Source organism: Treponema bryantii (assembly GCF_900111035.1).
Classification (GTDB): Bacteria; Spirochaetota; Spirochaetia; order Treponematales; family Treponemataceae; genus Treponema_D; species Treponema_D bryantii_C.
On record NZ_FOFU01000002.1, the window covers coordinates 510,404 to 567,464 of the forward strand.

The following is a 57,061-nucleotide window of genomic DNA, read 5'->3' on the forward strand; positions in this document are numbered from 1 at the left end:
GGGTCCCAGCTCAAAAAGATAATCACAGCAGGATAAAACATCGATATCATGCTCCGTAATAATAACTGTATTACCGGCATTACAAATTTCTCTCAACAAATAAATAAGATGTTCAGAGTCTTTCAGTGATAAACCGACAGTAGGTTCATCCAATATATAGATATTATCTTTATTTCTGCTTTTTCCCAATTCTTTTGCTAATTTAATTCTCTGGGCTTCTCCTCCAGATATAGTGGTTGTCTTTTGTCCCAGTTTGATATATCCCATGCCAACTTTATCAAGTAAATATAAAATCTGATATATTTTTGGAACATCCTTAAAAAATCCACATGCTTCCTTTACAGTCATCTCAAGCACTTCGGCAATATTTTTATTATGGTAATTAACCTCAAGCACTTCTTCTATGTACCCGGTTCCATTGCATTGATCACAGATCATATTAATATTACCAAACCCGACATTATAAACCAGAAATCCCTGACCATCGCAAGTTGGACAACCGCCTTCAGCATTTAAACTGAAATAGCTCATATCAAACCCAAAATTTTTTGCGTCCTCTGTCTCGGCAAATAATTTTCGAATGACATCAAAGACACCGGTATATGTAGCAATATTGGATGTTTTGGTTCGTCCGATTGGTTGTTGATTGATTACATAACACTTATTGATATATTCAGTTCCATGAATCTCTACATCATCAAGTTCTCTTGGATAGTCATAAATATCTTCATCCTCATTCTGTACGACACGATTTCGAATAAGCATTTTTAATTTAGGAACAAGTGTATGTGCTATCAAGCTTGATTTTCCGCTGCCTGAAACACCCGCAATGCCAACCAGTTTATATAACGGAATCGACAATGATACGTTTTTTAAGTTGTGAATTTTTGCACCAGATATACTAAGTTTCTCTTCGTGATGTAATGTAGGGGCATTTTTCGTTTGATGCTTATAATTTTCAATAAAATAATTTCTATCCTTCAAATATTTAGCTACAACTGAATTTTTGCAATTTAAAAAATCTTTATATTCGCCCTGGAAAATCAATTCGCCGCCTTCGGTTCCGGCTCCAGGTCCAATTTCAACGATATAATCCGCAATCGAAATGATACTTTGATCATGCTCTACCACAATAACTGTATTTCCCGCAGACACAATATTTTTCAAAACCTCAATAAGTTTTTCCTTCTCTCGCTCATGCAAGCCTATTGATGGTTCATCAAATATAAATGTCAAGGAATCAAAATCAGACATAATGAATGCACTGATACAAAGTCTCTGCAGTTCTCCTCCAGATAAAGTCGGAATCGGTCTGGACATTGACAAATGGCCAAGTCCCAGCATAACCAGATATTGAATTCTTAATCTGATTGCATTCACAATCTTTTTGTTCTTATCATCTTCAACGCTTAATAAAAATTTTTCCAACTCAGTCAAAGACATATTGCTCACTTCTGCAAATGTTCTATCCTGCAATCTGGTATGCGACGCAATCTGATTTAATCCAACGCCATTACATCGTGGACATATTATCTTTTTCCCATATTCGTCCGTTATAATTTCTATTTGACGCTGACTTATTAAATTATATTTTGAAGCATTCATAATTAAAGGCATAATGCCCGGAAAATTTTCCTTTCGGTCACCGTACTTTAATTTTTGCAATTGCTCATCTGTTAGCTCACCGAGTGTCTGCGAAGGAGACAGTCCATTTTGTTCCAGAAAAGCCCTGTACTTTTTCTGTGATTTGCCTCTATCCAAAAAGCCGAATAATAACGCGTTTAATTTAGCATTACTGTCTTCAAATATTTTTTCTTCATCAAATACCTTTTTTTCGCCTGTACCCAGACAATGCAGGCACATACCATTGGGTGAATTCTTCTGAAACATATCTACAGACAATGGTTTTCCGTCAGCATATTCAGGATCTGTAACTCCGCTTACTGAAAACAAAGAAGCCAGAGCATTTGTTAATCTTGTTTTAGTTCCAACCGTACTTAAGGGATTGCTTTGCCTGATGATACGTTGTTCAACTCCGATTGTCGGCGACAAACCTTCGATGCGTTCAAAATCATTGCTTGTCTCCAAAGAAAACTGAGATTCGGTTATGGATAAATATTTTCTCTTTCCTTCTTCATATAAAACATCAAATGCAAAACTGGATTTTCCACTTCCAGAAACGCCGGTAATTACCGTTAATTTTCCTTTAGGTATACAAATATCGATGTTTTTGAGATTATGTTTCTTAACTCCAAATGCCTTTATATAGTTTCCCATGCCACCGTTCTCTCTGCTGCCTATTTCACAGCATTACCCGCATAATATATTCCCGTATATTCTTTGATTACATTTAGCTGCTTTTGTATTATATCATTTTTCATTGAGTCCCCAAAGAAGGCCCCCATAGTTTTTGCAGCTTCTTCGGGATTCACCAGTTCATCGTATAAGTCTGAATAATTTTGATAGACCTGGAACATGTTTGACATATTTTATTCCTGTGAGGCAATAATTTCCTCAACTATCTCAACAGCGACAGCAACCATTTTCGGGCAGAACTCGGTGAACAGATTATTGTCTAAACAATATTTATGGCCTTCTGCTGAAGTTATATCACACCCCAATAAATCATTACAGATATAAGAGCCGCATTTTTCTTTGAAGCGATCCATCATCAAATCATTTACTTTAATTGAAACAAGGCGGCCTTCTGCGTCATCAACTTTGGACTCGCCATACAGCAGACCTAGAACAATCAATGCTCCGGTAACAGCACCGCAAACTTCACCCTTGCGCATACCGCCACCAAAACAGCTGCCAAGCTTCAGAGCCTGTGCTTCTGTTATTCCACATTCTTCTGCAAAAGCCGCAATTACCGACTGAGAGCAATGCATCTTCTGTGAAAAATAATTCAATGCCTTTTCTTTGTGATTCATCTTCTTTCTCCTTTATATTAACAATTTCTTTAATTCAAAAACAACGTCTGAAAAACGTTGAAGAAATATCCGACAAGAATAATTCCTGTCACACAGATTGAAACAAAAACTACCAGCAGCTTTGTTTTAATCACTTTCTTCAACATAATCAGTGAAGGCAAACTCAATGTTGTTACGGCCATCATAAAGCTAAGCACAACTCCTAAGAGCGCACCCTTTGCCAGCAGACTTTCAGAAATTGAAATACATCCAAAAATATCTGAATACATTGGAATGCCGGCAAACACCGCAAGAATTACTCCAAGCGGATTTTTTACGCCAAGTGTATTGATAATCCAATTCTCAGGAATCCAATTGTGAATTACAGCGCCCACAGCAACACTCAAAAGAATATAAGGGAAAACTTTTTTAAGAGTATCAGTAACAGAATGCATTGATGACACGAGCCTCTGTTTCTGAGTTGTTTTTGCTTTTGAACATGAACAGCAGCATTTTACAGGAGTAAGAAACATTTCAATCTGATCTTCCATATGAAGATGCTCAATTATAGTTCCACCAGCGATTGCAACAACAAGACCGAGTACAACATAAGCAATCGCAATCTTCCAGCCAAAGATACTGGTCAAAAGAATCAGCGAAGCAAAATCAACCATTGGAGAAGAAATCAAAAAACTGAAAGTTACTCCAAGAGGAAGTCCCGCCGTAGTGAATCCCATAAAAAGCGGAATTGAAGAGCAGGAACAAAATGATGTTACAGTTCCCAAAAGAGCCGCAATCACGCGTGCAGGAAAGCCTTTACAGCGCGAAAGGATTTTCTTACTTCGCTCCGGTGGAAAAAACGACTGAATATATGAGATTATAAAAATCAGCACAAAAAGCAGAAGGGTGATTTTAATCACATCATAAAGAAAAAAGTGAACGCTTCCACCAATGCGACTTTCTATATCAAGACCAAAAGCTGTAAGCATTTTCCCGGTAAGAGTTTTAAGCCACAACATTCCAAGTATCTGATTCTGAATAAAAGTTCCCATAATAACTAGTCCTTGCAGCAGCACTGGCCGGCAGCTTTTTTCTTTGTTGAAGTTTTACAGGTAAACTCAGAAACAGCATTTTTGAAATTTGAGAAGGTTTCGTTGTTTATCGAATAATATGTCCACTTCCCTTCTTTTCTCGAATTCACAAGATTGCAGTCAGTTAGAATCTTCATGTGATGAGAAAGTGTTGGCTGCGTAATATTAAACGCATCAAGAATTTTACATGCACACAATTCTCCACCTGTCAGCATTTTTATAATCTGAACACGATTTTCATCACCCAGAGCTTTACAGATAACTGCGATTTCTGATTCTTTCATAGCTTTCCTCACATAGATAATTATCTATATATAAAACATTATATTATACATAGATGATTGTCAATATGAAATTTAATTAAACTTTCACATCGCATCGTTTACAAGATTGTTCTCTATTATAATTCTTTTGATTTTCTCAACTGTATTTTGAACAAACGCTTCTGCCTGTTCTGGAGTCAGATATTTATATTCGCGCTCAAGTTCTCCTCTTTCATCATTACGGTAGAACCAGCAGATGTATTGTCTTCTTTTTTCAAAGGCATCTTTTGCAAAAATCGGCATAAACTCATTATCAAAATTTACTGCATTCTCATAAATTGAAAAGCCTCGAAAATCCGGATGTTGTTTTAAGTACAGAAAATCAAGATCATACCAGTCTTTCTTTGCGGTCCACACAAGCTTATGTTCATCTTCGGCTGCTTCTTCTGGGTGTGCCTGAATTAAAGGAGTATAAACAAACTTAGACCATTCAACATCAGATAATAAATGAACATAATATCCCAGGAAAAAAGAAAACTGCTTTTTATTATAAGTCTTAATGATTTCTTTATTAAAATACTGGGAACAAAACTCGTCGATGTTGATGGACGCATTGTATTTGCCGTCATTGAAATGTGAAACTGTTTTTGGAGGAGTAAACTTTGTCCAGTCCTCATTTGGAACTCCGCTATCTGGTGCAATATTTCCCATTACAAATGCGGTTTCATCAATATCCTTTAACTGATCAAGGAGTTTATCTGCGATTCTTAAATGTACCATCCATGAAGCCATTTTTTAAATTCCTTATCTTTTTAGTTTGTTATTTTTGACACAAGAATCCTGCATAATCAAAATTATACAAAGTCACTTCATTGCCAAAGATGTTTACAGGCTTAGCATATTCCTGAGCCATTCCGTCCACAATGGACTGAGCTCCCTGAATCAGTTTTGGAATCAAATCCTTATGTACCGGGAAAGTTCCGTGCATTGGATAAATCTCATCGAACAGGTCTTCGTATTTAGAAAGATGTTTAAGGCTTTCAATATATTGATTGAGATTTCGCGCTGATCCAAACATAAAGATTTTACCGTCCTGAATGCTGTCACCGCTTATGAGAACATGGTTCTTTTTATCGATAATTCCAACGCTGCCAGGAGTATGTCCAGGGAGATCGATAATCAAAAGCTCTCTGTCACAAAGATCTATAACATCACCTTCGTGAATGGGTAGAATCTTACCCTGCCTATTATGAGCATGAAGATTTTCTTTTTCGTTGGGGCTCATATAAAACTCACCAAAAGCGCTGTTGCCCGAAATATGATCAGGGTCTGCATGAGTGTTTATCAAAATGAGAGGAAGCTTTGTAAGCCCTTCTGCAATCTGTTTTGCATCAGGACAGTTCATTCCTGTATCAATTAAAGCTGCTTTCTGATTTCCACAAAGCAGATAAAATCTGACTCCATCGTCTTCAATACGCCAGGTGTTTTCATTGATTTTAATAACTTCTTTCATAATAAAATCTTCCTTTGCAATTTTCTCTTCCGAATTTTTCAAAGAAGCTTAAACGCCATCTCAAACATTTCTTTTGAATCGGTTGCGTTTCTTATATAAGTTGGATTATCCGGTTCGTATCTGACATATTTTTCTACTTCTTCAATGAGTGCAAGATAACAAACTGCAAGTTCATATCTGATTTCTGTTTCTTCAGTCAAAAAGATTTTTTCCTGAGCTGTTTCATTATATGCATCAAGCACATACTTTTTTGTTGAAAGAGGTGCTTTTTGTCCCGGTACGAAGGTTATAAAATCAGCAACCGGGTCACCCCAGAATCCGCGTTCAGGATCTATCCAGCAGATTTTTTTTGTCGCAGTATTATAAAGAATATTACTGTCCCAGAAATCAAAGTTTACCATTCTGCAAGGGACTGCGCGGAGAATCTTTTCATGTTTATCTATCAAGCTTACAAACTTCTCTCCATCAGGAGTGTCATAACCAAGGGCTTTACAATCATTTACAAGGTTTAGTGCCATTTTTTTCAAGGCTTCATACCATGAAGGTTCAAGCCCAGTCTGAATGTAGCCGAATCCATCGTTTGATATTCTATGGATTTTTGTAAGCATGGAGATTTTCTGTTTTTGAATATCTTCGTAATCCTTTTCTGTAATCCCCGCTTCCCATATAAGCTTTCCTTCCATCAGCTCCATAATGAAACAGTTGCTTTTAATTATTTGTTTAGAAAAATCTGATACATAAACTTTAGGACAGAGAATGTCTGTTTTTTCATGCATCTGTAAATACCAGAAAACTTCTGATTTCATCATGTTGTTTTCATAAGTAAGAACTTTTGCAGACTCAGGTGGAGCTATCTTTAAGGCGTAGCTATTACCGTTATCACAGATGACTTTGTAAGCCGAATTAAATTCTCCAGCCCCTAAAGCAGTTATATCAATCACATTTCCTATTTTGTGAAATGAAAACAATTCCTTTATCTCTGCTTCTGTAGCATTGTATTTTGTTTTACTGATAATCATAAGATTCTCCTTTTTATAGTTTTATTTTCCATTTTTTAACTTCTCCTAAAACTCAAAATCTATTCATTCTTATAAAATGCCCTTCCTGAATGGCCGCAAAGGTTGCAACCGCGCAAACAGGAATAGCGGTATATTTTAAATCTACAAAACGCACTGTTAGCGATAATACAAAAAGCAGCAGACCTGTTACCTTATTCATGATTGTATGAAGCATTATAAATCGTTTCTGCATAATATAGCCAGAAACAATATTGATGATTCGGATCAGTGCAATAATTCCAATCCAGACATAAAGCCAGACCGGAATGCTTACAACCGGAATCAGTTTGATCAGGCATACAACAACAAATACGATATCGGCGATAGAATCCAGTCGTGCACCAAACTCACTTGCTTTTCCTGTCCTACGCGCAACGGTTCCATCAATCATGTCTGTAATCCCGGCTGCCAGATAAAGTGCATAAAACGCAGGCGAGAAAGTCGGAAAGAAAAGAGTCGCGATGCTGAATAAGATTCTGCTGCCGGTTATGATATTTGCCATATTTATTTTATTTCATCTCTGAGAATCGAAAAATACATGCGGGATTCAAACGAACCGTCTGGCATTTTGAAATAGTCCCGCAGGGTTCCTTCGTATGTCAGACCGCATTTTTCAATAACACTTTTTGATTTTATATTCTTTGGTCTGCAGCAAATCTGAACTTTATGAAGACCTATTGTTTCAAAGCCAAATCGGATAACTGCCTTGCAGGCTTCAGTTGCATAACCTTTTCCCTGATATGCCCTTCCAATGCAGTATTCGATTTCTGCAAATTCGTTTTTGGTATCAACAAGGAAGAAAGCAATCTGACCTATGCACTCCCCGCTTTGTTTTTCAATAACAGCCCATCTGTAATAATTCGCGCGCTCATACCCGGAAATATATTTTTCAAGCAGGGCTTTCACTTCCCCGGAAGTTGAATATACAGGTTCGCCATAATTAAGCTGAACCTCAGGATCCGATGCCCAGTTCTTAAAAACAGATTCCACATCTGAGCTTTCAAATTTTCGTAAAACCAGTCTTCCTGTATTTATTGTTTCAGTAAAAGTTTCTTTCAGCATTTTAATTTCTACTCCCTTTTTAGATTCCTGTAAAAGCTGGATTGCATCTTCTATTTTAAAATTCCGATTTAAAGTGACCTCCATTCATTCCAAAGCCGGTCATAAATATCATTCAATCTGTCTATGATTTGTAAATTCACCTCAACCACTTTATCTTTATATTTTGTTCCTCTTTCTCCCATAAAATCAACGCAATACATTAGTGAATAAAAAAGGAACGCCTTGCGCTGAATGTCATCGGCATCCATTTCATCCAAAATAAAGCTCACGTAATCAGTGTCATATCCCATGTTCAGGAGTGCGACATACGTCAACGCTGCAAAAGTCAACACATCGCCCACTCCAATCCAGTCTACGTCAATAATTCCTGATATATGCCCATCCTTGACCAAAAGATTCTTTGTAGTTACATCATCTAAATACGGCGTTGGTTCAACCTTCTCAAAGTACATCTGCAATATCGGAATTTGACTCTCTACACGAATCACTTTCTCCGTTTCGAAAAAACCATTTTCTTCAATCAATACCTTTGCCCTGTCAAGTATTTCATGAACAAAATCCAGCCATGTCCAATCTTCTACATGTTCTGAAAGCCTAAGAGATACTTCTCTCTGTATGTGAACTATTTCCTTCGCAAGAATCTTTTTATCTTCTTTTGTAAGTTGCTTATATACCGCCCAAAGTTCTTCTCCCTCAATATAAGATAAAACGACGTAATCATATTGTTCAAAACTACCGCAATACAATACCCGAGGCACCGGGATGCCTATTTCCGTGAGTTTCCCCAAAAGACGAACCGTATCGTTGTATGCGTTCTTCTCCGTGCTTAACCTAACGGTGTATTTACTTTCCTTTATTTCAACAATAAATACATAGTTTGCCAAACCAACGGAACAGCGTTTGATCTTCGCCGGCTCATCATGAAAAGTTGCCCGGCAAATATTTATAATTAACTCATCCATAATTCCTTGTCCATCCGAAACTGCATATAAACCGATTGTTAATTTACTTGCATTAGTAAGTAAAATTAAAAGATTATGCTCTTTTCATTACCATTCTGACTATTGAGACAGGAGTGCCAAGAGTCCATTCCTTTTTGCATCCGTCAAATTCAAAACCGTATTTGTGATAAAAATTTATGGCCCGCTCATTCTTTTCGAGCACCCACACAAAAAAGGTATTGTATTCACTAAGCCGGGAAAGAGCTTCATTCATTAATCTATAGCCTACTTTCCGGCCATAGTATTCTGAAAGCACATAGATTGCGTCAACCTCTCCTGCATCCGGTAAATCTTCATCTCTCGATGGACTATAAACCGCAAATCCTACGACTTTATCTCCATCCTTAGCCACAAGGGTATTGTCTGGGAAATTCCTGGCACGTGCTGTTGTAGCCTCTACAGTCATCGTGTCTAGATATCTGTCGCATACTATGCCTCTATAGGATTCCTGCCATGCAGTACAGTGGACGTATCCTCTTCCGCACAACTCCTCATCAGTTTCAGCTGATTTGATAACTATTGAATCGTTTATTTCTTCCATACAATCCTCATTTAAACTTAAATATTCATCTGTCCTCTTTGTCCGTTACTCGTGACATAAATGCTACCGTCTCAACATGAAGTGAGACGATGCAATCGTTTAGTCTATCTTTGCATAATCTTCTCTAAGCATTCCGTAAATATTATAGTCACAATAAACAGAAACCATTTTGCCTTGGCGGATTGTCCCCTCTTTTATGAAACCACACCGCTCAAGAACTTTATTTGAAGCAATATTCCTAACATCAGCATTCCCATTTAAACGCTCAATTTCTGTATTTTCAAATATAAACCGTATTACTTCCTTTAAAGCTTCTGTAGTAATTCCCTTATTCCAATATTCAGGATGAATACGATACCCTATATCTCCTATCCTCAAATTCTGGATATTAAATACTTCAATCATGCCTATCACTTTATTGGTTTCTTTCAATACAATTCCCCAATTAAAATCAAGACAAGGTTTTCTTTTTACCCATGGACGGGCATCAATAAACATAAGTTCAGGATTTCTCTCATTCTTACTTGCTTTTCGACCCCAGTATGTATAAATCTCATCTCTTCCAAGCCACTCTTTTAAATCAGGTACATCCGCTTCGTTAAGCACACGAATAATCAATCTGTCCGTTTCAAGAATTGGTTTATCTATTTCGTAATCTTTTAACATAGTATCTCTATTTTCTATTATACCACGATCCTTTGTTTTTATCCTGTAGAAGTGCACCTATAATTATATTTGTTTGCACAACGTGATAAAATAATGATATAATTATGATAATCTAGTTAACTCATTAAAGAGGTGATATCATGACACAGATTCGACCGGTATCTGACTTAAGAAATAAATTCTCTGAAATTGAAACATTGGTAGCAGAGCGACAGGCTCCTGTATTCCTTACAAAAAATGGTTATGGTTCAATGGTTGTTATGAGCCTTGAAATGTATGACAGACTTACTGATAACATTGAATCAAAACTTGATGAAGCTGATTTACAAGCTAAAACTGATTCAACTCGTTATTCGGCAGAAGAAGTATTCTCCTCTCTTAGAAAGCAGATAAAGGCGAGATAATGGAATATACAATTAAATTCATTCCTTTAGCACGACAAGATTTAACCGATATCGTGAACTATATTCTAAATGAATTTCAGAATCCAATTGCTGCAGAAAACACTCTCAATAAAATTGAGAAAGCAATTTATGAACGACTTGAAGATGGCCCTGAATCATTTGCAATCTGGCCTTCAACTAAAAATCGTGAGCATCCATATCGCCGAATAAATGTTGGAAACTATACTGTCTGGTATGTTGTGATTGATAACGTAATGGAAATCCGAAGAATCCAGCCAGCAAGAAGGAATGAAGAACGATTCTTATAGTATTCTTAATTCTGACTCCCTTTTCCAGATTCCTGCAAAAGCTGGATTGCATCTTCCATTGTGATTATCTTTGCGTAGCGCCTTCCCCACATAAATTCGTTGAAATACTTGTAGGCTGTTTCCTTATCAAAATAGGGATTGTCATAGGTTGAGTTTGTGTAGGCGGGAACATAGATATTGAACCCCCTCTCAAATCCGCTTTTAATTGTGGCATCCATGCAATAGTCTGTTGAAACTCCGATTGTAATAATATCTTTCTCGCCTTTGGAATTCAGATAATATGTCAGCCCCGTCATGGGATGAAAAGCACTGTTTACATTTTTTTCAAATCGCTTCTCGCCAGCTCTTGGAGCAAATTCTTCATACACTTCATAATTATCTGTAAGCTTATCAAGATCGGTTCCAGGTCCGTCATCATGCTGAACATATGCGACTTCAACATTATTTTCTCTCGCAACAGCAATCAACTTTTTGATATTGTTTTTTACCGTTTCGAATGCATACAAACTTTCGTTAAAACATCCCTTCTGTGTATCTACAACTAATAGTAACATTTGGTTCTCCTAAAGTACTTTTTCTCATTTTGCTTTCTTAGTTTTCTTTTCCGGGAGTTCTGCATACATGCCTTCCAGAAGTTCCTGAATCAGACACTTATCATCAAAACTATCAAATACGTGCATCAGAGTTTTTGATTCTTCATACGGGTAACGCAGATCGGAGTCTGCAAGCAGTCTGTCTGAAGTCGGAGTTCTCTTTAAGAAAAGTTCATCACCGCAAATGTCACCTACAAGCTTTCCGTTAAAATATACAAGGTATCCGCCCATCATAGATTTTATGACAATATCACCTGCTTCAGAAAAATAGTCACGAACATATTCATTAAATTCATTCATCCTGGTTGTCCTCCATCAGTATTTTTTTATGCAAATAAATCTTTTCCAATCTCATAAGCCTTTTTCAGATTCGCATCCCAGTTCTTTTCGCGAAGTGGATTTTCTCTGGATGTGCTGTCAAAGACAATAAAGTCTGCCTGCGCAGTCCTGTAATTTGCATCGCGAAGATATTTCTGCTCTGTCATATCTGATTTAAAATCCATTTTGTATAAATCAGAAATAACATACTCATTTCCAGAATCAATAATTCCCTTGATAAATGAGTCGCGCACGTGACTTGTAAAAGATTCCTCAGACGGATGACAGTAAACGATAAATGCTTTCATGATTATTCTTATCGCTCCATATAAAACTCAACCTGCTCTCCAAGCGGGCCGTAGCAGAATGCCATGCGGATTGGGTACACAGGATCAGAAAGAATATCTTTGTTGTTCGGTTCAATAAAAAGGTCGTAGCCGGCAGCCTTCACCTTCGCCGCAATTTCATCAACGTCATCAGTAAGAAGTGCCATATGTCGGATTGCACCAAGACAGTGAGTTCCATCAGCATTTGTAAAGATTTCGAGCAGGCCATTGCCTGTATCAATCATCATACCCTCTGCCCACTCACGTATGATTTTCAAACCAAGAAGCTCAATATAAAATTCGCGGACTTTGGCTAGCTCTTCTGCTGTTCCGCATTTCATTGAAATATGGTGTATGCCTTTTATCATAAAATATCCCTCCCGATTTTTATTTCTTCGCCAGATACAAAACATAAGTATATTTGAAAATAATGCAGTTCCCATGGGCAAGAACATTTGGAGCATTATCGTAATGAAAGCTTCTATGCTGGTATTCGTATTCCGGCTTAAAATACTGATCATATACTTTTTGAATATCATCACACAAAGCTTCATTCGTTGAACGGTACTCTGCTGAAACAAGCATCATTGCAAGAGTGCCGCCTTCTTTGAGCAGGCTGTAGGTTTTTGAAAAAGCAATATCTTCCGGGATCCACTGAATGGTTGCTGCAGAATAAATCATATCATATTTTTCTGAACCAAAATCATGAGTAATAAAATCATCATTTACGATATTAAAGTTCGGACGCTTGCCATATTTTTCATGCATCTTTGCATAAAGGTTTTCACCAAGTTCAATCGCATTATAATCGCAGCCTGTATCCAGAATCGGATCAGTTGCCTGCCCGGTTCCTGGCCCAATCTCAAGAACAGATTTCCCAGGTCCTATTTTTGCATAATCAATTAAAGAATCAAAAAGTTCTTTGCTATAACGGGGACGATACTTATCAAACTCTTCCGGAATTGTATCAAATATTTTTCGGAATTCCATTTAACCCTACTCCCACTTAAAATTCATTTCCTTACAACGACTGCAGGCATCTTCAAAGCCAAGCTTTTTATACAGCGGATATCCCATAGGAGCAGCCTTGAGTTCGAGAAAATCAAGATTCTGAGTTTTGCCAAAATCCATAATCTGCTTGATGACATTGCCAGCAATTCCCTGGCGTCGTTTTTCAGGAACCGTATAGACGTTCATAATATTTCCGGTTCGGCCATGAGGAAATCTCGGATTCGCAGGCCTTTCCTGAATCAGCAAAAAAGCAATTGAAATGATACGATTATCTTCCTCCGCTGCAAAAATATAACAATCGCGGTTCAGATGATTTTTGAGATATTCCTGAAGCTGGGATTGGATTGTCGCTTCTGTTTCTGGTGTCTGAGGTCCAATGTCTTCACGGATAAATTCCATTCGACATCTTATAATTTCATCAAGTTCATTCAAATCAGCCTTTTTGTAATCAATCATTTTTGCCTCTTGTTATATTATAACAGAGATTTCTCACAATACATAATTTTACCGGACAAAAACTCATGCACTCAAAACTTCCCTGCCTTCCTCTTCCTCTATATCAACCTCTACCATAGTAGTAACGACAATCTCATCCATCGGTACTCCAAGAATCTGGGCAAGTACAACTAGGTTATCTATAGTCGTCATGTTTTTACCGGCAAACCAGTTGTATACAGTTTGAACGTATGGAAAGTTTAGGATTAACTGCAGCTGGCGAGGTGAAATCCCCCGCTGTTTCATAAGTGTTTTGATTTTTGCGCCTGTGGCATCCAGGTCTAATACAGGTCTTAAAAATGTAGTTTTCACGTTGATTACTCCTTTTATTTCGGAGCTCCAACGCTTTTAGGAAGGCTTACGCTAAAACTCCGTTTACAAAAATTGACTTACAATTCGACGAATTGTTTTTATGCCAGCATTTATTCTCATGGTATGAATGTTCAGTACAATGACACTCTGTCCACGAATGTTTGCTATGTTTGAGAAGAGTGGAATTGTAATATTTCATAGCGTTCATCTCTGAACCTCCATTAAGAATCAGCCGGCACAAGCCAACTTTTTGCGTCGTTTCAACGCTTTGTGATTTTTTCAATATATCATCATAAACAAATCTTGTCATTAGCGACGCTCTTTAATTTTGCCATATAAAATATTGACAAATCCATGTCTACACATTATCTTATATATACCTACTAGTTTAGTAGGTATATATAAGATTCAGCTTATAGGAGTACTCATGTCTAACTTAAAAATAGAAAATCTTTTTGAAGATGATATTGATATCGATCCAACAGCTTTGCCAGATTACACTACTCTTGATTTTGTAAGCAACGACTCTCATATATATGGTGAAATCATGTGGCCTTCAAGTAATTCAAAAAAGCCACATCCATGTGTAATTATGTTACATGGTTTTCCGGGAACTGCCCGTAATGATGATATTTCTCATGCGCTTTGCCGTATCGGTTGTGTTGTAATTGTTCCACATAACCGGGGTGCCTGGGGAAGTCAGGGAAAATATTTAATTACTAATTGTATTGAAGATGCTAAAAACCTTGCAGAGTATGCACATACTCCAGAATTCGCAGAAAAATATGATGTTGATCCAAATCAGATTTTTCTTCTGGGACACAGCATGGGTGCAAATTCTGCCTTAAATGCAGGAAAGGTTCTGGACTGGATAAAGGGAATCATTATGCTTACTCCATATGATCCAACCCGGTATTTAAATCGTGCAAAAGAAAGTTATTTCCGTTCTCTTCTGGAAGAAGGTAAAATTCTTCAGTCTGATGGAATTGATGCAATTTACGAGGATGTAGTTATCAACAAAAACAGAATCTATCATCCGAATGCTTTTGAACAGGTGAAGGATAAAAATCTTCTTGTGTTTGCAGGAACTTATGATTCAGTTTCTCCTGTCAATGAAATGGTTCTGCCATTATGGAAACTTCTTGAAGTCCATCAGACAAAAGCTATTCAAAAGAAAATTGAATATCCGACAGAACACGGACTTCTCGGCCGGAGAATTTCTGTAATTAAAGAAATTGCAGCTTTTATAGACGCTGTAATTTCATAACTGCGGTAAATTTATTTCACGCCAGAACTTTCTCAAAGAACCACTTATATTCTTTTTCTTTCATTTCAACATAAGCTGAACGGTTATTTTCACCCACTTTCGAAAGAATCTCTTCTTTGATTTTGTTATATTCTTCAACGAGTTCTGGTTCGGCCCGGAGCCTGTTACGAAATTTTAAATGCCGCTGGAGTTCAGCATTGTCTTTTACACACACATAGAGATGTTGTTCTATATCAATAGGAACATTCGTATCATCAAAAGCTTCACGTCCAGGAATTCCGCGGTCCCCTTCATGCTTATAACCAATTGCTTCAAGTTGATTTTTCAAGCGCAAAAATTGAGCTTCATCTTCAACAACAACATCAATGTCGATTATTGGCTTTGCACTCATTCCGGGAATTGATGTACTTCCAACGTGTTCAATTGAAATATATTCTGTTGTGTTATTCTCGAGCAATTCCTTTATCGCACAAAACTGCTCGGGCCATTTTGAATTGTATTTTTCTATTACCATTTTTACCTCCATCCATCCTTTGTTGGCAGATTATAATGAATTAAGCACTTTACAAATTTTTTCCCGAAAATCAGATATACAATCTATATTCTTTTCAAAAGGTATATGAATAAACAAAAGCTTACAAGATAATTTCTGCTCCTTAATAAAATTCAAACCGTTCCAGTAAACAAGATTACAAAAAGAAGTACCTGGATTAGAACTTTCAGAAAAATGAATATTATTTAATTCAAGCAGTTTCTCAAAAGATTCAATTTCAAAATTTGTCTTTATACTTTCTTTTTGATTTTTAGCAAGTAATTCCAGGCACAGCTTATTTTTAATCAGAGGCTTCTGCCCAAAACAAATAATCATTTCTGTGTCTGTGATTTCGTTTTTTAGGATTTCAGAATCTTTAATCTTATTACTTGGTAAATAAATAACCGGAAACGGCATTTCTTTTACGAGAAGATCTGCAGAGGTATTTTTAAATGCCAGCAGTTTTAGTTTTTTCCTGTAATTGTTTTGCATTTTTAGCACCATTTCCTCTCGGGTGATTATTAAAAAATACCTGAACTTTTTTCCCTTCTTTTGTAGCTGTATGAATTATTGGAACAAACTTACTGATTTCATCGTCTGAATATTCATAATCATAGCGGGCACTAGAGTTGTTTCCTGGATCATCTGAATACCAGGCTTCTGCATTTCTTCCATGAAGCCGGATGTAAGCGATCTGCCCTATAAATTGTGATTTCTCCATGAGCTGTCCATCCGATACTTCTGCTGCCGGCAAGTATTTCAGATTTGGCATATCACAAAATGCAACGGATGCCTTTCTCTGAACAAGTCCTTCAAAAACTGAATTACGAATCCATTCTTTATGCCGAAACTCTATTACAACAGGATACCCCTCAAACTCAGCAATCAGTTTTGCAAGATAAATCCTGTTCTCATTCGTATAATGAAAACTCTGTGGAAACTGAAAAAGCACTGCAGAAAGAACCTCTTTTTCACAAAGCGGTTTGATTGCTGCCTTAAAATCCTGTGCTGCATTCTGCCACAACGGAGTCACTTCATGTGTAAGCAGCTGATTAGCCTTAATACTAAACTGAAGTCTCCCATCACTCCTTTCATAAAACGAAAAAAGCCTTTCCGCAGTCGGCATATTATAAAAAGTATTATTCAACTCCAGCGCATTAAACTGAGTTGCATAATAAGCGAGAAAATCAGCCCTTTTTATTTCACCCGGATAAAACACACCCTTCCACTCCGGGTAGTCATATCCGCTGGTTCCGATTAGTGTGGTGGACATGGAAAATTAAAATCCCTTCTTAATCGCCTCTTCCATAACTGATTTCAAGGTAGCTGTAAAGAAGGTCTGGAAATATTTTTTGAAGATTTCTTTATCCATTTCGCCATTATGCTTTATATACCAGATGATTTGACTGCTGAGCAGTTCTGTATAGCTGAAGCCGATATAAGTCTTAAAATCTTCCGTAAATTTTACTGAATTTTCATCACCAAAATACTCGATTGTCGCCCGAACCATTTCATAAAGGTCTTTTTCAAAAATTGTTTTCAACTGAGTTTCGCCCAGAGAATCATAAGCACACTGACATAAAGGTATATTCTGATCGATATAGTCTAAGACAAAATCCATTGCCTGCGGAATTGAAGCATTTGCCTTTTGGAAGGAATCTGCTACCTTTTTTACTTCCTGAGCATACGCAAAATACAACAAATCGTAGTTGCTTTCAAAATGATAATAAAAAGTATTTCGATTGATATTGCATTCGTTCACTATGTCCTGAACCGTAACCTTAGAAAAAGGTCTATCCTTAATCAATTTTTTAAGAGCTTGGGCCATCATCAATTTTGTTTCAGAAGTATTATCGTTCATACCGTCATTATTAGACATTCATGAAAATTTGTCTATTGTCGATTAACTCAGATTTTATTAAATTCCAAACAAACAACTCGTTATTATACATAGGAATAATATAGATGAAGAAGATTTCGTTAAATGCATTACGAGAGAGCAAGCTTTTACGATACGCTATTTTTGCTGCAGTTGCCGTCATTTTTGTTTTATTAACGATTTTAGTAACTCGAAAAAAGCCGGTTGCAGAAAAACCGGATACAGTTCCTGCAGTAGTAATTCAAAAGCCAGAGAACGGAACTCTGCTTGAATCAGTTACAATTTCAGGCTATGTAGAAGCCAATGCCATGATTCCTGTTGTACCTTTTGTTTCTGGTACAATTAAAGAATATCCTGTCCGCGCCGGTGACTTTGTAGAAAAAGATACCCTTCTTGCAAAGATTGACGATGCACCGTTCCGCCAGCAGATGCTTCAGGCACAGGCTGCTTATTTTGCCGCACAGAGCACCTTTGACCGAATCAATAATCTTTATAAATCTGGAGCTACAACCCAGCAGAATTATGATTCAGCTAAAGCTCAGGCAGATGCTTCTAAAGCACAGTATGACCTTGCAAAACTTCAGGTTGATTATACCGAAGTCCGCGCCCCTGTAGACGGCACAATTCTCATTGCAGATCAAGCCGTTGGTGGAATAGGAAATCAGACCCAGCCTGTCGCAGTTCTTGCAGATTTAACAAATCAGGTTGTTCGACTTAAGGTTCCGGAAAAATATTTTGATCTTTTCACCCTCGAACGAGACAACCTTAAAGTAATAGTTACCCGCCCTGCAGAAAAAAATATGTATGAAGATGCAGTAACTACTGCCACAATCGAAAATATCGCTCCTTATGTTTCACCACAGAGCAAAAACTTTATTGTTGTCTGCCACCTTGATGAGCCTGGAGACCGTTTCCGCCCAGGTATGTTTGTAAAAGTTCAGGTAGCTTATAAAACTTACGAAAATGTTCCGCTTATCAGCTTAAAAGCGCGAAAAATGGACGGATCTTTCTATATATTTGATGAAAATACTTCAACAGTAAAATATGTTGAAGGACAGGATTTTCCTGTTGATGAAAACAATTTCATAGTTCCAGAAGAATACCGCAATTCATATATAGTAATGGATGGTCAGAATTTTGTTTTTGATGGCCAGAAGGTCCGTGTTTTTGAAGAAGCTCTGAATGAAGCAAAAAGCACAGACAGGACAGGAGAATAATAACAATGAAAGTTTCAGAATTCTCAGTAAAACATCCTGTCATTATCACAATGCTTTTGATTGTGCTTATTGCATTCGGCTTTTTTTCGCTGGGTGGAATGCGTACAGAATTCATGGAAGACATTTCCATGCCACAGGCAATCGTGTACACCGTGTATCCTGGTGCCAGTGCCGAGGATGTTGAAAACGACATCACAAAAGTGCTCGAAGATTCCTTTGTAACTCTTCCTCACTTTAAGGCAATCGACAGTACCTCTTCAAATTCCCTCAGCTGGATTTTGATTACTTATGCTGATGGCTACGACCCATACGACCAGCTCCCAGAGCTCCGAAACCGCATTTCCGAACTTGTGGAAAAGCTCCCTGACGGAATCTCCGGAGAGCCCCGCGCCCTCGTTGGCGGTATGTCCATGGTTCCAATCATCAGTTTTTCTGCAAGTTCAGGTCAGGACACTGCACGCCTCACCCAGTATCTTCAGGATGAGCTTACACCTCTGCTTACACAGATTGACGGTGTTTCTCAGGTTACAATTGACGGCGGTAAAGAGCTCGCAGTTAATATCAAGCTTGATGTCGACTCTCTTACATCTAAAGGAATCGCCGTTTCCACAGTATATCAGGTATTAAATTACGGAAACGTAAATCTTCCGCTTGGAAACGCCAGCTATCAGGATCGCGCAATTCAGGTACGTTACGCCGGTGGGTTTAATTCCCTCGAGGATATAAAAAATCTTCCGGTCGGCGTTGGCGACGGTTCAACAATAATCCGACTGAGCGATGTAGCCGAAGTCACTCTTTCTTATCCTGAACAGAATGTTTCTGTTTCTGATGGACGTGTTCCTCTCACAATCGTAAACGTAACAAAGCGTCTCGACGGTGATACTACAAAAATCATCAAAAAGGTTAAGAAAGCAATTGCTGAATGTGAAAAAAATACAAACGGTGCCGTTCAATTCCATATCATCAGCGACGACAGCCGCCAGGTTCGTGCTTCTCTTAAAGCCGTTATTCAGAGTGGTATTCTCGGTGTAGTTTTTGCCGTACTCGTAATCCTGCTGTTCATGGCAGACTGGCGAGCTACCCTTACAATCAGCCTTTCAATTCCACTTTGTATTTTATTCAGTCTGATTGGCTTACGCATTCTGGATATTTCTCTGAACCTCATGACACTTTCCGGCCTTGTTATTTCGCTTGGTATGGTTGTCGATGGTTCCACGGTTATGCTCGATCAGATTTACCGCTATTATAAACGCCGCGACCAGGAAACCGGCGAAATGGAATATACAGTTACCCAGAGCATCTACAAGGGCTGGGACGAAGTTTCTGCTTCCATCCTCGCCAGTGCAGCAACAACTATCGTAGTATTCGTTCCAATTGCGCTGCTCGGTGGTCTTATAGGAAGCGTTCTTCACGCAGTTGCCGTAACAATCATTCTGGCAATCTTCTCTTCTTTCCTTGTTGCCGTTGTAATTGTTCCATATCTGCTTAAACTTTTCCTTTCTGAAAACGGTCCAAAAGTTCGCGGAAAGCCAAGAAAGTTCGATCAGGTGATGTCAAAAATCGAAAGAGGCTACAGAAAGGTACTTGCACTTTCTTTAAAAAATCGCGGTTTTGTCGTGCTTGTAGCCCTGTTTTTGCTCGTTTTTTCGGGTTTTATAGCCCTCAGATTGGGAATTTCCTTCATTCCCTCAACAGACTCAGGCGATTTTTACATTTCTACAGAATTCCCTATGGGAACCGAAAAAGAGCAGACACACGAGAAAATGCAGGTTGCCCAGGACCTTCTCTACCAGTATGTGCCTGAAATTGACAACGTGGTTATTTACGAAGGTCAAGGAGATTCTTCAAACTTCTCTTCTGTTTCTACACCTCATTATGCATATACTCATGTTGTGCTTGTACCGGTTTCTGAGCGTAAAAGAAACGTCCATGAAATCATGCTCCAGATTCAGGAAATCTGGGCTGCAGTTCTGCCAGATTCAAAAGTCTCTGTACAGAATGGTGGTTTCGATAAACTCGTAGGTTATGTTGCTGATGGTGGTGGTTATGGTATTACTCTGATTTCAGAAGACATAAATACTCTTTATGAAACAGCCAGCAAAATCAAAGACTACCTGGAAACTGATCCAGAGGTAGTAACAGCTAAACTCGACACAGACTTTGATACAAGTACGATGGTCATTGATATGAGCCAGGAATATCTGAGCTCTCTTGGAATCACAAGTTATGAAGCGGGTATCACTTCTGCAATTCTTTTCCAGGGTGTTGACTGCGGACGTTTTAAGGAACTCGAAAGTGGCCGCCGTTATGACATGAAGATTACTTCAAACATCACAGATAAGAATATTACTGCAGACGCTATCTCAAATCTTCATATTGTAACTCAGAATGGTCAGGATGTTTCCTTTGCAAATCTTTCTGATATTAAAGTTGAAAAATCTATTTCACAGATTAACCATTCTAACCGTGCTAAGAAAATAACTGTTACAGCCTCACTGGTAGGTGAAGATACAAGTGGAGTTTCACAGCGCGTTAATCAGTTTATCGCAAATAATCCGCTGCCAAACGGAGTTCACTCAAAGGCCGGCGGTATTATGGCTCTCATCGGCGACATGATTACTCCAATGATTTCTGCCCTTCTGATTGCCGTATTCCTCGTATACACCGTAATGGTAATTCAGTTCGAAAAGTTCCGTCAGCCGCTTTTAATTATGGCAACAATTCCATTCTGTTTTATCGGTGTTGTCGGCGGTCTTCTGATGTTCGGTTCAACCCTGAATCTTCTTTCATTACTGGGACTTATTTCACTGGCCGGTGTTGTTGTAAACAATGGTATCATTCTGATTGATTATATAAATCAGCTTCGTGCTCAGCGCCGTCAGGTTCTTGCACGCACAAAAGGAACTCAGGATAAAGATGGCGAATGGCATATCGCACTCAATACAGAAGAAGAGGATGAACTCTTAAAAGGTTCTGTACTCGATGGAGCTGCCAGCCGAATCAAACCAATTTTAATTACTACTCTTACAACCTTACTTGGTGATATTCCAATGGCTGTTGCAAAGGGCGAAGGTTCAGAACTTTATGCTTCTATGGGACAGGCAATTACAGGAGGTCTTTTGACCTCTACTCTCATCACCTTAATTTTAATTCCGGTAATCTATTATCTTAGCGAAAAAAATTCAATCAAACATAAAAGAGGTAAATATGAAAAAGCAGTTCAATAAAACAATTCTTAGTGCAGCACTTTTTGCAGCAACCCTTATCTTCTCAAGCTGTTATTCAGTTTTCAATGGTGGAACTGGTGGTCAGATTGTTGATGCAGAAAGTACATCAACTCCTAAAAGAGGAATTGCAAATGTAGACATTTACGCCTACACAGAATGTGGTGTAAGAGATTCAGATTATAACAGATGGAAGGAAGGCACTGTTTTTGCTCCATCAAATTCTTATTATGGTCACACAACTACAGATGCAGATGGAAGCTTTGTAATTTCAAATATCGTATGGAAAGAAACAAAACCAGATTTTGGAAAAGACGCAGACTATACAACAATCTATCTGTTGTATTATCACGAAAATTACGGACTCACAAAAGATCAGACTGTAATTACTTCTGACAGCACAAGTGATACTGTTTATGCAGAACTTACTTCCATCAGAAAAACAACTGTCCTCAATATCAGCATTTATGATGTAGCCTCTTCAAATCCGACTTCAAATAACGTTCTTGTAAAGGTTTCAGTTCCACAGAGCACAGATACAATAACTGCTCCTGCAAAAGTTTATGAACAGACAATTGCAGGAAACGGTACAATGAGTATCAGTTACCCTCGCTGGAAAAACGCAGATGATAAAGCTGATGGAATTGAAAACACTCCGGAAGTAAATATTACATACTTTCAGAGTTCTGATTTAATTACCTGGAAAGCCTGTGCCAATGCAGATAACGAAGCACAAGATTATTCTTTCTTAAGTGATGATTTTAAAATCAAAAAGACAATTCAGAACAGCTCGTATAATATTTCACTTTATGGAAAGGCAACAAGAATAAACATTCCGACAGTTAACGGAACTCTTGGTGATACAACTTCTGCAGACAGTGATGGCATTGTTATCAGCATGAAAGCAAAAGATTCAAACGGAAACTTCACAATCGACTGTGGAGAAACTACAACAATTGCACAGCAAATTGGAACAAACGGAAATCAGACTCATGGAAATTTCAGCGGTCTTGGATCCGGTACTTTTATAAATGACACAACTTATACCGGAAAATATAAAGATATCGAAGTTCAGTTTTATGCAGATGGAACTTCCACAGGTACTGTAAAAACTCTTCGCAGTGATGCAGGCCCTTATAACTTTAAACTCTAATTCAGGACACACGAATGAAAATAAACAGATTATTTTTTACATTTGTGATTTTCTCAATTCTTAATGCAGGCATACAGGCACAGGAACTTTCCGAAACTCCTGAAACTACGACACCAGCTTATACACTGGAAGTTCTCCTCACAGAAACTGAGATGAACCATCCGGAATTACGTAAACTTCAGGAAGAATATCGCCGCAGCATTCTTGATTTGAAAGATGCCTGGTGGAGTCTTGGCCCTACAGTTGATCTTCAGGCAAGCGGAACCTATATGGTAAATCCTCCTGTTGGTGCAATGTATATAAATGCAGATGATATAATCAATTCAATTTCCTGGAACGGGCAAAGACCTAGAAACAGCGGCCAGCGAATCAAGGTTTTTGACGGTATGGAAAATACTCTCTACAATTTTGAACTTACATTAACTCAGCCGATTTTCACCTGGGGAAAAATCACAAACGCAATTAAACTTTATGATCAGGTTTCAAAAATCAAGCAGACACAAATTTCTCAGCAGACAGAACAGCTGAAAACAGAATTAGAAACCCGTCTTATAAGTCTTTATTATCTCTCAAAGATTCTTGAAATCATTGATGAAGAAGACTTATACACAGCCCGCATGGTCGAAGTAAGTGAGAATGCAGAAAAAGCAGGTATGCTTATTCATCAGGATGTTGTAGATGCAAAGATTCAGGCAAAGGAACTGGAAATTGCAAAGCAGGACTTACTTGAACAGATGAATGATCAGCTTCTCGAATTAAGCCGTATAACTGGAATTCAAGCTTTAACGCTTAATGATATAAATTATGATTTTGTACCGGAACTCGTTTCCTCCTTTGACAGTCTGATACAAACTAATCCAACTGAGCTTGAAGCAGAGGTTCTCTCTGGAAATCAATCTTCAATCAAAATGCTTACACAACTTGAAAATGTCAGCAAGACTGCAGAGAAGATTTCCCGAGGATACGAAAACTGGAAGCCAGATATTGCACTGCAAATGAGCAGTGGATATTCTGGTTCCCGTTTCCCTCTTTTAGAACCAAACTGGCTTAGAAAAGATGATTATTCCGTAAATATTTCTATCGGTATTAAGGCTACAATCTGGGATGGCGGAAAAAAAGTTCGCGATGTATCCCGCAAAGTCAGTGATGTAGAAACTGCAAAAATCAACAAGCTTGATGCCCGTTCAACAATCAGCAAAACCTTCAATTCGCAGTGGAATGCTGCACAGGTTTGCAAAATGAAGATTGAGTATCAGGAGCTTAAGATAGAATCTGCTTCAGCAAAAATCGATCAGAAGCAGAAAATGTATGAATCAGGTTATGGTTCAGAAACTGATGTTCTTTCTGCAAAAATTGAACGCTGTAATGCACAGATAGAAAAAGAAAAGCAGGCATTAGCCAAAGCCGTTGCCTGCCTTACAATAGAATATCTTAGAAAATAAGCTACTGTTCAAATACTATATTCAGCTGTCCCTTTACCTCGGGCAGCTGAATACGGTATTTTTCTGCCAGTGCCGGGCCACACGAGTTGGAGCCCACACCTGCCATTTTATAATCCACACACAAAACTGTATTGCCACACTTTTCCAGTTCAAAGTTATGGCGCTTAGTCCAAAGTTCTTCTTCTGTATAGTTAGATACATTAAAACTGATATTCTTTTGATTACCTGATTTCGGCTGAACTCCTGAACAAACTAACGTTAGTTTGTTATTTGAAAGCTTTACATAACGACATCCATAATGCGAAGAATTTTCCTGTGGCCGGATATATGGTTCATACATATCATCAACCTTAGCCTTAAATTTTCCTACCCATGTTGCCTGATGCTTATCAACATAACTTTCTGTCGGACCATAACCAAAGTATTCTACCTTATTAAAAGATTTATCAAGGAAGAATCGAAGGCCGATTCGTGGAAGTATAAAGATTCTTCTGGTAGCAGTAACATCAAAATTAACTGTAAGACCTGTAGCAGCACTTATCGTGTAAATAACAGTGCCATACAGGAATGGCTGATGAATACTCCAGACAAAACCCTGATTCACTATTATGCGAATTGATTGACCATCTTCAGAAGGCTCAATTCGTGAACTATAAACCTTCACTTCATAATCATGAAGATGTGCTCCAAACCATTCACCTTTCATAGGATCATTGTCCAAAGGAGCACGCATGAAATTAAAACTCAATGGCTTTTTAAGAATCTCTGTTTTTCCAAATTTTATTGAATCAAAAACTCCTGTACGGCGATTAAAGGAATAGGTCATGTTATCTGCGGTAACTTTATAACGAAGTCCTTCAGGTTCTACAAAAAGCTTTCCATATTTAATACTTGTACTGTCTGCTTTAACATGGAATGTTTCCTGCCAGTTCTGATTTTCATTCTGCTTTTCAGAGGCAGTTACAAATTTTATGAGTGCTTCAATTTCTTTACGCGCATTCTCCTGAACACCTTTTGCATCCCGCTTTCCCGGCTGGAAAGGCTTAAGGCCTGGAAGTTCAGGCATAAAAGAAGCTTTTCGGAGAATTTCTGCTTCATTATCTGAATCAGGCTCAGCCGAAAGCTGCACCTGATCAAAACAAACTTCGTAGCCTTTTTCACACCAGAGTTGATTCTGTTTTTCTGTAAAGATAAATCTGATATAAGAATCTTTTCCTTCAAAAGCAGGAAGGTCATTCAAAACGAGTTTTGCTTTGCCAAGCGGAGGTAATGAAGGAAATTCTATTTTTTCTGATTTTACAATATCACCGTTTATCGAAAGTTCGTAATGACAATCCAATACAGTTGCAGCATCTGTAAATGCAAGAAGATTTGTAAACTCAAAACCTGCTGAACCAAGAGCAGTCTTTTTGCTTTCCGGAAGTTTACGTACTCGCACCGGACGATAAACCTGTTTTGCTTCAAGAAGACCTGTATGAGGACGACGGTCAGGATACACAAGACCATCACAGCAGAAGTTGCCGTCATTATGTTTTTCGCCCCAGTCTCCCCCATAACCATATTTCAATTCACCATTACGAGTCTTTCCAAGAATTAAACTGTGATCACACCATTCCCAGATAAAACCGCCGCAGAAACGTTCTGAACTATGAAATACCTTATGATAATCTTCGAGATCTCCAGGACCATTTCCCATTGCATGACAATACTCGCAGAGAATAAATGGGCGTTTTTCTTTTTTATCCTCCGCCATCTGTTTCCAGTCCTGAACACTCGGATACATTCTGGAAACTAAATCGTAAACAGAGTCGCTTGTGTCCCCCTGATTATGATAACTTTCATAATGCAAAAGTCGTGTATTATCGAAAGCCTTAATCCACTTTGCTGCCTCTGTAAAGTTATGACCGTTTCCAGATTCATTACCCATAGACCAGATAACAACACTCGGACGGTTTATATCTCTTGTAACGCAGAGCTTTTCACGGTCTAAGATTCCCTTATAGAAAAATTTATTACTTGCCACAAGTGCAATTCCAGAATAATCAGACCAGTCCCAGTGAGCTGTATTATTTACAACTACACTGCCATGCATTTCAAGATCAGCCTCACAAATCACATAAAAACCATAACGGTCACAAAGTTTGTAGAACTCTGGCGCATTCGGATAATGCGAAGTTCGGATAGCATTGATATTATGCTGTTTCATCAGTTTGAGGTCTTTTTCGATTTTTGAAACCGGAGAAACAGAACCTGTATCAGGATAACTGTCGTGACGATTTACTCCACAGAATTTAATCGGCTGACCGTTAATCTTAAGTACACCTTTTTCACTTGTAATCTTTCTAAAACCTACTTCTTCACCAATTACTTCATCAGTAGTTTCAAGCAGAAGTTTATAAAGAACTGGAGTCTCAGCAGACCAGAGCGCAGGTTCCTTTACAGGAATCTCAAGCAGATTTCCCTTTTTAGCTTCGCCTTCAAAAATCTGATTTCCATCAGGGGCACATAAACTTACCTTTGCATCAGCACCATAAACAGTCAGTGATAAAACTGCCGAACGGTAGTTGTTTTTCAAAACCGTTGCAACACGGTAATCAGTTATTCTCTTTTTAGGGCGAGACAGTACATAAACGTCGCGGAAGATACCAGAAAGACGAAGCTTATCCTGATCTTCAAGATAGGTTCCAAAACACCATTTAAGAACCGCAACTGTAATCAGGTTTTCTCCCTCTTCCAGAAAAGCTGTAATATCATACTCACTTGTATGATGCGAAACTTCCGAAAATCCACAGAACTTTCCATTGATATAAACGTATGCACAGCTGTCTACACCTTCAAAACATAAGATGCGCTGAAGCCCGTCTGGTATATAATTATAAGTACGGTAATAAACTCCAACAGGATTTTCATCCGGAACAAACGGTGGATTATATGGAATCGGATATTCAAAATTTGTATACTGCGGTTTATCATAACCGTGGAGCTGCCAGTTTGCAGGCACCGGCATTTTCTTTTTATCATTCAGTGCAGAACGTGCAATCTTACCATCTGCAAAATCATCTTCAAGATCAATCAAGCTGTCATAATAACGGAAGCCCCATTTACCGTTTAGAAGTTCAAACCGCGAAGATTTCTCCCGCGCCCCAAACGGATTCTGTCCCTTCTCTTTTCCAAATGGAATAAAATAACAGTGACTATCCAGAGTATTTACATGAAAAACATCTGGATTTTCGTGATAAATCATACAGCTCTTAGCTGTGCCCTTTTTTGAAATTTGAGTAACGTTCATATTATCAGTATAACGTTTTGCATTCCTCTATTTAATGGCCCGTTCATTATATCCATAACTTTTATTTCAAATCGTAAAAATTTAAACCTTTTAAAATAAATTTTTTAAACATTTGACTTCCTAGTAAAACGTTTTATAATTACTAATTAGGTAAAACGTTTTATTAAAAATTCACAAGGAGTTCAAAATGAAAAAACTAAGAATCGTTTCGGCTCTTGCTGGTATCGCTATGCTGGCAAGTGTATTCTCTTCATGTGCTGATTCTTCACCAGAAGATACAACAAAACACTATCCTACAGATATCTTTACTGTAGATGAAGCTGATTCCTGCGGTATTACCTTGCGTGATACTAAAGAAGCTTTTACCATTTTCACAAAGGGATCTGCAGCTTCTGATATAAAAACAGAAACAGATGGATCTGTAACCTGGATTGCAACTGCTGCAGGCGGTGGCGGCGGTGGAGTTTCCTTCTATGTAAAATCAAATAAAGAAGAAATCAACATTGCAAATTATGAATCTATTGAAATTGAGCTTATTTACAGTCCAATAACAGGAAAGTGGAATCCAAAGGCTCAGAAACCTGGTTTCTGTATGAGAATTCTTCCTTGGGACTCAACAGGTATTTTTGGTGGTTATGAAGATCTTGAATACTTTGATGCAGACGAAGAATATGGTACATTAACAAAAACTATTGCAATTTCAGATGAGTTTGTTCAGAAAATCAAGGCAAGTTCAGACTATGACTCAATTCTTGGTTTCGCACTTAAATTCAACGATTACCAGAGAGGAAATGATGATGGAGACCAGCTTAAGGTTCAGTTAAAGAACGTTAAGTTTAATGCAAAAGCAAATGCACCAGCAGATACAGCTTTTTCTGATGGTTTGACAGATGCACAGCGTGGTACAGTTGAAGAAATCTGGTATCCAACAAGAGACTGGAGTATTGCAGATGAAGCAGATGTAACAGATGCAGACAGATATAACAAGCATGGTTGGGTTTACCTTCCAGCAGGTTATGATGCTGAAGATACAACAACAAAATATCCAGTATTTATTCTTCTCCACGGTTTTGGCCAGAATGAAAATACCTGGGGACTTACAAATGAAGGCCGTGGTGGAAAGATTAAAGGTTATATGGACCGCGGAATGGCCAGCGGTGATGTTGAAAAGTTCATTCTTGTTTGTGTAACTGGTGTAGCAGATAAATCTTGGGGACCAAATGGTTCTGGATCCAGCTTTACAGGTTATAACTACTTTGGTGGAGAACTTAGAAATGATCTTCTTCCATGGCTCAGAGAAAACTATAACATTAAAGATGGTCGAGACAATGTTGCTCTTGCCGGCCTTTCAATGGGTGGTGGACAGACATTCAATATTGGAATTGGTCAGAGCCTTGATCTCATCAGTAACTTTGCCGGATTCTCTGGAGCTTTGTTCTCAACATCAGATGAGTTTATAGCAGGAGTAGATGGAAATGCAGCTTTTGACGGTCTTAAGATTCATAACCTTTATATGATCTGTGGTGATGCTGACGGTTTGGTATACGGTTCATTCCCAGGCTATGTTGAAGCAATGGCTGCATGGGACCGTGTAGAAAACTTTGAATCTTATGTATTCCCAGGTGGAACACATGACTTCCCAGTTTGGTACTATGGATTCAATGACTTTATCCACATGGTATTCCAGGAAGGCGTACAACTCTATAACGACTAAATATAATTAGTACTATATAGAGAACGGCCTGCTGTAAGAAATTGCAGCAGGCCGTTTTTTTTATGTCTATCCAGGCCATATTTATTGTTATCATTGATAGAAACAAAAAATTCCTTTATACTTTTATTTATGGCAAAACAAATGATCATGGGAAATCAGGCAATCGCGCTTGGTGCCCTCAAGGCTGGAGTTAATCTTGTTGCCGGATATCCTGGCACTCCTTCCAGCGAAATTATTGAATTTATTTCCAAGTATAAGAGCAAAACCGGAACCTACGTTGAATGGTCCGTAAACGAAAAAGCCGCCGCTGAAGTTGCAGCAGGTGCCAGTTATGCAGGAAGCCGTACCCTCATCACAATGAAGCAGGTAGGTCTCAATGTTGCAAGTGACCCTGTAATGTGCCTTTCTTACGTTGGTGTAAAAGGCGGTATGGTAATTGTAAGTGCCGATGATCCGGGTCCAATTTCCAGCCAGACCGAGCAGGATACCCGTAACTTTGCGCAGTACTCAAAGCTGCCTTGTTTTGATCCTTCTACCCCACTCGAAGCCTACGAAATGATACAGGAAGCCTTTGAACTTTCTGAAAAATATAATACTCCGGTTCTTCTGCGTCCAACCACCCGTGTTGACCACGCCTACGAAAGCATGGAGTTCCCTGAGCTCGTCCCTTGCCGTAAGCCTGGCGAGTTCGAAAAAGATTCAAAGCGCTGGGTAATTTTCCCTCGCGCGTCATATCTGAATCACAAGAGAATCTTTGAAAGAAACGAGAAAACCTTACCTAAAGAATTCTCTGAAAGTAAGTGGAATTATATTAAAGTTGGGGAAAGCCTTCCCCTCGGCTGCACTTCGTCGCAGCCTACCCCTTCCAGCGGGGGACACCCCCGCAACGCCCCCGTTGCCTTTGCAGTCGGCGGAATATCTTACTGCTATCTTATGGAAGCACTTTCCATCCTCGGAATCAAAGATATCCCTGTTTTGAAGATTGGAAATCCATATCCATTCCCAAAGCCTTTAGCAGAAGAATTCCTAAAGTCGCACGAGCAAATCGTTGTTTTTGAAGAATTAGACCCGGTTATTGAAGAAAATTTAATAAAAATCGCCGGATACGCACGAGTAAATTGCCAAATTCGCGGAAAACTCGACGGCACAGTTCCTGAGGCCGGAGAGCTCAGCGTTGAGATAATTTCAGAAATCATTAAGAATCTATTAAACGATAAAGGTAACGCAGTTTCACGCAGTGAAACTGCAGGCACAGGTGCGACAAATTCATCGCAAACAGAAAATTCAACACCTGTGCCACTCCCAGTCCGCCCGCCAGTTCTCTGCGCAGGCTGTCCTCACCGCGGTTCTTTCTACGCTGTAAAGCAGGCAATGAAAGGCAAGAAAACTGTATACTGCGGAGACATCGGCTGTTACACACTTGGTAACGCAATGCCACTCGATATGACAGACACCTGTCTTTGTATGGGTGCTGACATCACAATGGCTCAGGGCTTCTATCACAACGAACCGGACCGCCATTGCTTCAGCTTCATTGGTGACTCAACTTTCTTTGCAAGCGGAATCACAGGCGTAGTAAATGCAGTTTACAATCAGGCAAAACAGACAATCTGTATCCTTGATAACTCAACCACAGCAATGACCGGCCATCAGCCACATCCAGGCACTGGTATGACAATGATGGGCGAGATTGTTGAAAAAATCAGCATAGAAAAGATTCTTGAAGGCATCGGCGTTTCACCGATTATTCAGGTAAATCCGTTTGATCAGAAGGCAGCTGTAGAAGCTGTTCAGAAAGCAAGCGAGGCTCCCGGAGTAAGCGCAATTATCTTTAAGGCACCATGTATTGCAATTGCACAGAAAGTCGGCTGGGAAAAACCGCACGCACTTACTGTAAATGCTGATAAATGTATTGGCTGCCGCAAGTGTATAAATGAACTGGGCTGCCCGGCGCTGAGTGTAAGTACAAAAACTAATGCAAAGGGTAAACAGTTAGTTGAAATAGACAAGAGCCTATGTACAGGATGTAGTTTATGTTCACAGGTTTGTCCAACAGGAGCAATCAAATGAGTAAAAATATAATTATTTGCGGTGTTGGAGGACAGGGAACTGTTCTGGCCGCTAAGGTACTTTCTCAGGCTGCAATTTCGAACGGAGAGCGCGTGCTTTCTGCTGAGACGATTGGTATGGCTCAGCGCGGTGGTTCGGTTGTGAGTCATGTGCGTATTGGTGAGGATGTTTATTCTCCGCTGGTACCTCAGGGTCAGGCCGACGTACTTATTGCTTTTGAGGCGGCTGAAGCTGTACGCAACATTGCGTTCCTTAAGCAGGGTGGCTCGGTAATTGTAAATAAAAAGGTGGTACAGCCTGTTACTGCCAGTCTGAGCGGAAAAACCTTCGATGAAAACGAAATGATTTCTTACCTCGAAAAAGTGGCCGGTAAAGTAATCGCTGTAGATACTGACCAGGCGTGCAAAGATCTCGGAAGCAGCAAGGTTGTAAACATGGTACTGCTTGGAGCAGCCAGCAAAACCGGGCTTATCTCAAAAGATGAGCTAAAAGCTGCACTTAAACTCCTTGTAAAACCAGAATTTTACGAACTCAACGTTCGCGCAATTGACTATTGATTTAAAATATTATTTCCTTTAGTGTTTAATTGCGTAGAATATTCAATTAAAAATAACCCCTAACAGGAGAGTATTCGGATGGTAACGAAAAAGGAAAAACTTGTTGTTGATAGCATGGATAAAGCTATCAAATCATACATGGATGATAACTGTTCTCCCGAGGATTATACAAAACTGGTTTCTAAAATTGAAGAAGATCTTGAGGAAGCAGTTCGTCAGAAAACACTTTCAGAAGAAGAATTTGAAAATACAAATAACCTTCTGAATGAATTTGAAAGCAGAAAGAAAAAATCAGAATAATAAAAAAGATTGTCCGATGGGACAATCTTTTTTTATGCACCGAACTTAGATTATTATATTCTTTATCTCTTCCTTCCAGTCGTGGCTCCATTTAACATTTTTCATAAAGATAATTGACGTCACACCCTGAACAGAAGACCAGATTCGAATAATATCCAGTTCCTTTTCATAGTCAGAAAGTCCTGGCTTTTTTTCATCAAAATAGCGGGTACACAAATCTTTTAGAAGTTTATACGGCTTAAATATATTTTCGTCTGAACTATGGAAGTCAAGATTCAGGTGAACATAGCCTCTCGAAAACAGGAAGGTAAAATATTCGGGATTATCTATAAAGAAAGAAACATAGGCAATTCCCAATGCTACAATTCTGGCTTCAACATCTGCTTCTGCTTTATTAACTGCCGCTTCCAGGTACTCTGTAAAGGCTTCTTCAACATACTGCTTTATGGCGGTAATCATCTCTTCCTTATTTTTAAAATGTGCATAAGGAGCTGCCATACTAACGCCACATTTTTCTGCCAGTTTTCTCATGGACAAGGAATCTTCCCCTGAGGTATTTATCATTTTGATGCCTTCTTCTATGAGGGCATTCCTTAAATCTCCATGATGATATTTATCTGACATGTTTGAGCATTGCCTCTATTACTAAATCATTTTCCTCCCACAGTGGTGAATGGGCTGAATTATAGAAAGTATAGAATGATTTTTCGGGAGCTTCAAGTTTTTCAAGAAGTTCTTTTGCCAGTGCCGGCGGACAGGTGTAGTCATAATAACCTGAGAAAAAGTAAACCGGTATCAGGCAGGGCTTATCAGCTTCTACATGATAGCTGCGGTAAGCTGATTTTGAACACAGGATTTTGCCCTTCCAGTAATTTATTTTTTCCTGCGAAGTATAGCATTTTGCTGACATCTGTTTAAGAAAAATGTCTTTTGCATCTGAACGCATTTCCCGCGTTGTTGCACAGCCTGCACTAAGCAGGACATTTTCCCATTTTGCGGCAAGTTTCTTTTGCATTTTGATTTTGAATTCGCCCTCTTTTGTGTAGCCGGCAAGTTTGTTCATCTTTTTGAGGGATTTTTTATTGTCAGTTTTTTCAAACTCGGCCTTCATAAAATTGTAGCCTTCTTCGTAGCGGCGTATGCCCTGAGTATAATCCTGCCCCATTCCAAAATAGCAGTAAAAATCTTCTGAATCAGTTTGCGCAAGATAAAGTCCAAGATGACTTCCGCTGGAATGAGCCATCAGATAGATTTTTTCCTGGTGATATCTTGATTTCAGATATTGAGCAACTTCTCGTGCATCGGCTGCAAGGCGTTCCAGAGAGATTTCTTCCGGCTTGATTTTTTTGTTGTAGGAAAGGCCTTCGCCAAGGTAATCCCAATAGCAGACTGTAAAGTGATCGGCAAGTTTGTTCGGGTACTGTTCAGCGTAAACCTCGTTGAGCCAGATTTCCGGTACACCGGGACCACCGGAAATAAAAAGCAGCACGGGATTATTTTCATTTGTTGAAGTTATGAACATTCCGTTTAAGGCGCCGTTTATTTCTACCCCAAGCTTTCTTGTATTTTCGAGTCCTTTTGCCTTTTCTTCTATACCGACTTTAAGAGTTGCGCAGCCTGCCATATTCATCACTCCAAATGCGATTAAAACGCCGACTAATATCTTACTGTTTTTTTGCATCTATGATATCTCCTTAGGCTTTATTAGAACTTATACATTCCGGAAATTGTTGCATAAAAGCCACCGTCGTAATCCTTTGAGAACTTGTCGCCTTTTGTTCTCAAAATCTGCTTACCACCAAATGAATAACCGCCGCAAATTGTAAGTGCTGTAATGCTGAGTTCTCCATACACAGAGTAATACTGATATTTCAACGAGTTCTCAGTGTTTATACGGAGCTTCTTCACATTACTTGCCACACCTGCAGAAACACTGACAAGTTCATTAAATGGCTCTTTTTTTACAGGATAACAGCTGAGTGCACAATCCCACTGCAAATCAACAGGTAAATCAAAACCGGCAAGAGCCGCATTTAAGCGTATACGAAACATATTTTCCGGAAACAGCATCAGATTGATCATAGGAAGTCCCGTCCATTCCATTTCTGTTTTTATGAATTGATTTTTGTACGCAAAATAAACCATAGGAAGCGGCACCACAAAAATATCAATCCCGCCAATTACAATTCCTGTATCTGTAGCAGCGAGTCCCCCACCTACTGCCAGCGTCATTGAATCATTTTTAATAAGTTCACGGCTGTAAAACAAAAGTCCTTCATAGTTCTTATATGATTCAAAAGGATGAGCTCCCCTTCCTGTCACTTTTAATAAAAAAGTGTTCCTTCCAAATCCAATCTTTCCAAAAACATCCATTGAATGAAACTGCTTTTCTTCAAAATCTTCGAGACCTTTTGAAATTATGTCCTGTCCGTAAGAAAGACTTGCTGCAATTACATCCGGCATATTCGAACTATCCTCTTCATCTTTTTGATATTTAAACAACAGGGTACCAGACGGACTAAAAAGATAATTATCATCTTTTAATTGAAGTGCTCCAAATTCTGCCATTGGAATTATATTAAGTTCAGCGCACAGATTAAAAAGAACTACAGTACTTAAAAACAGAGCTGTGCTGAGCTTTTTCAGAATAATTTTAATCATTATAAATCTCCTTATATCTTAACAATGTTAAGTTTATATCATGGAATATAGTGGTTAATCTTAACACTGTCAAGATTGTTTTATAAATAATAAAACACTCAACATTTTGGATTCTCGCTGATATAATTAGTCATATGATTTTTTGTAAACGCACATCTTCTATCTCTATTTTTCGTTTAATATTGCTTATATTAGTTATTTCAATTACAGAAACTATCTCTGCCCAAAACAATAGAATACAACATCCCTCAATTGAGCCTTCATTTACATTGGATCAAGTTCTCGTCGCAACAAGCAAAGAAAAATATTCTTCAGATGAAATTTTTAAACTGACACTTTTATTTTCAGAATGTCCACTTGAATCTGAAACTGGTATTCGATGTTTAGAAAAGTTTGAATCAATAAAGACGGATGTAACAGCAGATTTGTTTATGGAACTCGATGTTCAGGAGCGTGGACGTAGAATTCTTAAATATCTTTATCAAAATTATCTGACAAAGTATAACTTAGATCAAACACGCATAGATGTAGCTTTAGAAACAGGAGTTTACAATTGTGTTTCATCAGCTATGCTTTATCTTGCTGCAGCAAAAGCAGCTGGCCTTGATGTCCGCGGACAGAAAACTACACAGCATGCTTTTTGTTCTGTTTATATCCCATCAACAACACAGGGCCAATTAATTAAAATAGATGTAGAAACAACAAATCCTTATGGTTTTAATCCTGGAACAAAAGAAACAATCGAAAACGAAGAAAACATAAAGAAATATTATGTCGTTCCTAAGAAGTATTACTCTAATCGTTTAGAAGTCAGTGACGGAGTTTTTGCAGGATTAATTGCTGGAAATATTTGTACAGACTGTATTAAACAAGGCGACTATAATCATGGCGTTCCTTTAGCTGCAGCCCGTTATGATGTTGTTCGTAATGAGAATTCGAAAGCAATAAGTGATGTTCGGCAGGAATTTGATGTTCTTGCTGCTAATTATGTAAATATAAATCCAGGTAATGCCAGTCTCTATTATGAAGTTGTTGAATGGTTTACAAACTTTATAGACCGATGGGGTATAACTCCTTTTCTACAGAAAAACATGGATAATGCATTCATTAACCTTCAGGTTCTTTGTGGAAAGGAAAAGAATTATCCTCTTTCATTAAAATCATTTAATCAATTCGAAACATATGTAACTCCACAGCAACTTTTAAAATCAGAAGAAATCAAAGCTGATATTCTTTTCTCAACAAATACGGAAAATGCTTCTCCTGATCTAAAGATTGATATTATAAATAAATTATTATCCTTAGAAGATTATCAGTCAGGGGCTTTCCAAAAGCGAGGTGCACTTTATCTGGAACAGGCATGGCTGGAAATACTTAACGAATACATGAATAAAAAAGAATATCAGACGGGAATTAAAAAAGCTGACGAAGCACTCACGCAGCTTCCACAAAATCCTAAAATCAAAAATATGCGTCAGTATTTCTACAGTAATTCAATTGCTATAATTCATAATAATTTTGCAAAAGAAGCAAATTCAAAAAAATACGACAAAGCTCTTCAAATTGTACAAGAAGGGCTTGAATTATTTCCAAACGATAAAACCCTAAAAAAAGATTTATCTGACTTACAAAAGCTTTTAAACCAATAAACGATACCTCACATGTTTCTATTGACAGATACATAACACTATGTTATTATGTTACTGTAAATAGAAACTAGCCTAAAATCGAGAATCCGTTAAAAAACGAGCTGCGACAGCGGGTCGTTTTAGGATTATCGAAAGAATGGCTCAGAGGCAAGCTGTGCTTGCCGACACGTATCAGAATTAGGAGACATCTTATGAAGTTAACAAATTTACAACTCGAACAGATTCGCGCTCAGATTCGCCGCGTTAAGGCTTGCGGAAATCCTTTTTATACAGAGCGCTTTAAGAATGTAAATCCGGAAGATATTAAAACTCAGGAAGATTTTGAAAATCTCGTGCCATTCTGCTCTAAGCAGGATCTCCGCGATGCATATCCACTCGGACTCGCATCAGTTCCAGAAGAAGAGATTGTACGTATCCACTCTTCAAGCGGAACAACAGGTTCTCCAGTAATCATTCCTTATACAAAGAAAGACGTTGAAGACTGGGCTACAATGTTTGCACGCTGTTATGAAATGGCTGGAATCACAAACAAAGACCGCCTTCACATTACACCAGGTTATGGACTCTGGACTGCAGGTATCGGTTTCCAGGCTGGTTGTGAAAAACTTGGTGCAATGGCTATCCCAATGGGACCAGGTAATACAGAAAAGCAGCTTCAGATGATGCAGGATCTTAAATCTACAGTAATCTGTGCTACATCCTCTTATGCACTCCTCCTTGCAGAACAGGTTGAAACACGCGGTCTCAAGGACAAGATTTGCCTTAAGAAGGGTATTATCGGTTCTGAGCGCTGGGGTGAAAAAATGCGCAACCGCATTAAGGATATTCTTGGTATTGAACTTTTTGATATCTACGGTCTTACAGAATGTTACGGACCTGGTATTGGTATCAACTGTCCGGGCGAAGAAGGAATCCATATTTTTGATGATTACATCTATATTGAGATTCTCGATCCTATAACTGGAAAACCTGTTCCTGAGGGAGAACTTGGAGAAATCACTCTTACAACTTTCGTAAAAGAAGGTGCTCCACTGTTCCGCTTCCGCACACACGACCTTGCAGCTTTTATTCCAGGCGAATGCAAGTGCGGTTCAAAATACCCACGCATCACACCAATCATGGGCCGCAGCGACGACATGGTAAAGGTTAAGGGAAACATCATCTTCCCAAGTACAATCGAAGACGTAATCCGCAGTGTTCCAGGAACTTCAAGCGAATACCGCGCAGTTATCGAGCACGTTGATGGAAAAGATAAGATGACAATCTTTGTAGAAGTTGAAGGTGGTACAGACCGCACAGAAGCAGCCCTCACAATGACTTACAACTTCAAACAGAAGTACAACATGACTCCTGAAGTAAAAATTGTTGGAATCGGTGAACTTCCACGCAGCGAAAAGAAAACAAAGCGTATCGAAGACAAGCGTTTCGACTAATAGATTTTCATAATAGCCAGCTGTATAATAGTTCTATGACAATCACAGAACTACAACAGCTGCTATTTGAATATGAAGATAAAAAGTATGCCGATTTTTCAGCAAAACTGATTCCAACCCTGCCACGGGAAAAGTTTATCGGCATACGCGCTCCAGAGTATAAAAATATTCTGAAGCGAATAAAAGATGATCCTGTAATTCCTGAATTTCTTAATACCATTCCCCATTTTTATAACGAAGAAAATATCCTGCATGTTCAGCTGATAAACAAGATTAAAGATTTTGATGATTGTGTGTCTGCCCTTGAAAAATTTATGCCATATATTGATAACTGGGCTGTAAATGATGGTGTAAATCCCACTTGCTTTAAGAAACACCGCGCCGAACTGATTGGCCTTGTACAGAAATGGATTTCTTCAGAAGCAACATATACCCGCCGCTGCGGTATGAAAATCTTAATGTCAAATTATCTTGATGATGATTTTAAACCTGAATATCTGGATTTACCTGCTGACTTACGCTCAGACGAATATTATGTAAATATGATGACTGCCTGGTTGTTTGCAGAAGCTTTGACCAAGCAGTGGGATTGTGCTGTGAAGTATATTCAGACTCACCGTCTGGATAACTGGACTCACAATAAAGCAATTCAAAAAGCCTGTGAAAGTTTCCGCGTACCGGATGAAAGAAAAGAATATCTGCGTTCTTTAAAAGTTAAAATCTGAAATAATTATTGTCCAAGAGCTTTGTACAATTACTGATGCATTATTTACCTGGATAACTGATTTCGTCGCCCCAGCTTTTTACTTCTTCGTAAAAGCCCGGAACCTGCATAAGGCCATAACCCCACAAAAATGCACGGTCTTTTTCTGAAAGTTCATCCAGACCAAGCCATAATACTTCTTTAAGCGGTGGATTTTCATTTCCTTCTTCTTCAGGATCGTAGCCTAATATCGGTTCCTGATCATCCGGGACTTTTACTTCAAAGGCATATTCTGTTCTGTTATGATTGTATAATTCAGAAAGCTTGCGAACTATTGTGCCATCAAGGCCGCATTCTTCTTTGAGTTCGCGGATGGCAGTTTGTTCAGGTGTTTCGCCTTCTTCTATTCCGCCACCGGGAATTGAATAGAAATCATCCTTTCCTTCGCTTGGGTAATTTAATTTTTCTACAAGAATCTTTTTATTTCTGATTACAAAAGCTACACTTCGATTTTTCATTTTAACTCCATTTATTCTTAAATATTTTAAAATTATATCATAGAATAGGGAAATAGCCAGTTTTTTAGCCTAAGGTACAGAGCTTTCCGCGAAGAATATAGCCGATTTTCATATAGCAGGCATTGGAAGATATCCTTGCATTGCGGCTTCTTGTCATAATGCATGTGAGAACAAAGAAAGTGTACTTGTTTTCTTATTTTAAGTCTTTTTTATAATAAAGATAAAAAATCAGATTTACAAGCGATGTAATAATCCAGCTGAGCGGATAACTTACAAAAATTGTAAATGGTGAATGGAATTGGGGCATCTGGAAAATCACACCAATCCAGAAAACACGGAATACACAGCAACCCAGCATTATCGAAATAACAGGCATAACTGAATGCCCGATTCCACGGATTGAGTTTCCAAGACAGTGCATAATTCCACAGATGAAAATCGGCAGGAAGGTAACAGCCATTCGGCTGAGTCCCGCTTCTATTACATCAGGATTCTTTGTATAAATTGAAAGCAGCTGTCTTCCAAAAATATAAAACAGACTGCCGGCTATAAGTCCGGTTACTGCCGTGCAAAGAACACAAATCACAACTTCTTTTTTTATACGCTTTGTATTCCCTGCTCCAATATTCTGTGAACAGAAGGTTAAAGTACCGGCAGTAAAACCATTCATAATCTGATAAAGAAAATCTTCAAGACTAACGGCCGCAGAATTTCCGGCAATCAGTGCTGTTCCAAACTGATTTATTGAAGACTGAATCTGTACATTTGAAATAGAAAACATCACACTCTGAAGTCCGGCAGGCAAACCAACTTTTATGATTTCAATAAAGCTTTCTCGATCAATAGCAAATTTTCTGAAGTCAAAATGAAAATCATCTGTTTCACGGATTAAAAGTATAAGCACAAAAACAGCCGAATAAGTCTGCGAAATAACCGTAGCCCAGGCAACCCCCGCTACATTCATCTTAAATCCGATAACGAATAAAAGATTAAGCAGAAGATTGAAAAGCCCTGCACTGAACAGAATATAAAGAGGACGTTGTGTATCACCCTTTGCACGGAGCAGGGCACTTCCAAAGTTGTACAGCATTGTTGCCGTAATACCGGAAAAATAGATTCGAAGGTATCGGGCAGAAAGTGGCAAAACCTCTTCTACCGTATGCATGCGAATCAGAATGAACTTAGAAAGAAAAAGTCCGAGCAGAGTAATACAGCCGCCACAGATTATCGATATCGCAATGGAAGTATGAACCGTCTTTTGAATTTTATCAGAATCTTTTGCACCAAAATGCCGGGCCGCAATTACATTAGTTCCAATTGCGAGTCCCATAAAAAGATTTATCAAAAGATTGATAAGAGAGGTACATGAACCAACTGCCGCAAGAGAAGCGTCACCAGCAAATTGTCCAACAACAGCTACATCCGCCGCATTAAAGACAAGCTGAAGAAAATTCGAGCAAATTACGGGTATCGAAAATTTCAAAAGGTTACCGAAAATCGACCCATGAGTCATATCAAGCTGATTTTTTCTATTCATCAAGTCTACTTTAGAACTTTTTATCTTATTATGCTACAAAAAATATTAAAGGATAACTTTAATTGAGTAAGCTTATCGCAGATGATACAATTATGAAATGCACTTCTTTCAGTGTATTAAAAAAATCAAATGAAAGCCTGATTATTGCAATATTATTTCAGAAGGAGAACACAGCATGGAAATCAGAGACAAGAGAATTGATGACGGAAAAGCCTTTGACTGGGGTAAAACTTCTAAAGAATATGCAAAGTTCCGCGATATTTACCCGGAAGAATTTTATAAGAAAATTATAGATCGTGGACTTTGCGTAAACGGTCAGAAAGTTCTGGATCTTGGAACCGGTACCGGTGTTGTTCCCCGCAATATGTATAAATACGGTGCTCAGTGGACAGGAACGGATATTTCTCCTGAGCAGATTGAGCAGGCAAAAATACTGGCAGCAGATGGCAATATGAAAATTGATTTTATTGCAGCCGCAACAGAGCAGCTTGATTTTCCAAAGGAAAGCTTTGATGTAATCACCGCGTGTCAGTGTTTCTGGTATTTTGATCATGAAAAAGTTATGCCTGTTCTTGCTGATTTTCTTAAGCCGAACGGAAAGCTTGTAATCTTATATATGGCATGGCTTCCATACGAAGATAAAATTGCAGGCAATAGTGAAGAGATGATTTTGAAATACAGTCCTAAATGGTCTGGCTGCGGTGCAACACGTCGCGAAAACTGGGTGCCTGATGTTGCCTATAAATATTTTGATAAAATTGAACACGAAGAATATGACCTTATGGTCCCGTTTACAAAAGAAAGCTGGCACGGCCGTGTTAGAGCAAGTCGCGGAATTGGAGCATCACTTAATCCAGAAGAACTTGCAAGATGGGATGCAGAACACCGCGCCCTTCTAGATGAAATCGCTCCCGAGAAGTTTGATATTTTACACTACGGTGCAATCACAGTTTTACAGAAAAAATAGGAGGTTTATATTTTGACTGACAGTACCTTGTATGAGTAAAACTCATCCTATCTTTATACCAGAAGATACATATGTCCCCATACAGTGACGATTAAGAATATTACAAAACTATACTTTTTAATGTAAACTGTAATAAAGGAGTAAAAAATGAATAAGAAAGTTGAACTTTGGGATGCATATAATTCTGATTATGAAAAGATTGAAGGCGTAACATTAATTCGTGGACAAGAAGATAAGATTCCGAAAGGAGTATATCATCTTGTATGCGAGATTCTTGTTCGTCATATAGATGGAACTTATCTTTTGACAAAACGTTCTCCAGATAAAATTCTTTATCCTAATATGTGGGAAGCAAGCGTGAGTGGTTCAGTACTTCAAAATGAGACTGAAATTGAAGGTGCTCTTCGTGAACTTCGTGAAGAAACAGGCATTATTGCCGATAAACTTGAATTTCTAAGTAAGGAGCTTGGCAAAACCTGCTGGCATATAAGATTCTTATGTGTAGTTGATTGCGACAAGCATTCCATTCAACTACGGGAAGGTGAAACCTGTGATTATAAATGGCTGTCTGCCTCTGAAATTCATGCAATGTCAGATAAAGAATTACTCGGTTGGCAGATGCGGAAACATATCTAGTATAAGCCCTGGAGGAATAAAAAGAAAATAAACGAATTAGGTGACGGTTCAGGTTCTGAATCAACACTTGCTATGTAATAATATGGAGTTGCAAATGACAAAAGTTTATTTTATCAGACATGCAGAACCGGATTTCACAAATCATAATGATTTATTGCGCCCGTTGACCCCAAAGGGAATGCAGGACAGAAAAATTGTTACTGATTATCTTGAAGATAAAAAAATTGATGTCGTACTTTCAAGTCCATTTAAAAGGGCTGTAATGACGATGGAAGATTTTGCCGGTAAGTACGGATTCAATATTGAAACAATTGATGATTTTCATGAAAGGATTGTTGGTACTGAATGGATAGATAATTTTGGAGATTTTGCTAGAAATCAGTGGGCCGATTTTGATTATAAGCTTGATGGTGGAGAAAGCCTTAACGAAGTTCAGACAAGAAATATTACGGCGCTGAAAGAAGTGCTTCGTAAATATGATGGTAAGAATATTGCTGTTGGAACTCATGGAACAGCTCTTAGTACAATCATCAATTATTATGATAAATCTTTCGGTTATGAAGATTTTGAAAAAATCAAAGACGTTATGCCGTGGATTGTTGCCTTTGAGTTTGACGGAGAAAAATGTGTGAGTATAAAGAATTTTAAAAAGCCTGAGCTTTGGGATGCTTATAATTCTGATTATGAAAAACTTGAAGGCGTTACGTTGATTCGCGATGATGAAGCTAATTTCCCAAAGGGTGCTTATCATCTTGTGTGTGAGGTTCTTGTTCGTCATGTTGATGGAACTTACCTTTTGATGAAGCGTTCACCTAACAAAAACTGGCCGGGCATGTGGGAAGCAACGGCTGGTGGTTCAGCACTTAAAGGTGAAACTGATGTTGAAGGAGCACTCCGTGAGCTTCGCGAAGAAACCGGCGTAATTGCAGATAAACTTGAGTTCCTCAGTAAAGACCTTGGCAAATATTGCTGGCATGTAAGATTTTTGTGTATAACTGATTGTGATAAGAATTCGGTTCAGCTTCAGGAAGGCGAAACCTGTGATTATAAGTGGCTGCCGGCTTCTGAGATTCTTGCAATGTCTGACAAAGAACTTCTCGGTTGGGAGATGAGGAAACATATTGTGTAAAAAACTTATATAATTAAACTTGATATATAACTGGTAAAGGACTTGAGATAGAATCTCTTTTGTAAGGTGACAGAATGAAGTACAGAAATGCACAGGACATTTTTCCGGAAGCTCTTTTGAAACAGATTCAGCGATATGTTTCTGGAGAGACAATTTATATTCCGGCCGGAAACGGAAAAAGATCCTGGGGCGAAACTTCGGGTTATCAGCAGTTTATCCGTGAAAGGAACGCAGCAATAAAAGCGGACTTTGAAGCGGGAAAAACAATTGATGACCTCATGGAAAAATACTGTCTTTCTTATGATTCGATTAAAAGAATCGTTTACAGCAAGAAGGAGGTTTCTATGTTAAAGTACAGTGCAACTTTAGAATCGGCAAAAGCATATGCAGAAGCAGAAAAGCTTGATGCCTGGATTCATTTATATTTGAACGAGGAAGGACGCAATATTCCTTTTTCTGATGGCTTAAAAAAATGCGACAGATATTATTTCAGTCCGGCTCTTGTGCCTCTTAAGTTTTTCAAGAGATGCTCGGGCCCTGAACCAGAAATGAAGTATCGTGTTGATGCGCTCTGGTGGGATCATAAGCTTGGTGAGTTGAAAAAGACAATCGAAGCAACTCCGGATTTTGTGAACAAATGCGCACCGATGTTTGTTGAATACACAGGCGGCGAGTTTGTTCTGAATGACGGCAATCATCGTCTTCAAGCCTACAAAGACCTTGGTTATGAAAAAGCCTGGGTTCTTTTCTGGATTACAGAAGAAGACGAATATCAGGACTTTTTGAAAAAGTACGGCGAGTATGTAAAAGACTGCGTTGTAATTAGAAAGTAAACATACGGTGGTTGAGCCTGTCGAAACCACCATTTGATGGAGATTAAATTATGAAAATTATATGTGTAACCGGTGCCTGCGGTGTCGGAAAATCTACGATGCGCGCCTTTGTGGGCGAACGTCTCGACGAGAAGATCTTTGCCTGCATCGATACTGATGAATGCGGAATCAACTGGCATGATTATGCGAATACAGATCATCCGGAAGGATACGCAAATGCTTATCTTGCTGAGGCTGTTCGTCGTGCGGCAGGACGTACTCTCGTGCTTTTCGGCTGTACAAATCCGATGGATTATATCACCAAAAATACAATTCCAGACGAGGTTGAAGCAACTTACTTTGTAACCCTGGTTGCAGATGATGAAGTGATTCGGGAACGCCTGCTTACCCGCCCGGCTGAGCGTGGTTTTAATGAAGGCAATATTCCGCCTCACATTGAATACAACCGATGGTTCCGCCGCAACCGTGGCAAGTTTCCGCTGCAGTTGGATACCGGAAACCTGAGCCAGGAAGAAACTGCAGACAGGATTGCAGAGTTTGCAAAGCATCTGTAAACTGAATTGTAAATGGAACTGATAAAAACAATTTTTGACTGCGTGAAAATTTACAAACTCAATTCCTGTTCGGATAATCGAGGTTCGATGACTTATGTTTATGAAGATGGCATTGAAGGTTTTGAAGCAAAAGAATCGCGCCTGTACACGATGTCCAGAAAGGGCACTTTCTTTGGGATTCATTATCGCGAAGAAGCAGACCCGCTGACAAAGTTTATTTCGGTGGTGAAGGGTCGAGGCCTGGATTATGTTATTGATTTACGTAAGGATTCGGCCACTTATCTGAAATGGGAAGAAATTGAATTATCAGAAGAAAATGCGCTTGCAGTTTTAGTTCCAGCTGGAATTGGTCATGGATTTCTGGCCATGGAAGATAACACGATGCAGTTTTTTGCAATCGACAAGAGCGGCACGGATGGACATTCAAAGCAATTAAATTATACAGAAAAGAAAATCAGCTTAAAGCTTCCGATTCCAGTTACTGATATTTCAGATTATGATTTGAATGCACCGTTTTTAGACTAGCGAAAGGCAGGTAAAAAATATGAAGATTGGAATTACTGGTTATGGAAGTATGGGTCGAATGTTCGTTGAAAAATTGTCAAAGAACACAGATGCAACGCTTTACGTTTATAACAGGACTATTGAAAAATTAAACGGATTGGCTCCGGAAATCAATGTTTGTTCAAGCAATGCTGATATTGCCTCGAAGGTTGATATTCTTATTATGTGTGTGCCACCATTTGATATTAAACAGGTGCTTACAGAAATAGCTGATTCAATACGCGATGAGACGCTGATTGTTTCATTGAACGGCAGTGTGTCTTTTGCTTCAATGCAGAAAATTGTAAATCATAAAATGGCAAAGCTGATTCCAAGCCTTACTGCAGAAATTGAAAAATCACAGACTCTGTTTTGTTTTAATGAAAAGGCCAGTGAGGACGATAAAAAAAATCTCATGTCGCTTTTTAAATGCATGGGCGATGTAATTCTTCTTCCAGAAAATGAAATGGGAATGGGCTCGGAGCTTGTTTCCTGTATGCCGGGATTTATCGCTTCAATTTTTGATGTACTGTGTTCGGCTGCACGCGAGCATACTTCAATTTCTGATGAACAGATAGTTTCAATGGTTCTCAACACAATGTGCGCAACCGGCGAATTGATGCTTTCTAAAAATATGAACTTCGAAGAGATAGTTTCACGAGTTGCAACAAAAGGCGGTATTACCGAAGAAGGAGCAAAGGTTATTTATGAAAAGTTCCCGGAAATTGCCGGAGAACTCTTTGAAAAAACTCTCGAGAAACGCCGCCAGACCACATTGAAAGCAGAAGAATTATTCTAGTTTTTGCCTAAGTGTAACATTTAATGTTACAAAAATTTCTCAAAAAGCATATATCAGTTGGTAGATTTGACGCATATCATGTGCAATAATAAAGCTACCAGCTGGAAAGGAATGCTTATGAACTTAGGAAATAATATCTGCTTTTTGAGAAAAAAGAAAAAGCTAACACAGGAACAGTTTTCAGAACTGATGGAAGTGACCCGACAGACGGTGTCTCGCTGGGAAACTGATGAGGTTGTGCCGGAGCTGGACAGGCTGTCACAGATGTGCAGCATTTTTGCATGTTCGCTAGACGATCTTGTTCGAAAAGATCTGACATCAAAAGAAGAAGTATACTCGCCAGTGGAAATCAAAAAGCTGCCAGCCTTCAGAATGGCACGATATGTAATGATTTCACCATCCCCAGAACAGGATGTTATAAACTATATGATGGCTTGGGGTAAAACAAGCGGGCTTCTTGCGGCTTGCCCGGATGCTAAGCTCCTTGGCTGGGATTTTCCATTTGTATCACAGGAACAGCAGATGCGTTTTGGGCTTCACGGTTATGTCGCGGCATATGTACTTCCAGATGGATTTGAGACGAATTGCCCGGGCGTGGAATATGCCACAAACAGCGAGGCAGAATATGCGGTAATAACTGTGACAGATCCACATGCACGTTCGTTTGAAAGAATCCCAGGCGGCTACCAGCGAATTATGGAATATCTTCAGGCTGGCAGCTTTAAAGAAAAATTCCCGGAAAACATCATCCCATGTTTTGAATACGAATATGATAAAGACGGCATTCACTACATTGATATTTTTATTTATACAGATAGTGTCGTAAGGGGAAAGTAATGAGTTTGCAATTTCTTAAAGCCGGCACTGCAGATGCTGTAACTCTTGTTGGTATTTCCAAGCATGCTTTTGAAAGCGATGTTGAAGTTGGTGCTTCTGAGTTGTGCGGACCTCCGGGATATAAGTCAATTCCCTTCTATACAAAAATGGCGAGAATGAATTGTCTTTATAAGCTGATTGATGATAACGGACTTACTGTTGGCGGTGCTGTTCTTTTTATAAAAGATAATGAAATGAATGTCGGCAGAATTTTTGTTTCGCCTGTACATTTCCGCAAAGGCTACGGCATTTTTATGATGCAGCAGATTGAGACGATGTTCCCAGAAGTTCAGATATTTACTCTTGATACGCCAGTCTGGAATATCCGCACGAATGCGTTTTATCAGAAGTTGGGATACACAGAAGTACGACGTGACAATGATTTTGTGTATTATGAAAAGCGGGCGTTACGGGCCGGCGTTTGAGGCCCGTAGAGGGGGTAGCGAGCAACGACGTGCGAGCGAGGGGGAGACTTCCCCCTATGAATTGAGAAAACAATGAACTATTCAAATACAAACGAACATTTATACAATGACATCGCTCTATGGGAAAAAACTGATGGTAGAGATTTATTTCTTGAGATGCCACTTACGGAAAAGGACGGTCCCACAGTTCTTGATTTCGGTTATGGCTTTGGTGAAAATCTTTTTGCTTTGAGTAACGCTTATCCCAATGGAAAAATCTATGGAATTGATTGCAGTCCTGTTTGTCAGAAAGAAGTTGGTGAAAAGATTGCAGCGCGGGGGATTAAAAATATCACCTTAATAAACAAAGAAGTTCACAATCTGCAGGATTTTGAAAATGACTCTCTGGATTTAGTTTTGTTGTATGATGCACTTCACGGCGGCGACGGTAAAGGCAAGTACATGCTTTTTGAAGAATCTCACCGCGTATTGAAAACTGGAGGTTGCCTTTCCATCCTGCCCGTACACTTAAGTAACTGGCGCGACCGCGAGGGCAAAAAGAAAACTTATTCTCTTAAAATGATTATCGATGAAGTTCAGTCTTTTGGTTATGAATACGCTGGCACCTGCAGCCAGAAAGGCATTCACTGGGAAAAGTGCCACACGCTGTATTACATCAAAAAAGGAATCATAACCTTTGATATACTTGAGCGAGTTGATGTAATGAATTTTAAGAAAAAATAATTATAGTAATCGGCTATTTACAGAATTTACCTACAAAACAGTCGGTTTTAGTGATTTTGTAGGTAAATTTTGATTGAACTGTAGTGTTGATTCAAGAAAAATACCTACAAAAATGGCAAAATTGTCAGTTTTGTAGGTATTTTTTTAAAAAATTTATAGAAATCGATTTGATTTTGTGTTTTTTTTACCTACAAAAAAAGGAAATTTAACATTTTTGTAGGTAAAATCAGAAACTGCCCCATAACAAAATCCATTTATTTACCTACAAAATACATGAAAACCCTAATTTTGTAGGTATTTTTCTTTATCTCGAATATACTTTTACTTACTTGGCAGACAAAATTGAGCAATTTTTGACAAGAACTTTTTTCTGATAGAAGATATACTTTTAATTAATTGGAGAACGTCATGCTGAACTTGTTTCAGCATCTTTTATATTGAGATCCCGAAACAAGTTCGGGATGACGGGAGAGGAGGCAAGAATATGGAAGACGCAATCTTAAACTGGTTACTGGAAGATGAAAATCCGGAAGTAAAACTCAGAACCCTCAAAGAGGCACTGCATCTGCCCGACAGCGACGAAAAAGTCATCGAATGCAAAAAGCAGCTGCTCGAAAGTAAGACATACGCGCGCGCTTTGAACAGACTTCACAAACCAAAGAACTGGGATAAGTACGATGCCATTCTTGCCTTTGCAGAATGGGGACTTACCCGTGCCGATATTGGTAAAGATATTGATGACGAAGTTTTCGGTCTGATTGAAGCTACTGGTTTTAAGATGCTTTGCGGTGAACCTCTTCTCCTGCGAAATCTTGTAAAACTTGGATATTATGATGAAGAAATTGTCCGAAAGGAAATTGATGCACAGCTTGCGCTTATTCAGGAAGATGGCGGTTTCCGATGTATCAGCACAAACAAAAAAATCAATGACCCGAGAAAGCCTCACAAAAGCTGCATAAAATATACAATTGAATTTCTTATGCTTGTTGCCGAACTTCATCTTCAGGGAATCAAAACCGAATGCGAAGAAGCTCTTGTTCACTATTTCACAAAACGTAACATTTTCTACCGCACCGACGACATGAAAACTCCTGTGTTTGACGTTATGCTTGGAACCTTCTACACTCCGGATCCAATAAAAATCGGCGCGCAGAATATTGTTTACGCTCTCAAAGCACTTGGCTGTCCTCTCGATTCCGAAGCAATGAAGGAAGGCATCAGAGTTTTGAATCAGCACAGACTAGAAAACGGCAGATACATTTTGACTGATTCAAAGAGCGTTCCTGCATTCAAGGTTGGAGATGTTGGCCTAGAAAATAAATGGATTACACTTTATGCTTATATGACGATGTAAAAAAAGAAGACTGCTGGCTGATGGAGTTAGTTTTATGAATGCAAAATTATTAGGAGTTTTCAGCGGATTTCCAACTCATCATTTTACAGATGAAATTGCAGAGGTACTTCGCGAAAATCTGGGCGAGCGAAAATGTCTTGTTTTTATAAGTGCCGATCCGGAAAACTATACACAAAATGATGACGACAAAGACGGCATGCACCAGATGTTGGCTGAACGTGGTCTGGGCTTTGCAGAGCATCATGTGATTGACCGGCGGACGAACGCGGAGACTGCATCAAAACTTGTACAGCAGGCTGATTGCATCTGGCTGATGGGTGGTGAAGTAACCTGGCAGATGAAGCTGATTCAGGATCTTAATCTTGCTCCAGAGATTTTGGCTAGCCATGCAGTGATTCTTGGTGTAAGTGCCGGTTCAATGAATATGGGGCCTTATGTTGCCGAAGTCTGGGAGTCAAAGACAATGTACAAAGGGCTCGGCCTTACAGATGTCATCATCAAAGCACATTATAAACCAGATGAATGGTTTGTTCCGAGCCTAAAAGAAATGTCGATGGTTCGTCCGATTATTGCCATGGAAGATGAAAGCGCAATTTTCATAAACAGTGACAAAACCTGGCGACTTGGAAAGATGCATAAAGTTGATAAAGGAGAAATTACAAGTCTTTGAAAGCAATTGAACAGATATTAAAATTATTTTCTCTTGAGGATTTTAACTGGCACGAAGTTGAAGGTCACGAAGGTGGACGTAACAGGATTTTTGTTTGCAGTAAGGGTGATGAAAAAAAGTTTGTGCTTCGGATTTCTTCAACTGGTGACAGAACAGAAATGGACTATCTTGCCGAAACGGAGTTTGTTCATTATCTTGCAGAGCATGGTGCTCCTGTTGCAGATGTGATTCCGAGTGTAAATGAGAAACTTGTTGAAGTTGTTGATAATGATGGAGCACGTGATTTTGTCTCACTTTTTGAATATGCAAAAGGAATGCTTTTGTGTGACAACGGTTACCGTTACCGAGAAGGCGCATCGCTTGAAGAATATTTTTATAACACTGGTAAGGCACTTGGTAAAATACATGAAGTCTCAAAAAACTTCACTCCAACTACAGCCCACTGCCGCCCAGACTATTTTGATAAATACAATATGGAACACATAAACAATCTGATTCCAGACACTCCGACTTTTTATTCAGATTTGAAAAAAGCAATTGGCGCCTGCCTAGAAAAGTTTCGAAAACTACCGACCGATAGTCAAAACTACGGTTTAATTCACTTCGACTTCAGTGACGGCAACTATCACATAGATATGGCAAACGGCAATATTACAGTTTTTGATTTTGATAACTGTATGTACTGCTGGTACATGTTCGACCTCGCAAATCTCTATCTTCACGGCGAAGGCTGGTTCCGCAACGAACCAGATCCCACAAAACGAGCCGCCGGCATGAAGCATTATTTCGACACAATTCTCAAAGGCTACAAATCAGAAACCACAATTTCTGACGAATTCCTGAATCAACTCCCGCTCTTTATAGACATGGTCTTAATCGAAAACATCGTCGACGAGTTTGAATGCGCTGCTCGCGAAGGCGAAGAAGTAGACTACGAAGATATTGAAGATGCCGCAAATCATCTGATAAACTAGAGAAAGAAAAATGTTCAACTTAGAAACCTATATCCAGAATCTAATCTCAGAATGTAAAACCACTTTCAACACCCGACTTTTATACATGGGCCTGCAGGGAAGTTATCTCCGAGGCGAAGCACATGAAAACAGCGACATTGATATTATGGTCATTATTGATAATTTTACAGTAACTGACATGCAGACCTATCGCGAAATCCTGAAGAAAATCGGCTGGTACGAAAAGTCATGCGGTTTCATCTGTGGCAAAAACGAAATACAAAACTGGAATCCGCTGGAAGTCTGCCAGCTCAAGTTTACCACAAAAGATCTTTTGGGAGCCCTCACAGATTATCTTCCGCCGGCAACCAGAGAAGACGAAACCAATTACGTAAAAATTAGTTTAGGAAATTTATATCATGAACTCTGTCACAGATTCATTCATGCAGACAGAGAAAAGAACATCGCTAAATTCCGCGGCACCTGCAAAGGCTTTTTCTTTTTGATTCAGAATCTCCATTATCTTGAAACTGGCGATTTCATTCTCTCAAAAAAAGAATTGAAAGAAAAAGTTTCCGCTACCGACCGACGCATTCTTGAGTTCAGTGACCTCCCAGATAACTACAATTTCGACGAAGCCTTCTCGGAACTTTTTGACTGGTGTCAGAATGCGTTCAGCCGTTTAGAAGTTTAATTGATTAAATGGATAATAATTATGGCATTTGTAAAAAACGGCAACTTTATGCAATATGCTATAATCTAGATTCAATCTCCCGCTGAATAAAATCCACGCGGTCAAAAATCGTAGGCTTAAAATACGAAGCCACCGCAACAACGGTTTTCTTCTCCGGGTTAATATAAATCACATTACCGCTGTTCCCGATAGCCGCATAAATTCCCTTCTTCCTGCTGATAATCCACCACAAATATCCGTAATCCATTCCACGGAAATGTTTACCTTCAACCGTGCGCGGCTCCGTCATCTCCCGAATCCACTTAGACGACACAATCTGCTGCCCGCCGTACGCTCCCTTGTTCAAACACAGGAGCCCAATCTTCGCCATGTCACAAGCCGACAAACAAAGTCCATAACCCGGTGTTCCAAGATTCTGGCGGTCACTAAACCACACAGCCTTTTTCGGAGTCTTCTCAATAGTAAACTGTTTATGCTCCTCGGCAGACTTAGCAATATAAACCTCATGCGCCGGAATTCCTAGCGGCCCGAACAAAAACTTATTCGCATAGTCCACAGTAATCATGCCAGTCGCCTTATAAAGAATCCCAGACAAAATATGAATGCAAACCGAAGAATAACGGAACTCCCCTGTCATCCCCTGACGCCCGCCAAGAAAATCCAGAGAAGTGTAAGTCCAGTTTTCACTCGAGCACACCTTAGACCACGGGTCGCCCTTACCCTTATACGGAGCCCTCATCGTAAGCAAATCTTTAATCGTCACCTCATAAATAGTCTTCTCGCCGCGCTTTACCTTATATTCCGGAAAATAATCCAGAACCTTATCATCCACACTTTTAATCTGTCCCTTATCAATCGCAATTCCAATGAGCAGCGCCATCACACTTTTAGTCACCGACATCACATGCGCACAGTCGTCCACTTTGTAGCCGTTCCAGCAGTCCGAATAAACTTCCTCGCCGCCCTTATAAGCCACCACCTGGCAGATGTTCGGCTGCTCCGTCTCAATCAGTTTGTGCATTTCATTCTTGTTCATAAAATCTCCTTAAAACTTTGAAATAATAAAGGATCCTTATATTTATGGATTAAATACTTTGATTTTTAATTAGTCAATAAATTTTTTTATGATTTTTCTTAGATAGTGAAGGGGAAAGCCTTCCCCTCGTTCCAGCCCGCTACGCGGTCTTCCTCTACCCCTTCTCCTAGGGGGCCACCCCCTAAAACCCCCGCCCCCGCCGCTCTCTCATAACAAATCGTACATTGTATAAGGCACTTTCTACCTATATAATAAAGTCAGCAATGAAAAAGAAACTTTTATTTACAGCATTTATTTTCTCAGTGAGCATTTTATGTTTCGCGCAGGAAGTTGAAAAAATTGAAGTCTTAGAAGATGTAAAGTATGAAAGATATCCCGGAGGTGGAATGGGGCATTTTCCACTAGGAATATATTTTAATGAAGTAAACAATCTCCTGGTCGTACAGGATCCTTTGCCTGGAACTATAGTAACAATCAATCTGGAAACTAAAGCAATTTCAAAAGAAGAAAAACCGTTTTTAAGTGAACACGCACCATTACTCTTGGTATTAGGAAATAATTATTGGGGAGTTTATTCGGATTCTATTGAGTATTCAATAAATAATACACCTTATAAATACATCAGTGATACAAATCCTGGTATAAGCTTTATACTCAAAAAAGATAGCGGTTATATAGTTTATTTTTTAGGCGGTGCCATAGATTCAAATGGACGTATTTATTCAGAAGAAGAGGCAATGGCATATCTGAAACAATATGATCCCGAAAAATATGAGCAGAGCAAAAAAAAGGCTGCTGAGCTGAGTCTTTATAATGATTTTATTAGAAACAATGTTTTGATTTGGGGAAACACATACTATAAAGAACACAATACATTGCAGCAATATGATCTCCAAGGATATAGATATTTTTCTGAAAATTATGGAAGTCTTGGTAACGTCCTTGGATGTTATTTAAATGATGATAATATTTTTTATTTAAAAAATCTGAACTCATATTCAGAAATTCGGAAAAGTGGACAAGACTATTCTTTTAGCTGGTACGTCGGCTTTGGCGGTAACATCTACTATTATGTTGCCGGTAAAGAGTATACTGAAATGTTCCGCATCCGCCGCACATGGGGAGAGCCGGACTTCTACGCCATGGCAATAAACGGTTACACAGACGACTCTTACGGCCAGTACGTAAACAAGGTTCTTCCAACCTTGAGCAAAGCAGAACTCCGTCTTTTGAGAAATACAATCTTTGCCATTTATGGTGTTCACTTTAAAAGCGCAGACCTTTCCACTCATTTCGCAAAGCAAGTCTGGTACACAGATGAAGGCAAAACCTCCGGCGAAATCAAACTTTCGGCGCATCGTCAGAAACTTGTTGAAATGATACAAAAGTTAGAAAAATAATAAAGAACGTTTTTACAACAATATGGAGACAAAAATAATGAAAAGAAAAATTTTATTTATACTTTTAATTTTATTTCAAATTCAATTATTTTCACAAGAATATCATTTAAGAAAATTAATGGAATTAAAAAATATAAAAGAAACTGAAAATCTTTATAGAAGAAAAACAGAAGATCTTGAACCTTATGATGATAATACAGGAAATGTTTTATGTATCGATAATAATGGAGATATATATATTCAATGTATTGATACAAAAGAACTATTAAAGATAAAAAATAATAAATTAAAACTAATTTATAATACAAATTTTCTTATATATAATGTTGAAGAAGTTATTACCGCTGTAACTGATAAAAGCTATATTTATACAGGTTTATGGGGTGTATTTAAAGGATTTGATAAAGAATTTAATCAGATATTTAATATAAATATATATAAGGATAATGGCATAATAATTGAAAATAGGCAATCTTATTACCTAGAAAAAGCCAATGTATTATTTTTTTGGGATAACAAAGAAAACATTTACTGTGTAGTAAATCCTGGAATGGATAAAGAAGAAAACAGAAAAAACTTTCACAATACAGAGGAAACAAAAAGAATGTTTAAATCTGATGTGGAAATGAATGGAGTAAAAATTAGAGTAACAAATTCTAATAATATTTTTATTAATGGAAACTTTCATTTCTGGAAACAAGATGAACTTGGAAATTATAGATATCAAAAAGTAACAAATAATTATTTTTTAGTTTATAACAAAGATAATATTGAAGAGAAGTATCGGATAAAATTTCCTGATGATACCGAAGTAATAGAATCATCCGCCTTACATCCAAGTGGAGACATCTACGTTCTTCGCATGAACTGGAACACTAACACGCATAATCTTTACTGCATAGAAAACACCTGGGATCCACAGTGGCGCGCACAGTGGTACAAAGAACATTCAAAAAACTAAGTGATCAAAAATGAAAAAGAAACTTTTATTTACAGCAATCATTTTCTCCATGACTCTTTTCTGCTTTGCGCAGGAAACAATAACTGCACAATCTGAAACTCTAACAACTGTTGCCTTCGGCAAAGATTCAGCAGGACTTATTTTCCAGCACTTTCTAAAACGGGAGATTTGTTTTACTTAGACTATTCAAACGAAATGAAAGAACTACTGCTTTATTGCATCGAAAACAACTGGTCTCCAGAAGCTAAGCAGAATTTGGAATAACCGGGGGCGTTGCGGGGTGTCCCCGCTGGAAGGGGTAGTGGAAGACCGCAGCGCGGGCTGGAGCGAGGGGAAGGCCTTCCCCTCGTTCATTCCATTTTTTGACAAACTATTCTTTATAACATAAAATTATATGTATAATGAGTAACACAATTAGAATTATCAGTATCGTAGTGCTTTCAGGGTTGGCTTTCTTCTGTTTACAGGTTGGAGTGTTTTTATTATCTGGACATAGGCTGAAAAATAACAGTCGTCGTACGCTGATTCTGCTTCAGTTTATTACAGGCGCTTTGCTTGCTTTTGATGCCATGGCTTATATCTTCCGAGGTACAAGCCAGGTCGGCTACTATATGGTCCGCATAAGCAACTTTATGGTTTTTGCGCTTAACTACTTCACCACTTTTTTCTTCTGCTTTTATTCTGCTGAATTTATTAAATCGGATGTTCTGGATTTTAAGGTTCTATTCAAACCTCGTTCTTCAATAAGGAATGGGGTTCCTGTTCAGCTCTATATTGTTTTCTACATTTGTGTTACTGGAATTATACTAACTATCGTTAGTCAGTTTACCAATCTCTTTTATTATTTTGATGATGCAAATCTTTACCACAGAAGTGCTCTTTATCCTGTGAGTATTGTCCTCGGACTTTCTCCTGGACTTATAACATGGGCAATGCTTTTTCAATCTCAGAAGATTTTACAAAAAAATGTTTTGATTTCTCTTGCTATTTATCCTCTTTTTCCAATCATCGGAATTGTACTGGCTTTGTTAGTTTATGGAATTTCCTGGATTGATATTGGATATGGCATTGGTGCCCTGCATCTTTTCTTCTCTTCCATCAAACTTATGGAACTCGAATTTTATTCTGATAAAAAAGATGGTCCTCGTTTGAGTCCAAACTATAAACAGGGTGTTACTGTTCCAGAAATGAAAAGACATATTACAAGAAGTCATGTATGGCAGGTTATCGCTGCAGTTTCCGGTGGACTTCTGCTGGTAATGATTATTGTTTCTATTACCGGAATCAGTATACCTGAACGAAAACTTGTTATAAATAAACCTTATCTTGCGAATGACAAATCTAAATCTGTATGTGTTACTTTCCTTCGTGATTCTGAAAAATTCTGGAATGATGACGGAGACTTGACCCGCCTGGGTGCTCAGTATAACGGTGTAATCTATAACAATATGATGGCCACCGTCATTACAGATTGGAATGTTACTATTGA

General features: G+C 38.6%; 63 protein-coding genes (2 of these 63 cut by a window edge). 32 read left to right on the top strand and 31 right to left on the bottom strand.

Annotated features, from left to right (window positions below):
* The 13 genes from BMY21_RS05820 to BMY21_RS05880 all read right to left on the bottom strand — a co-directional run.
* Nucleotides 1–2,277 carry the 5' portion of an excinuclease ABC subunit UvrA gene (locus tag BMY21_RS05820; protein ID WP_074641727.1) on the bottom strand. Its footprint begins 96 nt before the window's first position, so 2,277 of the gene's 2,373 nt are visible here — the first part of the coding sequence; it begins with the start codon at nt 2,275–2,277; its stop codon lies off the left edge, out of view.
* A 20-nt stretch (nt 2,278–2,297) separates the two neighbouring features.
* Nucleotides 2,298–2,486: a hypothetical protein gene (locus BMY21_RS05825; protein ID WP_074641728.1), complete on the bottom strand. Its 189-nt coding sequence runs from the start codon at nt 2,484–2,486 to the stop codon at nt 2,298–2,300.
* Nucleotides 2,487–2,489: 3 nt separating this feature from the next.
* On the bottom strand, nt 2,490–2,933 hold the full coding sequence (locus BMY21_RS05830) for a C-GCAxxG-C-C family protein (RefSeq protein ID WP_074641730.1): 444 nt from the start codon (nt 2,931–2,933) through the stop codon (nt 2,490–2,492).
* A 29-nt stretch (nt 2,934–2,962) separates the two neighbouring features.
* Complete coding sequence (locus tag BMY21_RS05835) at nt 2,963–3,964, bottom strand: permease (protein WP_074641732.1); 1,002 nt, start codon at nt 3,962–3,964, stop codon at nt 2,963–2,965.
* 5 nt (nt 3,965–3,969) lie between these two features.
* Nucleotides 3,970–4,287: an ArsR/SmtB family transcription factor gene (locus tag BMY21_RS05840; protein ID WP_074641734.1), complete on the bottom strand. Its 318-nt coding sequence runs from the start codon at nt 4,285–4,287 to the stop codon at nt 3,970–3,972.
* A gap of 84 nt (nt 4,288–4,371) precedes the next feature.
* On the bottom strand, nt 4,372–5,058 hold the full coding sequence (locus BMY21_RS05845; RefSeq protein WP_074641736.1) for a zinc dependent phospholipase C family protein: 687 nt from the start codon (nt 5,056–5,058) through the stop codon (nt 4,372–4,374).
* 28 nt (nt 5,059–5,086) lie between these two features.
* On the bottom strand, nt 5,087–5,779 hold the full coding sequence (locus BMY21_RS05850) for an MBL fold metallo-hydrolase (protein WP_074641974.1): 693 nt from the start codon (nt 5,777–5,779) through the stop codon (nt 5,087–5,089).
* 38 nt (nt 5,780–5,817) lie between these two features.
* Complete coding sequence (locus BMY21_RS05855; RefSeq protein WP_074641738.1) at nt 5,818–6,798, bottom strand: phosphotransferase family protein; 981 nt, start codon at nt 6,796–6,798, stop codon at nt 5,818–5,820.
* Nucleotides 6,799–6,850: 52 nt separating this feature from the next.
* Complete coding sequence (locus BMY21_RS05860) at nt 6,851–7,339, bottom strand: CDP-alcohol phosphatidyltransferase family protein (protein WP_074641740.1); 489 nt, start codon at nt 7,337–7,339, stop codon at nt 6,851–6,853.
* A 2-nt stretch (nt 7,340–7,341) separates the two neighbouring features.
* Entirely contained in the window at nt 7,342–7,899 is a 558-nt protein-coding gene (locus tag BMY21_RS05865; RefSeq protein ID WP_074641976.1) for a GNAT family N-acetyltransferase, read from the bottom strand.
* Between the two features lie 68 nt (nt 7,900–7,967).
* On the bottom strand, nt 7,968–8,861 hold the full coding sequence (locus BMY21_RS05870; RefSeq protein ID WP_074641742.1) for a phosphotransferase: 894 nt from the start codon (nt 8,859–8,861) through the stop codon (nt 7,968–7,970).
* Between the two features lie 73 nt (nt 8,862–8,934).
* Nucleotides 8,935–9,441: a GNAT family N-acetyltransferase gene (locus BMY21_RS05875; RefSeq protein ID WP_074641744.1), complete on the bottom strand. Its 507-nt coding sequence runs from the start codon at nt 9,439–9,441 to the stop codon at nt 8,935–8,937.
* 99 nt (nt 9,442–9,540) lie between these two features.
* Nucleotides 9,541–10,107: a GNAT family N-acetyltransferase gene (locus BMY21_RS05880; protein WP_074641746.1), complete on the bottom strand. Its 567-nt coding sequence runs from the start codon at nt 10,105–10,107 to the stop codon at nt 9,541–9,543.
* A gap of 140 nt (nt 10,108–10,247) precedes the next feature.
* Between BMY21_RS05880 and BMY21_RS05885 the strand changes: the two genes are divergently transcribed.
* Together BMY21_RS05885 and BMY21_RS05890 are read left to right on the top strand one after the other, a co-directional pair.
* The gene (locus BMY21_RS05885; protein WP_074641748.1) at nt 10,248–10,511 is read left to right on the top strand and encodes a type II toxin-antitoxin system Phd/YefM family antitoxin; all 264 of its coding nucleotides are present in this window, start codon (nt 10,248–10,250) and stop codon (nt 10,509–10,511) included.
* Nucleotides 10,511–10,819, top strand: a complete 309-nt coding sequence (locus BMY21_RS05890; RefSeq protein WP_074641750.1) for a type II toxin-antitoxin system RelE/ParE family toxin — start codon at nt 10,511–10,513, stop codon at nt 10,817–10,819. The genes BMY21_RS05885 and BMY21_RS05890 overlap by 1 nt, the downstream gene beginning before the upstream one ends.
* Before the next feature lie 5 nt (nt 10,820–10,824).
* Here the strand turns inward: BMY21_RS05890 and BMY21_RS05895 are convergent, their stop codons facing one another.
* From BMY21_RS05895 to BMY21_RS05925, 7 genes are all read right to left on the bottom strand, one after another.
* Complete coding sequence (locus BMY21_RS05895) at nt 10,825–11,373, bottom strand: isochorismatase family protein (protein ID WP_074641752.1); 549 nt, start codon at nt 11,371–11,373, stop codon at nt 10,825–10,827.
* Between the two features lie 24 nt (nt 11,374–11,397).
* Nucleotides 11,398–11,712 (bottom strand): TfoX/Sxy family protein, encoded by a 315-nt coding sequence (locus tag BMY21_RS05900; protein WP_074641754.1) that lies wholly within the window; start codon nt 11,710–11,712, stop codon nt 11,398–11,400.
* A gap of 26 nt (nt 11,713–11,738) precedes the next feature.
* Entirely contained in the window at nt 11,739–12,038 is a 300-nt protein-coding gene (locus BMY21_RS05905; RefSeq protein WP_074641758.1) for an NAD(P)H-dependent oxidoreductase, read from the bottom strand.
* Between the two features lie 8 nt (nt 12,039–12,046).
* Nucleotides 12,047–12,424, bottom strand: coding sequence for a VOC family protein (locus BMY21_RS05910; RefSeq protein ID WP_074641760.1), 378 nt, complete (start codon nt 12,422–12,424; stop codon nt 12,047–12,049).
* A gap of 19 nt (nt 12,425–12,443) precedes the next feature.
* The gene (locus BMY21_RS05915) at nt 12,444–13,046 is read right to left on the bottom strand and encodes a class I SAM-dependent methyltransferase (protein WP_074641762.1); all 603 of its coding nucleotides are present in this window, start codon (nt 13,044–13,046) and stop codon (nt 12,444–12,446) included.
* A 6-nt stretch (nt 13,047–13,052) separates the two neighbouring features.
* Entirely contained in the window at nt 13,053–13,523 is a 471-nt protein-coding gene (locus tag BMY21_RS05920) for a GNAT family N-acetyltransferase (protein ID WP_074641764.1), read from the bottom strand.
* A 63-nt stretch (nt 13,524–13,586) separates the two neighbouring features.
* Nucleotides 13,587–13,874 carry a helix-turn-helix domain-containing protein gene (locus tag BMY21_RS05925; protein WP_143064169.1) on the bottom strand — a complete coding sequence of 96 codons (288 nt, stop codon included), beginning with the start codon at nt 13,872–13,874 and terminating at the stop codon, nt 13,587–13,589.
* 427 nt (nt 13,875–14,301) lie between these two features.
* Between BMY21_RS05925 and BMY21_RS05930 the strand changes: the two genes are divergently transcribed.
* Nucleotides 14,302–15,141: an alpha/beta hydrolase family protein gene (locus BMY21_RS05930; protein ID WP_074641766.1), complete on the top strand. Its 840-nt coding sequence runs from the start codon at nt 14,302–14,304 to the stop codon at nt 15,139–15,141.
* Nucleotides 15,142–15,157: 16 nt separating this feature from the next.
* Here BMY21_RS05930 and BMY21_RS05935 read toward each other — a convergent pair whose 3' ends face one another.
* From BMY21_RS05935 to BMY21_RS05950, 4 genes are read right to left on the bottom strand one after another with little or no spacing between them, the layout of a single operon-like run.
* Entirely contained in the window at nt 15,158–15,655 is a 498-nt protein-coding gene (locus tag BMY21_RS05935; RefSeq protein ID WP_218141031.1) for a GrpB family protein, read from the bottom strand.
* A gap of 30 nt (nt 15,656–15,685) precedes the next feature.
* Nucleotides 15,686–16,165 carry a C15 family peptidase gene (locus BMY21_RS05940; protein ID WP_074641770.1) on the bottom strand — a complete coding sequence of 160 codons (480 nt, stop codon included), beginning with the start codon at nt 16,163–16,165 and terminating at the stop codon, nt 15,686–15,688.
* Nucleotides 16,122–16,946 (bottom strand): DUF72 domain-containing protein, encoded by an 825-nt coding sequence (locus BMY21_RS05945; protein WP_074641772.1) that lies wholly within the window; start codon nt 16,944–16,946, stop codon nt 16,122–16,124. The genes BMY21_RS05940 and BMY21_RS05945 overlap by 44 nt, the downstream gene beginning before the upstream one ends.
* Before the next feature lie 6 nt (nt 16,947–16,952).
* Complete coding sequence (locus BMY21_RS05950; RefSeq protein ID WP_177177720.1) at nt 16,953–17,534, bottom strand: TetR family transcriptional regulator; 582 nt, start codon at nt 17,532–17,534, stop codon at nt 16,953–16,955.
* A 104-nt stretch (nt 17,535–17,638) separates the two neighbouring features.
* Between BMY21_RS05950 and BMY21_RS05955 the strand changes: the two genes are divergently transcribed.
* The 4 genes from BMY21_RS05955 to BMY21_RS05970 are packed head-to-tail and all read left to right on the top strand — an operon-like array spanning nt 17,639 to nt 24,588.
* Entirely contained in the window at nt 17,639–18,769 is a 1,131-nt protein-coding gene (locus tag BMY21_RS05955) for an efflux RND transporter periplasmic adaptor subunit (protein ID WP_074641776.1), read from the top strand.
* 5 nt (nt 18,770–18,774) lie between these two features.
* On the top strand, nt 18,775–21,996 hold the full coding sequence (locus BMY21_RS05960) for an efflux RND transporter permease subunit (protein ID WP_074641778.1): 3,222 nt from the start codon (nt 18,775–18,777) through the stop codon (nt 21,994–21,996).
* Nucleotides 21,977–23,146, top strand: a complete 1,170-nt coding sequence (locus tag BMY21_RS05965) for a hypothetical protein (protein ID WP_074641780.1) — start codon at nt 21,977–21,979, stop codon at nt 23,144–23,146. Before BMY21_RS05960 ends, BMY21_RS05965 begins: the two co-directional genes overlap by 20 nt.
* Before the next feature lie 14 nt (nt 23,147–23,160).
* Entirely contained in the window at nt 23,161–24,588 is a 1,428-nt protein-coding gene (locus BMY21_RS05970; protein WP_074641782.1) for a TolC family protein, read from the top strand.
* Nucleotide 24,589: 1 nt separating this feature from the next.
* On the opposite strand, the gene BMY21_RS05975 is transcribed toward BMY21_RS05970, so the two are convergent.
* Nucleotides 24,590–27,877 carry a glycoside hydrolase family 2 TIM barrel-domain containing protein gene (locus BMY21_RS05975; RefSeq protein ID WP_074641784.1) on the bottom strand — a complete coding sequence of 1,096 codons (3,288 nt, stop codon included), beginning with the start codon at nt 27,875–27,877 and terminating at the stop codon, nt 24,590–24,592.
* A gap of 187 nt (nt 27,878–28,064) precedes the next feature.
* Between BMY21_RS05975 and BMY21_RS05980 the strand changes: the two genes are divergently transcribed.
* The 4 genes from BMY21_RS05980 to BMY21_RS05995 all read left to right on the top strand — a co-directional run bounded on the left by BMY21_RS05980 (nt 28,065) and on the right by BMY21_RS05995 (nt 32,518).
* Nucleotides 28,065–29,591 (top strand): alpha/beta hydrolase, encoded by a 1,527-nt coding sequence (locus BMY21_RS05980; protein ID WP_074641786.1) that lies wholly within the window; start codon nt 28,065–28,067, stop codon nt 29,589–29,591.
* 129 nt (nt 29,592–29,720) lie between these two features.
* Nucleotides 29,721–31,661, top strand: a complete 1,941-nt coding sequence (gene iorA / locus BMY21_RS05985) for an indolepyruvate ferredoxin oxidoreductase subunit alpha (protein ID WP_074641788.1) — start codon at nt 29,721–29,723, stop codon at nt 31,659–31,661.
* On the top strand, nt 31,658–32,218 hold the full coding sequence (locus BMY21_RS05990) for an indolepyruvate oxidoreductase subunit beta (protein ID WP_074641790.1): 561 nt from the start codon (nt 31,658–31,660) through the stop codon (nt 32,216–32,218). Before iorA ends, BMY21_RS05990 begins: the two co-directional genes overlap by 4 nt.
* 78 nt (nt 32,219–32,296) lie before the next feature.
* A complete protein-coding gene (locus BMY21_RS05995) occupies nt 32,297–32,518 on the top strand; it encodes a hypothetical protein (RefSeq protein WP_074641792.1) in 222 nt (73 codons plus the stop codon).
* A 45-nt stretch (nt 32,519–32,563) separates the two neighbouring features.
* Here BMY21_RS05995 and BMY21_RS06000 read toward each other — a convergent pair whose 3' ends face one another.
* The 3 genes from BMY21_RS06000 to BMY21_RS06010 are packed head-to-tail and all read right to left on the bottom strand — an operon-like array spanning nt 32,564 to nt 35,179.
* A complete protein-coding gene (locus tag BMY21_RS06000; protein ID WP_074641794.1) occupies nt 32,564–33,142 on the bottom strand; it encodes a TetR/AcrR family transcriptional regulator in 579 nt (192 codons plus the stop codon).
* On the bottom strand, nt 33,132–34,199 hold the full coding sequence (locus tag BMY21_RS06005; protein WP_083379721.1) for an alpha/beta hydrolase: 1,068 nt from the start codon (nt 34,197–34,199) through the stop codon (nt 33,132–33,134). The genes BMY21_RS06000 and BMY21_RS06005 overlap by 11 nt, the downstream gene beginning before the upstream one ends.
* 23 nt (nt 34,200–34,222) lie before the next feature.
* Entirely contained in the window at nt 34,223–35,179 is a 957-nt protein-coding gene (locus BMY21_RS06010; RefSeq protein WP_074641798.1) for a hypothetical protein, read from the bottom strand.
* A gap of 134 nt (nt 35,180–35,313) precedes the next feature.
* Here BMY21_RS06010 and BMY21_RS06015 point away from each other — a divergent pair, with 134 nt between their 5' ends.
* From BMY21_RS06015 to BMY21_RS06025, 3 genes are all read left to right on the top strand, one after another.
* The gene (locus BMY21_RS06015) at nt 35,314–36,828 is read left to right on the top strand and encodes a tetratricopeptide repeat protein (RefSeq protein ID WP_143064170.1); all 1,515 of its coding nucleotides are present in this window, start codon (nt 35,314–35,316) and stop codon (nt 36,826–36,828) included.
* A gap of 191 nt (nt 36,829–37,019) precedes the next feature.
* Nucleotides 37,020–38,261, top strand: coding sequence for a phenylacetate--CoA ligase family protein (locus BMY21_RS06020; RefSeq protein ID WP_074641802.1), 1,242 nt, complete (start codon nt 37,020–37,022; stop codon nt 38,259–38,261).
* 35 nt (nt 38,262–38,296) lie between these two features.
* Complete coding sequence (locus tag BMY21_RS06025; RefSeq protein WP_074641804.1) at nt 38,297–38,986, top strand: DNA alkylation repair protein; 690 nt, start codon at nt 38,297–38,299, stop codon at nt 38,984–38,986.
* Between the two features lie 40 nt (nt 38,987–39,026).
* On the opposite strand, the gene BMY21_RS06030 is transcribed toward BMY21_RS06025, so the two are convergent.
* The gene (locus BMY21_RS06030; protein WP_074641806.1) at nt 39,027–39,482 is read right to left on the bottom strand and encodes an NUDIX hydrolase; all 456 of its coding nucleotides are present in this window, start codon (nt 39,480–39,482) and stop codon (nt 39,027–39,029) included.
* Between the two features lie 193 nt (nt 39,483–39,675).
* Nucleotides 39,676–41,019, bottom strand: coding sequence for an MATE family efflux transporter (locus BMY21_RS06035; RefSeq protein WP_074641807.1), 1,344 nt, complete (start codon nt 41,017–41,019; stop codon nt 39,676–39,678).
* A gap of 175 nt (nt 41,020–41,194) precedes the next feature.
* Between BMY21_RS06035 and BMY21_RS06040 the strand changes: the two genes are divergently transcribed.
* The 14 genes from BMY21_RS06040 (at nt 41,195) to BMY21_RS06105 (ending at nt 52,175) form a co-directional block, all read left to right on the top strand.
* Entirely contained in the window at nt 41,195–41,986 is a 792-nt protein-coding gene (locus tag BMY21_RS06040) for a class I SAM-dependent methyltransferase (RefSeq protein ID WP_074641809.1), read from the top strand.
* 147 nt (nt 41,987–42,133) lie between these two features.
* Entirely contained in the window at nt 42,134–42,622 is a 489-nt protein-coding gene (locus BMY21_RS06045; RefSeq protein WP_074641810.1) for an NUDIX hydrolase, read from the top strand.
* Between the two features lie 94 nt (nt 42,623–42,716).
* Nucleotides 42,717–43,751, top strand: a complete 1,035-nt coding sequence (locus tag BMY21_RS15945) for a histidine phosphatase family protein (protein WP_074641812.1) — start codon at nt 42,717–42,719, stop codon at nt 43,749–43,751.
* 74 nt (nt 43,752–43,825) lie between these two features.
* Nucleotides 43,826–44,584, top strand: a complete 759-nt coding sequence (locus BMY21_RS15950) for a CD3324 family protein (RefSeq protein WP_074641814.1) — start codon at nt 43,826–43,828, stop codon at nt 44,582–44,584.
* A gap of 50 nt (nt 44,585–44,634) precedes the next feature.
* Entirely contained in the window at nt 44,635–45,138 is a 504-nt protein-coding gene (locus tag BMY21_RS06060; protein ID WP_074641816.1) for an AAA family ATPase, read from the top strand.
* 12 nt (nt 45,139–45,150) lie between these two features.
* Complete coding sequence (locus tag BMY21_RS06065; RefSeq protein ID WP_074641818.1) at nt 45,151–45,663, top strand: dTDP-4-dehydrorhamnose 3,5-epimerase family protein; 513 nt, start codon at nt 45,151–45,153, stop codon at nt 45,661–45,663.
* Nucleotides 45,664–45,682: 19 nt separating this feature from the next.
* Nucleotides 45,683–46,480 (top strand): NAD(P)-binding domain-containing protein, encoded by a 798-nt coding sequence (locus BMY21_RS06070; RefSeq protein WP_074641820.1) that lies wholly within the window; start codon nt 45,683–45,685, stop codon nt 46,478–46,480.
* A gap of 78 nt (nt 46,481–46,558) precedes the next feature.
* Nucleotides 46,559–47,317, top strand: a complete 759-nt coding sequence (locus BMY21_RS06075) for a helix-turn-helix domain-containing protein (RefSeq protein ID WP_083379723.1) — start codon at nt 46,559–46,561, stop codon at nt 47,315–47,317.
* On the top strand, nt 47,317–47,781 hold the full coding sequence (locus BMY21_RS06080) for a GNAT family N-acetyltransferase (protein WP_074641822.1): 465 nt from the start codon (nt 47,317–47,319) through the stop codon (nt 47,779–47,781). The genes BMY21_RS06075 and BMY21_RS06080 overlap by 1 nt, the downstream gene beginning before the upstream one ends.
* A 72-nt stretch (nt 47,782–47,853) precedes the next feature.
* Nucleotides 47,854–48,504 carry a class I SAM-dependent methyltransferase gene (locus BMY21_RS06085; protein ID WP_074641824.1) on the top strand — a complete coding sequence of 217 codons (651 nt, stop codon included), beginning with the start codon at nt 47,854–47,856 and terminating at the stop codon, nt 48,502–48,504.
* A 484-nt stretch (nt 48,505–48,988) separates the two neighbouring features.
* Nucleotides 48,989–49,858: a hypothetical protein gene (locus BMY21_RS06090; protein ID WP_074641826.1), complete on the top strand. Its 870-nt coding sequence runs from the start codon at nt 48,989–48,991 to the stop codon at nt 49,856–49,858.
* Nucleotides 49,859–49,892: 34 nt separating this feature from the next.
* A complete protein-coding gene (locus BMY21_RS06095) occupies nt 49,893–50,528 on the top strand; it encodes a Type 1 glutamine amidotransferase-like domain-containing protein (RefSeq protein ID WP_074641828.1) in 636 nt (211 codons plus the stop codon).
* Entirely contained in the window at nt 50,525–51,502 is a 978-nt protein-coding gene (locus tag BMY21_RS06100) for a phosphotransferase enzyme family protein (RefSeq protein ID WP_074641830.1), read from the top strand. The genes BMY21_RS06095 and BMY21_RS06100 overlap by 4 nt, the downstream gene beginning before the upstream one ends.
* Before the next feature lie 10 nt (nt 51,503–51,512).
* Complete coding sequence (locus tag BMY21_RS06105; RefSeq protein WP_074641832.1) at nt 51,513–52,175, top strand: nucleotidyltransferase domain-containing protein; 663 nt, start codon at nt 51,513–51,515, stop codon at nt 52,173–52,175.
* 58 nt (nt 52,176–52,233) lie between these two features.
* Here BMY21_RS06105 and BMY21_RS06110 read toward each other — a convergent pair whose 3' ends face one another.
* On the bottom strand, nt 52,234–53,211 hold the full coding sequence (locus BMY21_RS06110; protein ID WP_074641834.1) for a serine hydrolase domain-containing protein: 978 nt from the start codon (nt 53,209–53,211) through the stop codon (nt 52,234–52,236).
* A 263-nt stretch (nt 53,212–53,474) separates the two neighbouring features.
* On the opposite strand from BMY21_RS06110, the gene BMY21_RS06115 reads away from it, so the two are divergent.
* The 4 genes from BMY21_RS06115 to BMY21_RS06125 all read left to right on the top strand — a co-directional run.
* Nucleotides 53,475–54,611, top strand: coding sequence for a YARHG domain-containing protein (locus tag BMY21_RS06115; protein WP_074641836.1), 1,137 nt, complete (start codon nt 53,475–53,477; stop codon nt 54,609–54,611).
* 37 nt (nt 54,612–54,648) lie between these two features.
* A complete protein-coding gene (locus tag BMY21_RS06120) occupies nt 54,649–55,572 on the top strand; it encodes a hypothetical protein (RefSeq protein ID WP_143064171.1) in 924 nt (307 codons plus the stop codon).
* Nucleotides 55,573–55,582: 10 nt separating this feature from the next.
* Entirely contained in the window at nt 55,583–55,753 is a 171-nt protein-coding gene (locus BMY21_RS15815) for a hypothetical protein (protein WP_177177721.1), read from the top strand.
* 220 nt (nt 55,754–55,973) lie between these two features.
* Nucleotides 55,974–57,061, top strand: the 5' portion of a protein-coding gene (locus BMY21_RS06125) for an adenylate/guanylate cyclase domain-containing protein (protein WP_083379725.1). The gene runs 1,027 nt beyond the window's last position; 1,088 of the gene's 2,115 nt are visible here — the first part of the coding sequence; the start codon lies at nt 55,974–55,976; the stop codon falls past the right edge of the window.

Excerpts from the sequence above, each read along its gene's own strand:
- BMY21_RS05825 (WP_074641728.1), bottom strand. The coding sequence starts at position 2,486 with ATGTCAAACATGTTCCAGGTCTATCAAAATTATTCAGACTTATACGAT.
- BMY21_RS05830 (WP_074641730.1), bottom strand. The coding sequence starts at position 2,933 with ATGAATCACAAAGAAAAGGCATTGAATTATTTTTCACAGAAGATGCAT.
- BMY21_RS05835 (WP_074641732.1), bottom strand. The coding sequence starts at position 3,964 with ATGGGAACTTTTATTCAGAATCAGATACTTGGAATGTTGTGGCTTAAA.
- BMY21_RS05840 (WP_074641734.1), bottom strand. The coding sequence starts at position 4,287 with ATGAAAGAATCAGAAATCGCAGTTATCTGTAAAGCTCTGGGTGATGAA.
- BMY21_RS05845 (WP_074641736.1), bottom strand. The coding sequence starts at position 5,058 with ATGGCTTCATGGATGGTACATTTAAGAATCGCAGATAAACTCCTTGAT.
- BMY21_RS05850 (WP_074641974.1), bottom strand. The coding sequence starts at position 5,779 with ATGAAAGAAGTTATTAAAATCAATGAAAACACCTGGCGTATTGAAGAC.
- BMY21_RS05855 (WP_074641738.1), bottom strand. The coding sequence starts at position 6,798 with ATGATTATCAGTAAAACAAAATACAATGCTACAGAAGCAGAGATAAAG.
- BMY21_RS05860 (WP_074641740.1), bottom strand. The coding sequence starts at position 7,339 with ATGGCAAATATCATAACCGGCAGCAGAATCTTATTCAGCATCGCGACT.
- BMY21_RS05865 (WP_074641976.1), bottom strand. The coding sequence starts at position 7,899 with ATGCTGAAAGAAACTTTTACTGAAACAATAAATACAGGAAGACTGGTT.
- BMY21_RS05870 (WP_074641742.1), bottom strand. The coding sequence starts at position 8,861 with ATGGATGAGTTAATTATAAATATTTGCCGGGCAACTTTTCATGATGAG.
- BMY21_RS05875 (WP_074641744.1), bottom strand. The coding sequence starts at position 9,441 with ATGGAAGAAATAAACGATTCAATAGTTATCAAATCAGCTGAAACTGAT.
- BMY21_RS05880 (WP_074641746.1), bottom strand. The coding sequence starts at position 10,107 with ATGTTAAAAGATTACGAAATAGATAAACCAATTCTTGAAACGGACAGA.
- BMY21_RS05885 (WP_074641748.1), top strand. The coding sequence starts at position 10,248 with ATGACACAGATTCGACCGGTATCTGACTTAAGAAATAAATTCTCTGAA.
- BMY21_RS05890 (WP_074641750.1), top strand. The coding sequence starts at position 10,511 with ATGGAATATACAATTAAATTCATTCCTTTAGCACGACAAGATTTAACC.
- BMY21_RS05895 (WP_074641752.1), bottom strand. The coding sequence starts at position 11,373 with ATGTTACTATTAGTTGTAGATACACAGAAGGGATGTTTTAACGAAAGT.
- BMY21_RS05900 (WP_074641754.1), bottom strand. The coding sequence starts at position 11,712 with ATGAATGAATTTAATGAATATGTTCGTGACTATTTTTCTGAAGCAGGT.
- BMY21_RS05905 (WP_074641758.1), bottom strand. The coding sequence starts at position 12,038 with ATGAAAGCATTTATCGTTTACTGTCATCCGTCTGAGGAATCTTTTACA.
- BMY21_RS05910 (WP_074641760.1), bottom strand. The coding sequence starts at position 12,424 with ATGATAAAAGGCATACACCATATTTCAATGAAATGCGGAACAGCAGAA.
- BMY21_RS05915 (WP_074641762.1), bottom strand. The coding sequence starts at position 13,046 with ATGGAATTCCGAAAAATATTTGATACAATTCCGGAAGAGTTTGATAAG.
- BMY21_RS05920 (WP_074641764.1), bottom strand. The coding sequence starts at position 13,523 with ATGATTGATTACAAAAAGGCTGATTTGAATGAACTTGATGAAATTATA.
- BMY21_RS05930 (WP_074641766.1), top strand. The coding sequence starts at position 14,302 with ATGTCTAACTTAAAAATAGAAAATCTTTTTGAAGATGATATTGATATC.
- BMY21_RS05935 (WP_218141031.1), bottom strand. The coding sequence starts at position 15,655 with ATGGTAATAGAAAAATACAATTCAAAATGGCCCGAGCAGTTTTGTGCG.
- BMY21_RS05940 (WP_074641770.1), bottom strand. The coding sequence starts at position 16,165 with ATGCAAAACAATTACAGGAAAAAACTAAAACTGCTGGCATTTAAAAAT.
- BMY21_RS05945 (WP_074641772.1), bottom strand. The coding sequence starts at position 16,946 with ATGTCCACCACACTAATCGGAACCAGCGGATATGACTACCCGGAGTGG.
- BMY21_RS05950 (WP_177177720.1), bottom strand. The coding sequence starts at position 17,534 with ATGAACGATAATACTTCTGAAACAAAATTGATGATGGCCCAAGCTCTT.
- BMY21_RS05955 (WP_074641776.1), top strand. The coding sequence starts at position 17,639 with ATGAAGAAGATTTCGTTAAATGCATTACGAGAGAGCAAGCTTTTACGA.
- BMY21_RS05960 (WP_074641778.1), top strand. The coding sequence starts at position 18,775 with ATGAAAGTTTCAGAATTCTCAGTAAAACATCCTGTCATTATCACAATG.
- BMY21_RS05965 (WP_074641780.1), top strand. The coding sequence starts at position 21,977 with ATGAAAAAGCAGTTCAATAAAACAATTCTTAGTGCAGCACTTTTTGCA.
- BMY21_RS05970 (WP_074641782.1), top strand. The coding sequence starts at position 23,161 with ATGAAAATAAACAGATTATTTTTTACATTTGTGATTTTCTCAATTCTT.
- BMY21_RS05975 (WP_074641784.1), bottom strand. The coding sequence starts at position 27,877 with ATGAACGTTACTCAAATTTCAAAAAAGGGCACAGCTAAGAGCTGTATG.
- BMY21_RS05980 (WP_074641786.1), top strand. The coding sequence starts at position 28,065 with ATGAAAAAACTAAGAATCGTTTCGGCTCTTGCTGGTATCGCTATGCTG.
- iorA (WP_074641788.1), top strand. The coding sequence starts at position 29,721 with ATGGCAAAACAAATGATCATGGGAAATCAGGCAATCGCGCTTGGTGCC.
- BMY21_RS05990 (WP_074641790.1), top strand. The coding sequence starts at position 31,658 with ATGAGTAAAAATATAATTATTTGCGGTGTTGGAGGACAGGGAACTGTT.
- BMY21_RS05995 (WP_074641792.1), top strand. The coding sequence starts at position 32,297 with ATGGTAACGAAAAAGGAAAAACTTGTTGTTGATAGCATGGATAAAGCT.
- BMY21_RS06000 (WP_074641794.1), bottom strand. The coding sequence starts at position 33,142 with ATGTCAGATAAATATCATCATGGAGATTTAAGGAATGCCCTCATAGAA.
- BMY21_RS06005 (WP_083379721.1), bottom strand. The coding sequence starts at position 34,199 with ATGCAAAAAAACAGTAAGATATTAGTCGGCGTTTTAATCGCATTTGGA.
- BMY21_RS06010 (WP_074641798.1), bottom strand. The coding sequence starts at position 35,179 with ATGATTAAAATTATTCTGAAAAAGCTCAGCACAGCTCTGTTTTTAAGT.
- BMY21_RS06015 (WP_143064170.1), top strand. The coding sequence starts at position 35,314 with ATGATTTTTTGTAAACGCACATCTTCTATCTCTATTTTTCGTTTAATA.
- BMY21_RS06020 (WP_074641802.1), top strand. The coding sequence starts at position 37,020 with ATGAAGTTAACAAATTTACAACTCGAACAGATTCGCGCTCAGATTCGC.
- BMY21_RS06025 (WP_074641804.1), top strand. The coding sequence starts at position 38,297 with ATGACAATCACAGAACTACAACAGCTGCTATTTGAATATGAAGATAAA.
- BMY21_RS06030 (WP_074641806.1), bottom strand. The coding sequence starts at position 39,482 with ATGAAAAATCGAAGTGTAGCTTTTGTAATCAGAAATAAAAAGATTCTT.
- BMY21_RS06035 (WP_074641807.1), bottom strand. The coding sequence starts at position 41,019 with ATGAATAGAAAAAATCAGCTTGATATGACTCATGGGTCGATTTTCGGT.
- BMY21_RS06040 (WP_074641809.1), top strand. The coding sequence starts at position 41,195 with ATGGAAATCAGAGACAAGAGAATTGATGACGGAAAAGCCTTTGACTGG.
- BMY21_RS06045 (WP_074641810.1), top strand. The coding sequence starts at position 42,134 with ATGAATAAGAAAGTTGAACTTTGGGATGCATATAATTCTGATTATGAA.
- BMY21_RS15945 (WP_074641812.1), top strand. The coding sequence starts at position 42,717 with ATGACAAAAGTTTATTTTATCAGACATGCAGAACCGGATTTCACAAAT.
- BMY21_RS15950 (WP_074641814.1), top strand. The coding sequence starts at position 43,826 with ATGAAGTACAGAAATGCACAGGACATTTTTCCGGAAGCTCTTTTGAAA.
- BMY21_RS06060 (WP_074641816.1), top strand. The coding sequence starts at position 44,635 with ATGAAAATTATATGTGTAACCGGTGCCTGCGGTGTCGGAAAATCTACG.
- BMY21_RS06065 (WP_074641818.1), top strand. The coding sequence starts at position 45,151 with ATGGAACTGATAAAAACAATTTTTGACTGCGTGAAAATTTACAAACTC.
- BMY21_RS06070 (WP_074641820.1), top strand. The coding sequence starts at position 45,683 with ATGAAGATTGGAATTACTGGTTATGGAAGTATGGGTCGAATGTTCGTT.
- BMY21_RS06075 (WP_083379723.1), top strand. The coding sequence starts at position 46,559 with ATGTGCAATAATAAAGCTACCAGCTGGAAAGGAATGCTTATGAACTTA.
- BMY21_RS06080 (WP_074641822.1), top strand. The coding sequence starts at position 47,317 with ATGAGTTTGCAATTTCTTAAAGCCGGCACTGCAGATGCTGTAACTCTT.
- BMY21_RS06085 (WP_074641824.1), top strand. The coding sequence starts at position 47,854 with ATGAACTATTCAAATACAAACGAACATTTATACAATGACATCGCTCTA.
- BMY21_RS06090 (WP_074641826.1), top strand. The coding sequence starts at position 48,989 with ATGGAAGACGCAATCTTAAACTGGTTACTGGAAGATGAAAATCCGGAA.
- BMY21_RS06095 (WP_074641828.1), top strand. The coding sequence starts at position 49,893 with ATGAATGCAAAATTATTAGGAGTTTTCAGCGGATTTCCAACTCATCAT.
- BMY21_RS06105 (WP_074641832.1), top strand. The coding sequence starts at position 51,513 with ATGTTCAACTTAGAAACCTATATCCAGAATCTAATCTCAGAATGTAAA.
- BMY21_RS06110 (WP_074641834.1), bottom strand. The coding sequence starts at position 53,211 with ATGAACAAGAATGAAATGCACAAACTGATTGAGACGGAGCAGCCGAAC.
- BMY21_RS06115 (WP_074641836.1), top strand. The coding sequence starts at position 53,475 with ATGAAAAAGAAACTTTTATTTACAGCATTTATTTTCTCAGTGAGCATT.
- BMY21_RS06120 (WP_143064171.1), top strand. The coding sequence starts at position 54,649 with ATGAAAAGAAAAATTTTATTTATACTTTTAATTTTATTTCAAATTCAA.
- BMY21_RS15815 (WP_177177721.1), top strand. The coding sequence starts at position 55,583 with ATGAAAAAGAAACTTTTATTTACAGCAATCATTTTCTCCATGACTCTT.